This is a genomic window from Achromobacter sp. LC458 (assembly GCF_001005835.2).
In the GTDB taxonomy this organism is placed as follows: domain Bacteria; phylum Pseudomonadota; class Gammaproteobacteria; order Burkholderiales; family Burkholderiaceae_B; genus Achromobacter; species Achromobacter spanius_B.
Genome location: NZ_LBHW02000002.1, coordinates 224961 through 267069, shown reverse-complemented (window position 1 = coordinate 267069; position 42109 = coordinate 224961). Strand labels below are relative to the sequence as shown.

At 64.3% G+C, this 42109-nt stretch carries 38 protein-coding genes and 2 tRNA genes (1 of these 40 running past the window's edge); 29 read left to right on the top strand and 11 right to left on the bottom strand.

Annotated elements, in window-relative coordinates:
* Nucleotides 1–41 precede the first annotated feature (41 nt).
* Entirely contained in the window at nucleotides 42–788 is a 747-nt protein-coding gene (gene tatC, locus YH64_RS03440; protein WP_185975326.1) for a twin-arginine translocase subunit TatC, read from the top strand.
* Between the two features lie 136 nt (nucleotides 789–924).
* Entirely contained in the window at nucleotides 925–1329 is a 405-nt protein-coding gene (locus YH64_RS03435) for a helix-turn-helix domain-containing protein (protein WP_046803902.1), read from the top strand.
* An 81-nt stretch (nucleotides 1330–1410) separates the two neighbouring features.
* Here the strand turns inward: YH64_RS03435 and YH64_RS03430 are convergent, their stop codons facing one another.
* Nucleotides 1411–2571, bottom strand: a complete 1161-nt coding sequence (locus YH64_RS03430; protein WP_046803903.1) for a trypsin-like peptidase domain-containing protein — start codon at nucleotides 2569–2571, stop codon at nucleotides 1411–1413.
* 19 nt (nucleotides 2572–2590) lie between these two features.
* On the opposite strand from YH64_RS03430, the gene YH64_RS03425 reads away from it, so the two are divergent.
* Nucleotides 2591–3367, top strand: a complete 777-nt coding sequence (locus tag YH64_RS03425) for a Nif3-like dinuclear metal center hexameric protein (protein WP_046803904.1) — start codon at nucleotides 2591–2593, stop codon at nucleotides 3365–3367.
* A 105-nt stretch (nucleotides 3368–3472) separates the two neighbouring features.
* Here the strand turns inward: YH64_RS03425 and mscL are convergent, their stop codons facing one another.
* The gene (gene mscL, locus YH64_RS03420; protein WP_046803905.1) at nucleotides 3473–3919 is read right to left on the bottom strand and encodes a large conductance mechanosensitive channel protein MscL; all 447 of its coding nucleotides are present in this window, start codon (nucleotides 3917–3919) and stop codon (nucleotides 3473–3475) included.
* Between the two features lie 140 nt (nucleotides 3920–4059).
* On the opposite strand from mscL, the gene petA reads away from it, so the two are divergent.
* The 6 genes from petA (at nucleotide 4060) to YH64_RS03390 (ending at nucleotide 8522) form a co-directional block, all read left to right on the top strand.
* Nucleotides 4060–4701: a ubiquinol-cytochrome c reductase iron-sulfur subunit gene (petA, locus tag YH64_RS03415; protein ID WP_046803906.1), complete on the top strand. Its 642-nt coding sequence runs from the start codon at nucleotides 4060–4062 to the stop codon at nucleotides 4699–4701.
* Nucleotides 4702–4774: 73 nt separating this feature from the next.
* Nucleotides 4775–6163: a cytochrome bc complex cytochrome b subunit gene (locus YH64_RS03410; protein ID WP_046803907.1), complete on the top strand. Its 1389-nt coding sequence runs from the start codon at nucleotides 4775–4777 to the stop codon at nucleotides 6161–6163.
* A gap of 23 nt (nucleotides 6164–6186) precedes the next feature.
* Nucleotides 6187–7047, top strand: a complete 861-nt coding sequence (locus tag YH64_RS03405) for a cytochrome c1 (RefSeq protein ID WP_046803908.1) — start codon at nucleotides 6187–6189, stop codon at nucleotides 7045–7047.
* 154 nt (nucleotides 7048–7201) lie between these two features.
* Nucleotides 7202–7813 carry a glutathione S-transferase N-terminal domain-containing protein gene (locus YH64_RS03400; protein WP_006216817.1) on the top strand — a complete coding sequence of 204 codons (612 nt, stop codon included), beginning with the start codon at nucleotides 7202–7204 and terminating at the stop codon, nucleotides 7811–7813.
* 13 nt (nucleotides 7814–7826) lie between these two features.
* Nucleotides 7827–8282, top strand: coding sequence for a ClpXP protease specificity-enhancing factor (locus tag YH64_RS03395; protein WP_046803909.1), 456 nt, complete (start codon nucleotides 7827–7829; stop codon nucleotides 8280–8282).
* Between the two features lie 164 nt (nucleotides 8283–8446).
* A tRNA-Thr gene (locus YH64_RS03390) sits at nucleotides 8447–8522 on the top strand.
* A gap of 83 nt (nucleotides 8523–8605) precedes the next feature.
* Here the strand turns inward: YH64_RS03390 and YH64_RS03385 are convergent.
* The 3 genes from YH64_RS03385 to YH64_RS03375 form a co-directional block, all read right to left on the bottom strand.
* On the bottom strand, nucleotides 8606–9994 hold the full coding sequence (locus YH64_RS03385; RefSeq protein WP_046803910.1) for a GntP family permease: 1389 nt from the start codon (nucleotides 9992–9994) through the stop codon (nucleotides 8606–8608).
* A gap of 101 nt (nucleotides 9995–10095) precedes the next feature.
* The gene (locus YH64_RS03380; protein WP_046803911.1) at nucleotides 10096–11061 is read right to left on the bottom strand and encodes a tripartite tricarboxylate transporter substrate binding protein; all 966 of its coding nucleotides are present in this window, start codon (nucleotides 11059–11061) and stop codon (nucleotides 10096–10098) included.
* A gap of 27 nt (nucleotides 11062–11088) precedes the next feature.
* On the bottom strand, nucleotides 11089–12510 hold the full coding sequence (locus tag YH64_RS03375; RefSeq protein ID WP_052945972.1) for an amidase: 1422 nt from the start codon (nucleotides 12508–12510) through the stop codon (nucleotides 11089–11091).
* A gap of 215 nt (nucleotides 12511–12725) precedes the next feature.
* On the opposite strand from YH64_RS03375, the gene YH64_RS03370 reads away from it, so the two are divergent.
* From YH64_RS03370 to YH64_RS03350, 5 genes are all read left to right on the top strand, one after another.
* Nucleotides 12726–13526, top strand: coding sequence for an IclR family transcriptional regulator (locus YH64_RS03370; protein ID WP_046803912.1), 801 nt, complete (start codon nucleotides 12726–12728; stop codon nucleotides 13524–13526).
* 66 nt (nucleotides 13527–13592) lie between these two features.
* Nucleotides 13593–13668: transfer RNA gene (locus YH64_RS03365), tRNA-Asn, on the top strand.
* A 164-nt stretch (nucleotides 13669–13832) separates the two neighbouring features.
* Nucleotides 13833–14759 (top strand): transcriptional regulator GcvA, encoded by a 927-nt coding sequence (gcvA, locus tag YH64_RS03360; RefSeq protein WP_046803913.1) that lies wholly within the window; start codon nucleotides 13833–13835, stop codon nucleotides 14757–14759.
* 153 nt (nucleotides 14760–14912) lie between these two features.
* On the top strand, nucleotides 14913–15386 hold the full coding sequence (locus tag YH64_RS03355; protein ID WP_046803914.1) for a RidA family protein: 474 nt from the start codon (nucleotides 14913–14915) through the stop codon (nucleotides 15384–15386).
* A gap of 89 nt (nucleotides 15387–15475) precedes the next feature.
* Complete coding sequence (locus YH64_RS03350; RefSeq protein ID WP_046804042.1) at nucleotides 15476–16696, top strand: aminotransferase class V-fold PLP-dependent enzyme; 1221 nt, start codon at nucleotides 15476–15478, stop codon at nucleotides 16694–16696.
* Nucleotides 16697–16770: 74 nt separating this feature from the next.
* Here YH64_RS03350 and YH64_RS03345 read toward each other — a convergent pair whose 3' ends face one another.
* Nucleotides 16771–17664, bottom strand: coding sequence for a DMT family transporter (locus tag YH64_RS03345; protein WP_046803915.1), 894 nt, complete (start codon nucleotides 17662–17664; stop codon nucleotides 16771–16773).
* Nucleotides 17665–17839: 175 nt separating this feature from the next.
* Between YH64_RS03345 and YH64_RS03340 the strand changes: the two genes are divergently transcribed.
* The 8 genes from YH64_RS03340 to YH64_RS03305 all read left to right on the top strand — a co-directional run bounded on the left by YH64_RS03340 (nucleotide 17840) and on the right by YH64_RS03305 (nucleotide 28811).
* Nucleotides 17840–18730, top strand: a complete 891-nt coding sequence (locus YH64_RS03340) for a helix-turn-helix domain-containing protein (protein ID WP_046803916.1) — start codon at nucleotides 17840–17842, stop codon at nucleotides 18728–18730.
* Nucleotides 18731–18855: 125 nt separating this feature from the next.
* On the top strand, nucleotides 18856–20406 hold the full coding sequence (locus tag YH64_RS03335; protein ID WP_046803917.1) for a DUF2868 domain-containing protein: 1551 nt from the start codon (nucleotides 18856–18858) through the stop codon (nucleotides 20404–20406).
* The gene (locus YH64_RS03330; RefSeq protein WP_046803918.1) at nucleotides 20399–21799 is read left to right on the top strand and encodes a GTPase/DUF3482 domain-containing protein; all 1401 of its coding nucleotides are present in this window, start codon (nucleotides 20399–20401) and stop codon (nucleotides 21797–21799) included. The genes YH64_RS03335 and YH64_RS03330 overlap by 8 nt, the downstream gene beginning before the upstream one ends.
* Nucleotides 21800–22175: 376 nt before the next feature.
* Nucleotides 22176–23783, top strand: a complete 1608-nt coding sequence (locus YH64_RS03325; RefSeq protein ID WP_046803919.1) for an ABC transporter substrate-binding protein — start codon at nucleotides 22176–22178, stop codon at nucleotides 23781–23783.
* Between the two features lie 147 nt (nucleotides 23784–23930).
* Nucleotides 23931–24902 carry an ABC transporter permease gene (locus YH64_RS03320; protein ID WP_046803920.1) on the top strand — a complete coding sequence of 324 codons (972 nt, stop codon included), beginning with the start codon at nucleotides 23931–23933 and terminating at the stop codon, nucleotides 24900–24902.
* A gap of 10 nt (nucleotides 24903–24912) precedes the next feature.
* Entirely contained in the window at nucleotides 24913–25839 is a 927-nt protein-coding gene (locus tag YH64_RS03315) for an ABC transporter permease (RefSeq protein ID WP_046803921.1), read from the top strand.
* A gap of 7 nt (nucleotides 25840–25846) precedes the next feature.
* Nucleotides 25847–27577: an ABC transporter ATP-binding protein gene (locus YH64_RS03310; RefSeq protein WP_046803922.1), complete on the top strand. Its 1731-nt coding sequence runs from the start codon at nucleotides 25847–25849 to the stop codon at nucleotides 27575–27577.
* Nucleotides 27578–27602: 25 nt separating this feature from the next.
* On the top strand, nucleotides 27603–28811 hold the full coding sequence (locus tag YH64_RS03305) for an amidohydrolase family protein (RefSeq protein ID WP_046804043.1): 1209 nt from the start codon (nucleotides 27603–27605) through the stop codon (nucleotides 28809–28811).
* Between the two features lie 99 nt (nucleotides 28812–28910).
* Here YH64_RS03305 and YH64_RS03300 read toward each other — a convergent pair whose 3' ends face one another.
* Nucleotides 28911–30383, bottom strand: coding sequence for a YdgA family protein (locus tag YH64_RS03300; RefSeq protein ID WP_046803923.1), 1473 nt, complete (start codon nucleotides 30381–30383; stop codon nucleotides 28911–28913).
* Between the two features lie 305 nt (nucleotides 30384–30688).
* Here YH64_RS03300 and YH64_RS03295 point away from each other — a divergent pair, with 305 nt between their 5' ends.
* The 4 genes from YH64_RS03295 (at nucleotide 30689) to YH64_RS03280 (ending at nucleotide 35333) form a co-directional block, all read left to right on the top strand.
* Nucleotides 30689–32215, top strand: coding sequence for a DEAD/DEAH box helicase (locus tag YH64_RS03295; protein WP_046803924.1), 1527 nt, complete (start codon nucleotides 30689–30691; stop codon nucleotides 32213–32215).
* 57 nt (nucleotides 32216–32272) lie between these two features.
* Entirely contained in the window at nucleotides 32273–32902 is a 630-nt protein-coding gene (locus YH64_RS03290) for a LysE family translocator (protein WP_046803925.1), read from the top strand.
* A gap of 112 nt (nucleotides 32903–33014) precedes the next feature.
* Complete coding sequence (locus tag YH64_RS03285; RefSeq protein ID WP_046803926.1) at nucleotides 33015–34622, top strand: peptide chain release factor 3; 1608 nt, start codon at nucleotides 33015–33017, stop codon at nucleotides 34620–34622.
* Nucleotides 34623–34646: 24 nt separating this feature from the next.
* Complete coding sequence (locus YH64_RS03280; RefSeq protein WP_104144683.1) at nucleotides 34647–35333, top strand: hypothetical protein; 687 nt, start codon at nucleotides 34647–34649, stop codon at nucleotides 35331–35333.
* A gap of 97 nt (nucleotides 35334–35430) precedes the next feature.
* On the opposite strand, the gene bfr is transcribed toward YH64_RS03280, so the two are convergent.
* The 4 genes from bfr to rpoN all read right to left on the bottom strand — a co-directional run bounded on the left by bfr (nucleotide 35431) and on the right by rpoN (nucleotide 39197).
* Nucleotides 35431–35907, bottom strand: a complete 477-nt coding sequence (gene bfr, locus YH64_RS03275) for a bacterioferritin (RefSeq protein WP_046803928.1) — start codon at nucleotides 35905–35907, stop codon at nucleotides 35431–35433.
* Between the two features lie 378 nt (nucleotides 35908–36285).
* Nucleotides 36286–37194: a DMT family transporter gene (locus YH64_RS03270; protein ID WP_046803929.1), complete on the bottom strand. Its 909-nt coding sequence runs from the start codon at nucleotides 37192–37194 to the stop codon at nucleotides 36286–36288.
* A gap of 154 nt (nucleotides 37195–37348) precedes the next feature.
* A complete protein-coding gene (locus YH64_RS03265; protein ID WP_006216781.1) occupies nucleotides 37349–37630 on the bottom strand; it encodes a bacterioferritin-associated ferredoxin in 282 nt (93 codons plus the stop codon).
* Nucleotides 37631–37751: 121 nt separating this feature from the next.
* A complete protein-coding gene (rpoN, locus tag YH64_RS03260; RefSeq protein ID WP_046803930.1) occupies nucleotides 37752–39197 on the bottom strand; it encodes an RNA polymerase factor sigma-54 in 1446 nt (481 codons plus the stop codon).
* Here rpoN and YH64_RS03255 point away from each other — a divergent pair.
* The 3 genes from YH64_RS03255 to leuA all read left to right on the top strand — a co-directional run.
* Entirely contained in the window at nucleotides 39196–39840 is a 645-nt protein-coding gene (locus YH64_RS03255; RefSeq protein WP_046803931.1) for a hypothetical protein, read from the top strand. The genes rpoN and YH64_RS03255 overlap by 2 nt on opposite strands.
* Before the next feature lie 189 nt (nucleotides 39841–40029).
* Entirely contained in the window at nucleotides 40030–41007 is a 978-nt protein-coding gene (locus tag YH64_RS03250; protein ID WP_046803932.1) for a tripartite tricarboxylate transporter substrate binding protein, read from the top strand.
* Between the two features lie 469 nt (nucleotides 41008–41476).
* A protein-coding gene (gene leuA, locus YH64_RS03245; RefSeq protein ID WP_046803933.1) for a 2-isopropylmalate synthase crosses the window boundary here: on the top strand, nucleotides 41477–42109 show its 5' portion. The gene runs 1080 nt beyond the window's last position; only the first 633 of its 1713 coding nucleotides appear in the window; the start codon lies at nucleotides 41477–41479; the stop codon falls past the right edge of the window.

The window sequence follows — 42109 nt, the reverse complement described above, 5'->3', positions numbered from 1 at the left end:
CCCAGGACGCCTCCCAAGAAGAAGGCCAGCAAGAGACCTTCATCTCTCACCTGGTCGAATTGCGAACCCGCCTGTTGCGCGCCGTGGGCGCCGTCGTGGCCGTGTTCATCGTGCTGTTCATCTACCCCGGCGCATCGGCCATCTATGACGTGCTGGCCGCGCCGATGCTGGCCTCGCTGCCCGAAGGCACACGCATGATCGCCACGGGCGTCATCACGCCGTTCATGGTGCCCGTCAAGGTCACCATGATGGCCGCCTTCATCGTGGCGCTGCCCGTGGTGCTGTACCAGGCGTGGGCTTTCGTGGCACCCGGTCTGTACCGCCACGAAAAGCGCCTGGCGCTGCCGCTGATCGTCTCCAGTACGTTCCTGTTCATCGCGGGCATGGCGTTCTGCTACTTCGTCGTGTTCCGCACGGTGTTCCATTTCATCGCCACGTTCGCGCCGCAGTCCATTACCCCGGCGCCGGACATCGAGGCCTACCTGAGCTTCGTCATGACGATGTTCATGGCGTTCGGCATCACGTTCGAAGTGCCCGTGGCCGTGGTGTTGCTGGTCAAGATGGGCATCGTTGAACTGTCCAAGCTGCGGTCCGCGCGCGGTTACGTGGTGGTCGGCGCCTTCATCATCGCGGCGGTGGTCACGCCGCCGGACGTGGTCAGCCAGTTCATGCTGGCCGTGCCGCTTTGCCTGCTTTACGAAGTGGGGCTGATCTGCGCCCGCATGGTGCAGCCCAAGCCGGACGCCGCCGACGACGCCGTGTCCGATTCGCTGACCGAACGCCACTGACACGGGCCGGCATGGCATCGTCTGAAAGGGTCGCTTCGGCGGCCCTTTGCATTTTTGCTTCGTATATCGCACAAAGGGTCCGGTATAGGACTGTTTCACCCTTGTGGGCCGCCGCTCGCGACTCTACATTGCAGGCATGTCGCCTGCTCAAAGGCTACGCGCCCTGATGCGGTGGCGTGGCATCCATAGTCAAAACCAGTTGGCGCGCCTTTCCGGCGTGCCGCAGTCCTGTATCCATCGGATCCTTACGCGTGGGGAACACTACTCGCCGTCTCGCACCACGCTGCTGCGTCTGGCCAAAGCGCTGGACACCAGCGTGCCGTGGCTGACCGACGGCGTGTTGGGGCCCACGGAATCGGGCGCCAGCGGCATGCCTCCGGGGTACGGCTCGCAGCCGCCCGTGATGCCGAAGTCGTGCAAGCCCGTGGTCGACGGCTACTGCGCTGAAATCGGCGCCATCCTGCAACACCAGCCCGACACCACAAAGCGGGCCGTGCTGTCGGTGGTTCGACTATTGGCCCAAAAGTCGCGCAATGACTAGCCCCGCATCGGGCACGGTGGCCGGTGCTTGTGCTGCTGGCGGTGGCTCCCACGGTCGCAACCGCAGGCCCCTTCGCGATTGCTATCGCGGCTTGCCCGGGCGGGTGCCGACAACCACGGCCACCTCGACGGGCTTGCCCGCGCGCAACACGCCCAGCGTGGCGCGCTGGCCGGGCGGCAGCTGCGCAATCTCCGACAACAACTGCGACGTGTCCGCCATGCGCTTGCCATTGACCGATTGCACGATATCGCCCACGCGCAAGCCACCGCGCGCGGCCGGTCCATCGCGCATCACGCCGGCAATGATGACGCCGCGCGTGTCACCCTTGAGCTCAAACGCGCGCGCCAGCTCCGGCGTCACGTCCTGCGGTTCCACGCCCAGCCAGCCCCGCTTGACCGAGCCCGTCTTGACGATGTCGTCCATGACCTTGCGCGCAATCTCCACCGGCGTGGCAAAGCCGATGCCCATCGACCCGCCCGATTCCGAATAGATCGCCGTGTTGATCCCCACCAGATTGCCCTGCGCGTCTACCAGCGCACCGCCCGAATTGCCGGGGTTGATGGCGGCATCGGTCTGGATGAAGTTTTCGTACGTGTTCAGCCCCAGCCCGTTGCGCCCCAACGCCGACACGATGCCTTGCGTGGTGGTCTGGCCCACGCCAAAAGGGTTGCCTATCGCCAGCACCACATCGCCCACGCGCAAGCCCCGGTCAGCGGCCAGCGTGGCCACCGGCAAAGTGCGCAACGAACTCAGCTTCAGCACCGCCAGGTCCGTGTCCGGGTCTGCGCCCACCACTTTTGCCGCATCGCGCCGGCCGTCGGCCAGCGCCACCTCGATCGCGTCGGCCGCCTGCACGACGTGGTAATTCGTCAGCACATGGCCGTCCTGGCTGACGATAACGCCCGACCCCAGGCTGGTCGTGGCCTGCCGCCGACTCATGCCGGGCACTTGCCCGAACAGCTGGCGCAGCACGGGATCATCGGGCAGCGGCACCAACGGCACATTGACGTGCTTGGTCGTGTACACGTTCACCACGGACGGTGCCGCGCGCGCCACGCCATCGGCGTACGACACCGGCCCCACGCCCGTGCCGGCCGGCGGCCGGGCGGACGCGGCGGTGGCGGGCGTGGCCGCGCCTGGGCCGGCAAGGCGCAGCAGGTCGGGCCGCAGGGTCGTGACCACGAATAGAATAGCCAGGCAGACCGTGACGGCCTGAGCAAATATCAGCCAATATCGGCGCATGATTCTGATAGGACAAGCAATGAAAAAAGTGGACTCCCACGTGCTGGCCAGCTGGCTGGACGACACCCTGCAAGCCGCGCGCTTCAAGGACTACTGTCCGAACGGTTTGCAGGTGGAGGGCCGATCCGAAGTCGGACACATTATCACCGGTGTCACCGCCAGCGAAGCGTTACTGCGCGCGGCGGTTGAACGGGGCGCTGACGCGGTGCTCGTGCATCACGGCTGGATGTGGCGCAACGAAGACCGGCGCATTATCGGCACGCGCCGCACGCGCATGGCGCTGGCGCTGAAGAACGACCTGAACCTGTACGCCTACCATTTGCCGCTGGACGCGCACCCCACGCTGGGCAACAACGCACAGCTGGCCCGCGTGCTGGGCCTGGCGCCCGCGCGCCGCGACGATGGGTCGCCGCGCACCTGCGGGCAAGACAATCTGGTCTGGTTGGGCGAGGCCGCCGGCGTGCAAACGGTGGGGCAGTTGGGCGAACGCGTGGCTGAACGTCTGGGCAGGCAACCGCTGGTCGTGGGCGACCCCGCTCAGCCCTTGTCCACCGTGGCCTGGTGCACGGGCGGCGCGCAAGGCATGCTGGCAGACGCGGTGGATGCCGGCGCCACCGCCTACATTACCGGCGAAGTATCCGAGTCCACCGTGCACTTGGCGCGCGAGACCGGCGTGGGCTTCATTGCCGCGGGTCACCACGCCACCGAACGATACGGCGCACAGGCGCTGGGTCAGGCAGTGGCCGAGCACTTCGGCATCAAGGTCGAATTCATCGACCTTGATAACCCGGCATAAAGCCAACCTGACATAAAGCGGTGACGCCCGCTGCGGATCATTACCCGGCGGGCAGCAAGCCCGTGGCCCATGTGGCGCATCGGCCACACGGCCTGGTGCCGTGTCTTATTTCTTGAGCAGGTCGCGAATTTCGCGAAGCAGCGCCACGTCTTCGGGCGTTGCGGCCGGCGCGGCCGGTGCTTCCTCGGCCTTGGTGCGGGCCTTGTAGATGGCCTTGACCATCCAGAAAATCACAAACGCCAACAACACGAAGTTGATGAGGATCGTCACGAAGTTGCCCCACGCAAACACGGTGGCGCCCGCCTTGGTCAGGTCGGCATACGTCATCGGGCCGTTGTAGCCGGCAGGCATCGACAGCACAAAGAATTTGTTCGAAAAATCGACTGCGCCACCCAGTATGAAATTCACCAGGGGCATGATGATGTCTTTCACCATGGAATCGACGATCCTGCCGAACGCCGCGCCGATGATCACACCAACCGCCAGGTCAACGGCGTTGCCTTTTACAGCGAAATCTCGGAATTCTTTGATGAAACCAGTCTTTTTGCTCATAAAAGCACTCCCTTCGTGATACGCCCTTCAGTGGGCTGGCGCTATAATACGCGGTTGCTATGTTGTTACATATTCCCGCGAACCCGATGCCGCAGAAGTGATGCTACTCGTAGAGCGGGCGCATCAACAAGGATAGGAAGATGAGTCAGGATACGCTGGTACACGATGATGACGGTGCGGTTGATCCCAACCTGCCACCTGATCCTTCGCGACGTTTCTGGGTTACCACCGCCTGTGCTGTGGGTGGCGTAGCAGGTGTCGCAACGGCAGTGCCGCTTGTGAGCACGTTTTCTCCCTCTGACAAGGCCCGCGCGGCCGGGGCCCCCGTTGAAGTGGATATCGGCGATATACCCGTCGGCACCATGAAAACCGTGGAATGGCGTGGGAAGCCGGTGTGGATCATTCACCGTTCTCCCGAACAGCTCGCCGCCCTCAAGACGCTAGACCCTTTACTGGCCGATCCTGAATCCAAGCGGCCTGGCTTCACTCCCAAATACGCCGAAAACGAGGCTCGCTCGCGCAAGCCCGAGATCTTCGTTTGCGTCGGCATCTGTACCCACTTGGGCTGCTCGCCTACCTCGCACTTTGAAACGGGCGGCGGTGGCGGCATGGGCGCCAACTGGCAAGGCGGATTCCTCTGCCCCTGCCACGGCTCTACGTTCGACCTGGCTGGCCGGGTCTACAAGAACAAGCCTGCTCCCGATAATCTCGAAGTACCGCCCTACCAGTATCTGAGCGACACCCGCATCATTGTGGGCGTCGATGAAGACAACAAGGCCTGACGCTCGCGTCGCGCTTTTTTCCCGATTACGTAAGTAAAACAAATACGCCACGTATTAGAGAAGGAGCCGTTACATGGCTGGCGAGAAAACCGTCGAGACAACAGGCCTGTTGGGGTGGCTGGACCGGCGTTTTCCGGTGACATCCACCTGGAAAGCCCATCTGTCCGAATACTACGCACCAAAGAATTTCAACTTTTGGTATTTCTTTGGCTCTCTGGCCTTATTGGTCCTGGTGCTGCAGATCGTGACCGGCATTTTCCTGGTCATGCATTACAAGCCGGACGCCGAACGCGCGTTCCAATCCGTCGAATACATCATGCGCGAAGTCCCATGGGGCTGGCTCGTGCGCTATATGCATTCGACCGGCGCATCGATGTTCTTCGTCGTCGTCTACCTGCATATGTTGCGCGGGCTGCTTTACGGTTCGTACCGCAAGCCGCGCGAACTCGTGTGGATTTTCGGTGTGGCGATTTTCCTCTGTCTGATGGCGGAAGCCTTCTTCGGTTATTTGCTGCCATGGGGCCAGATGTCGTATTGGGGTGCTCAGGTGATCGTTAACCTGTTCGCCGCCATTCCGTTCATCGGCCCCGAGCTGTCGATCTGGATTCGCGGCGACTACGTCGTGTCGGACGCCACCTTGAACCGCTTCTTTGCCTTCCACGTCATCGCGATTCCGCTGGTGCTGGTCGGCCTGGTCGCGGCTCACCTGGTTGCGCTGCACGAAGTCGGCTCGAACAACCCGGACGGCATCGAGATCAAGCAGGGCCCGAAAGACAAGTACGGCCGGCCCAAGGATGGCATTCCGTTCCACCCGTTCTATTCGGTGCATGACCTGATGGGCGTGGCGGGCTTCTTGCTCGTGTTTGCGTTCATCGTGTTCTTCGCGCCGGAAATGGGCGGCTACTTCCTCGAGTTCAACAACTTCATTCCTGCTGACTCGCTGAAGACGCCTCCGCACATCGCGCCGGTCTGGTACTTCACGCCGTTCTACTCGATGCTGCGTGCCACCACCGACGAATTCACGTGGGTGCTGGCGGGTGCATCGGTGCTAGGTGCGCTGGTATTGCTGTTCAAGAGCAATATGCGCGGCATCCTGCGCTTTGTGGTCCCGGGCATCCTGATCGTCGTGGCCGTGTTGCTGCGCGTGATCGATGCCAAGTTCTGGGGCGTGGTCGCCATGGGTGGCACCGTCGTCATCCTGTTCTTCCTGCCCTGGCTGGACCATTCCCCGGTCAAGTCGATCCGCTACCGCCCCACGTGGCACAAGTGGATCTACGGCATCTTCATGGTCAACTTCCTGGTGCTCGGCTACATCGGTACGCAGCCGCCCAGTCCGCCGTTGAACATCACGTCGCAGATCGGCACGCTGCTGTACCTGGCATTTTTCTTCCTGATGCCGGTCTGGAGCCGCCTTGGCACCTTCAAGCAAGTGCCCGAGCGCGTTACGTTCCACGCCCACTGAGCCCACCAGATAACGGATTAACCATGATCAAGAAGCTGATTGGTGCCGTGGCCTTGATGCTCACGTGCACCACCGCATTTGCCGCCGAAGGCGGTTTCCCGCTGGACAAGGCGCCGTACCGCGTCAACGACATGTCGTCGCTGCAAAACGGCGCCAAGTTGTTCGTCAACTACTGCTTGAACTGTCATAGCGCGTCCTCGATGCGCTACAACAAACTCAAGGACATCGGGCTGACCGACCAGCAAATCAAGGAAAGCCTGCTGTTCACCGGCGAAAAGGTGGGCGACATGATGACGGTTGCCATGTCACCCAAGGACGCCAAGAAGTGGTTTGGCACGACGCCCCCGGACTTGTCCGTGATCGCTCGCGCCAAATCGGTCAACGCCGGCCCGTCCGGCGCCGACTACATCTACACCTACCTGCGCACCTTCTACCGCGACTCGTCGCGCGCGACCGGCTGGAACAACCTGGTTTTCCCGGCTGTGGGCATGCCCCACGCGCTCTGGGAACGCCAGGGTCCGCGCGAGCTGACCACCACGGCCATGCACGAAGTGGAAGTGAAGGATGCCAAGGAAGGCACACCCAAAACCTGGGAACGCGTCACGACGGTGTACGATGCTCAAGGTTTTTCCACGGTCAAGGCCGAACCGGTAGCTGATTACCGCGGCCATGCCACCTTTGATGCCAAATTTAAGGCCGCCAACCCGGCCCAAGTCGCAACATACGACAACGACGTCGCAGACCTGACCGCGTTCATGTCCTGGATGGCAGAGCCCGTCCAGACTTTCCGCGTCCGTCTCGGCGTTGGCGTCATGTTGTTCCTGCTGTTGTTCTTCCTGGTTACGTGGCGCTTGAACGCCTCGTACTGGAAACACGTGCGCTAACCGCAACGCCCCGCCAGGCATGCAAGCCGCTACCTATTCTTAATAAGGGACGGCAACGGAGGATAGGGCCGTACGCCTATCCCGTCTGGCAATTGGGGCCAGCGCCTGCTAGATTTAGGCGCTGGCCTTTCGTTTTTCATAAAGGACTTTCACCATGATGGTGCTCTATTCCGGAACCACGTGTCCGTTTTCGCAACGCTGCCGCTTCGTGTTGTTCGAAAAAGGTATGGACTTCGAGATCCGTGACATCGACCTGTACAACAAGCCCGAAGACATCGCGGTGATGAACCCGTACGGTCAAGTGCCCATCCTGGTCGAGCGCGACCTGGTTCTGTACGAGTCCAACATCATCAACGAGTACATCGACGAGCGCTTCCCGCATCCGCAACTGATGCCGGCCGACCCCGTCATGCGCGCCCGCACCCGCCTGTTCCTGTACAACTTCGAGAAAGAACTGTTCGTTCACGTCTCGACGCTGGAAGACCGCAGCGCCAAGCCCGACGAGAAGAAGCTGGCCAACGCGCGCCAGAACATTCGCGACCGTCTGGCCCAACTGGCCCCGATGCTGCTGAAGAACAAGTACATGCTGGGCGAGGAATTCTCGATGCTGGACGTGGCCGTGGCGCCGCTGCTGTGGCGCCTGGACCATTACGGCATTGAACTGCCCAAGAACGCTGCTCCGCTGCAAAAGTACGCCGAACGCATCTTCTCGCGCCCGGCCTACATCGAAGCGCTGACGCCTTCGGAAAAAGTGATGCGTCGTTAAGGCTGGTTGTGTGATGGGTGAAACTTCGACCAAACCGTATCTGATCCGCGCACTGCACGAATGGTGCACCGACAACGGCTACACGCCGTACATCACCGTACAGGTCGATGAGCACACCATGGTGCCCGTCGCGCATGTGCGTGACGGTCAGATCACACTGAATGTCGGCACACTGGCCACCAACCGCTTGGTGCTGGGCAACGAATTCATCGAATTCCAAGCCCGCTTCAGCGGCGTGACCGAGAACGTCTACGTTCCCGTTGGCGCCGTCAGCGCCATCTACGCACGCGAAACCGGCGCGGGCATGGGCTTTGAAGTGCAGCCCTATGAACCGCCGGAAGCCGGCGCCCAGGGCGCGGTGGAACCCGCCGCCCCCGAAGGCTCCGATGCCCAATCCGACGCCCCGACCGGCGACGACGGCGGCAACGACGACGAACCCAAGCGTCCGCGCCTGACGATCGTCAAATAGTATCTGCTACACAAAGACGGCGTGCCTGGCACGCCGTCTTTGCAACCGCCGCTGCGACATAATCCGCCGTAAATTGAATGTCGTCGGCGCCCGGTGCCCCATCGCACGCGGCGCCGTCGATTTTTCATTACAATGCAGTCCCTGCGCGTGCCCCGGCACGCCGTGCCGGTGTAGCTCAGTTGGTAGAGCAGCTCACTTGTAATGAGAAGGTCGAGGGTTCGATTCCTTTCACCGGCACCATGAACACCCTGTAGTTTCCAAGAAAAGCCCGACGATCTCTCGTCGGGCTTTTTTTATTCCGGGCGCCAGGAAACGCCGCCCCCTTATCCCAACGGCGGCAGCATGTTGAACAGCAGCACCATCAGCAAGCCCACCACCGCCACGATCGACTGCACGACCGAAATCGTTTTTGTCGCTTCGCCCATCGTCATGCCGAACGATTCCTTCACCATCCAGAAGCCGGCGTGGTTGGCGTAGTTGAAAAACAGCGAGCCGCAGCCGATCGATAGCGCCAGCAGGGGCAGGTTCAGCGTGGGGTCGGCGCCGGCCAAGGGGGCCAGCAGGCCGGCGGCGCCCACGATGCCGACGGTTGCCGAGCCGGTGGATACCGACAGCAGCATGGCGATCAGCCAGCCCAGGATCAGCGGCGGGAAGGCGAACTGGTGCGTCAGGTGCACGATGGCATCGCCCACCTTGGCGCTGGTCAGCACCTGCTGAAAGGCGCCGCCGCCCGCGATGATCAGCATGATGCCGGCGATGGGCTTCAGGCTTTTGCCCAGGCCGTCGCGCAATTTTTCGGCGTCGCCGCCGCGCATGAAGACCAGCGTGACCGCGGCGAACAGCACGCCCAGCAGCATGGCCACCAGCGGGTTGCCCAGGAAGGCGGCAACGTGCATCAGGCTGGAATCCTTGGGCAACAGCATTTCAGCCAGGGCATGCACCAGCATCAACAGCGCGGGCAGCAGCGCCGCCAGCACGCCCAGGCCCACGCTGGGCGCAGCGATAGCCGAGCCATTTTCCGGCGTGACGGTGAATTGCTCCAACAGGGCTTCGTCCGGGCGCGTTGTCATGCGGGGCGTGATGAAAGCCCCGTATAGCGGGCCGCCCAGCACCATCGCGGGCAGCGCGGCCAGAAAGCCGTAGATCATCGTGGGGCCCACGGTGGTCTTCAGGGTAGCGATGGCCGTCAGCGGGCCGGGATGCGGCGGCACCATGCCGTGCATGGCGGCCAGCGCGGCAATAACGGGCACGCCCACATAGACGTAAGCCGAGCCCTTGAAGCGTTCCTGGCTTTCCAGCTTGCGCGCCACGCTGAAGATTAGCGGCAGCATGACGACCAGGCCCACTTCGAAGAACATGGGAATGCCGATGACGAAAGCCACCAGCGTCATCGCCCAGGGAATCAAGCGCACCGAGGTGCGCCGCAGGATGGCATTGGCCAGGCGTTCCGTCGTACCGGAATCCGCCAGGATCTTGCCCAGCATCGCACCCAGCGCGATCACCACGCCCACCGCGCCCAGCGTTTTGCCGGCGCCGTCGGTCAGGTTTTTAACGATGGCAACCGGCGACATGCCCGTTGCAAAACCCACACCGATCGAAACGATCAATAGCGCCAGCAGCGGATGCATGCGAATGCGCGAGACGATGAGGGCGACCAGCACCAAGACGCTCACCAGGGCGGTGAGCAGCAATTGAATGTCAAACGAAGACATGGATTAACCCAGTAAAGACGAGAGAGGTCGCGAACCTTCTGGGTGCCATGATAAGGGATCGGCAAGCCGCGCGCCCGGCGCCTTGTCGCCCCCCCTCGCGCTCAGTCCGGCTTGATTCCCGCCGCCTTGATGACCGCCACATTGCGCGCCAGTTCGCTGTCGACCTTGGCGCGGAAGGCCGCCGGGTCCTGGTAGGTGGCGTCGAAACCCAGCTCTTGCAGCTTGGCCCGGGTATCGGGTTCGGCCATCACCGCCTGAATCTCCTTGGACATCCGATTGACGATGGGCGCGGGCGTGCCCTTGGGCATGACGACGCCAAACCAGGTTTCGAAGTCATAGCCCGACACGCCGCTTTCCGCGACGGTGGGCACCTCGGGCACCAGCGTTGACCGCGCGCTGCCCGTCAAGGCCACCGCTCGCGCCTTGCCTGCCTTGATCTGCGGCAGGCTGGCCACCAGCGTGTCGATCGACAGCGGGATCTGGTTGCCGATCAGATCCGTCATGGCCGGCGCACTGCCGCGATAGGGCACGTGCAGCAGCTTGGCGCCGGTGCGTTGGGCCAAGGATTCTCCGGCGATATGCGGCGTGGAGCCATTGCCAAACGAACCGAAACTAAGCGCCTGCGCGGCCGACTTGCTGGTGATGTCCGCCACCGTGCCGATCCCGGTTTGCGGATTGGTCAGGATGACAAACGGCGTGCTGCCCGCGACGGCCACGTATTCGTAGCTTTTGACCGGGTCGTAGTTCAGGTTCGAATACAGCAGCGAATTCAGCGTGAAGGTAGGCGCGCCGGTAATCATCAGCGTATAGCCGTCGGGCGCCGCGCGCGCCACGGCCACCGCGCCGATGCTGGTGTTGGCGCCCGGCTTGTTCTCGATCACCACCGTCTGGCCCAGGCGCGCACCGAGTTTGGCCGCGAACAGGCGCCCGATCACATCGGTGGAGCCGCCGGGCGGAAACGGCACCACCAGGGTGATGGGCTTGGACGGATACGTGTCGGCCGTGGCCAACAGCGGCGTGGCGGCCAGGACGCACAGGGCCAGCGCGCGCGATATCGTTTTGTTCATGGATTTCCCCTTGTGTTGTTGGATGGTTCAGTTAGGCAGCGCCGGCGCGCGGCACCAATGCTGTGTGGCGGATTCGAACGCGTGCGCCAGTTGCAGCAGCGCGTGTTCCTGGCGATAGCGTCCGACGATCTGGATGCCTACCGGCAAGCCGTCTTCAGTAAATCCGCAAGGCACCGAAATGGCTGGGTGGCCGGTCAGCGACAGGTAGTAGCCGGACCGCATCCAGTCGATGTAGTTGTGCATCGGCGTGTCGTCGATATGGCTCACCGTTTCTTCTTGCACCGGAAAGGGCACCACCTGGCTGACCGGGCCGATCAGAAATTCATGCGTCTGCATGAAGGCGTGCATGCGCGCGAACAGTGCCGCGCGGTCGCGTTCGGCCTGCACGACGGTGGCGGGCGCTTGGGTCAGCCCCAGTTCGATGTTCCAGATCACCGTGTCCTTGAGCAGATGCCGATGCTGGCGCAACGCGGTTTCGTAGCCGACGGCGAACACCTGGGCGCGCAGCGCCTGGAAGGCATCGTTGGCGCCGGTGAAGTCCGGGCAGGCCTGCTCGACCTTGGCACCCAGATCCGCGAAGATCGGCAACTGGCTTTCCAGCACTTGCAACACGTCGCGCAGAACGGGCAGATCACCCCACGTGGGCGCGTACGCGATGCGCACGTCCTTGAAATCGCGCTCCAGGCTGGCCAGGAAGCGCGCGGGGTCCTGATCGACGGCCAAGGGGTCGCGCGCATCCGGACCGGCCGTGGCGGCCAGGAGCAGGGCCACATCGGCCACCGTGCGCGCCATGGGGCCCGCTACCGTTAACGCGTTGTAAGGGCTGGCCGTGGGCCACTGGGGCACGCGGCCGGGCGACGGGCGCAGGCCGACCACGTTGCAGAACGACGCGGGGTTGCGCAGCGACCCCCCCATGTCAGTGCCATCGGCCAACGGCGTCATGCGCGCCGCCAGGGCCGCCGCCGCGCCGCCACTGCTGCCGCCCGCCGTCATGCGCAAGTCGTAAGGGTTGCGGGTGGCGCCGAACACCGCGTTGAAGGTCTGCGAGCCCGCGCCAAACTCCGGCAGATTGCTCTTGCCCAGCGTGATGGCCCCGGCGGCGCGTTCCCGCGTGACGATCAGGCTATCGCGCTCGGGTACGAAATCGCGATACAGCGGCGAGCCGTAAGTGGTGCGCATGCCGGCCGTCAGAAACGAATCCTTGTGCACGATCGGCAAGCCGTGCAGCAAACCCAGCGCGCCTCCATGGGCCTGGTGTTCGTCGGCCAGCGCGGCACGCGCCATGGCTGCTTCAGCGTCCAGGGTCACGATGGCGTTGACCCGCGGGTTGCACGCATCGATACGCGCCAGGTGGGCCGCCATGACGTCACGCGCGCAGGCATTGCCGGCGACGATCTCGGCACGCAGCGCGACGGCGCTCAGGTCACAGAGCGATGAAGAATGCGTCATGGGGAGGGAAACCCGCGAAAATGGTGGGGCATCATGTGTATTGCTATGCGATACAAAGTATTGAATAATCAACTTTATAGTGGCTATTGGGCCCCCGGACAATTCGGGGAAACTAGCGTCGGACCCGTCTTTGGTCCTCGCCAGGCCCGTGCGCCATCACCGGTTCTCACCCGCGTCCCGCGCGTTCTTCCCGCGTACTCCCTCCGCTTTCAGCCATGACGACACGCACCGCTTCCCCGACCAACACCGCCACGCCCGACGCGGACGACCCGCTGTTTGTCGCGTCGTTGGAAAAAGGAATGCGCGTGCTGGACGCCTTTCGCGACGCCACGGATTCCCTCGGGTTGACCGATATCGCCACGTTGACCGGCTTGGGAAAAAGCGCCGCTCAGCGTTTCGTGCACACTTGGGAGCGCCTGGGCTATCTGGCCAAGGACCCGGTATCGCGGCGCTATCGCCTGGGTCCGCGCGTGGTGGAGCTGGGCTACTTCTTCCTGCGCAACGACCGGCTGGTATCGATGGCGGCGCCGCATCTGGTCGCGCTGCGCGACCGCTGTGGGCTGGCCGTGCACATGAGCGTGCTGGTCGCCACCGACATGATTTATCTGCTGCGCCTGCCCAGCCGGCAGCTGCCGCTGGCCGAGATGCTGCCGGGGCGCCGCATGCCCGCCTGGTGCAACAGCGGCGGGCGCATGCTGCTGACCCAGCAGGACGACGACGCCATCTTGCAGGCATTGCACCAGGCGCCGCCGCGCGCGTTCACGCCGCGCACGGTGACAGACCCCGCCGCCTTGCTGGGTTTGATCCGCCAGGCGCGCGACGACGGCTATGCGCTGACCGAAGACCAGGTACTGCAAAACCAGGTTGGGGCGGCCGTGCTGTTACGCGATGCGCGTGACGTGCCGCTGGCCGCGATCAGCGTCAGCGCGCCGCGCCACGACTACCCCGGCGATCGCCTGCTGCGCGATATCGTGCCGCAACTGTTCCGCACCGCCCACGCGATCCAGCACGCGTGAACAGAATTTCCGCGGCCGCTTTGCATTCTTTCAATTTTTTGTGCATAATTCGGCCCCTCTACCTGTTCCCCGATAGCTCAGTCGGTAGAGCGACGGACTGTTAATCCGCAGGTCGCTGGTTCGAGCCCAGCTCGGGGAGCCAAAATTTCAGCAGTGCATGCCGTATCCGCACCGCTTGCAGTACCCCTAAAAAAGCCCGCAACTTGTTTGCGGGCTTTTTGCATTGGGGCGCGCCGTCTGCGTGCCTGCGCCAAGAGCGCGTAGGATAATCGCGCATCCCTGTCGACGGCCTCGTCTTGCCCCACCATGCGATCCACGCGATCCCTGCCTGCCCTGGTTTCCCTGCGCGCTTTTGAAGCGGCCGCGCGCCGCTTGAGCTTTTCGCTGGCCGCGCAGGAACTGTTCGTCACGCAAAGCGCGGTCAGCCATCACATCCAGCGGCTGGAAAGCGAGCTGGGCGTGGCGCTGTTTGAGCGGCGCACGCGGGCCGTCGCATTGACGCCCGCTGGCCAGGCCTATTTTGAACACGTGCACGCGGCCTTCGAGCTCTTGCGGCAGGGCACGGACAAGCTGCGCGCACCCGCCGCCGCGCGCGTAACGCTGAAGGTGGGCTTGCTGGCCTCGTTCGCCACGCGTTGGCTGGCGCCGCGCCTGCCGGCCTTTGCCGCCGCGCATCCCGACATTGAATTGCAGCTGCTGCCCGACATCGGCCTGGCCGACGTGGCGGGCGGCGACGTGGACGTGGCCATCCGCTATGGCCGTGGCTCCTGGCCCGGCGTGGCCTCGCGCCTGCTCATGACCGAGCAACTGTCGGTAGTTGGCGCGCCCGAGCGCATCGCCGGACGCAAGCGGCCGCGCACGCCTGAAGACCTGTTGCGCCATCCGCTGCTGACCTCGCACGCCAAACAGCCCTTTGAATGGGATGCCTGGGCGCGCCGCTTTGGCATGGACCTGGGCCGCGCCCAGACGGTGCGTCTGCACGACTACAACATCGTGGTGGAAGCCGCGTTGGCCGGGCAGGGGCTGGCCATGGGTCGGCACCGGCTGATCGCGCCGCACCTGGCCAGCGGCGCGCTGGTGCAAGCGCTGCCCGGCGCGATGTTGGAAGATCCGCGCATCGGCTGGTGGTTTGTCGCGCCACGTGGCGCGTTGCAGCCTGCTGCTGCCGCGTTGCGCGATTGGCTGGCGGACGCCGCGCAAACGGACGAGCCGACTTTCCCCGCGACACATTAGTTTTACTCATGTGTCGTCGACAAGAATTGATTGGTCAGGCGGCGGCGCGGCCGATAGCATCAAGCCCTGCGTTACGCTTTTAAAGCGGCCTCGGCGTCCATCGGTTTTGGGCTCTCCGCTTTTGACACTCTGACATTTCACAGGACATCCGCTATGACCCGTACGATCTCCGGCCGTGTGGCCGAACTGGGCTACACCCTGGAAGCCGCCGCCGCGCCCGCCGCCAACTATGTGCCTTTCGTCCTTGAGGGCAATCTGCTGACCATCTCGGGCCAAATTTCACGCAAGGGTGGCAAGCCGCAATACCTGGGCCAGCTGGGCAACCAGGTGTCGGATGCGGACGGTGTCGAAGCGGCCCGTTTGTCTGCCCTGGGGCTGTTGGCGCAGATCGCCGCCGCCACCGGCGACCGCCTGGACCGCGTGGCTCGCGTCGTGCGTCTAGGTGTGTTCGTGGCCAGCACGCCGGATTTCAACCGCCAAAGCGCCATCGCCAACGGCGCCTCCGACCTGATGGTGGAGGTGTTCGGTGATGCCGGCCGCCATGCGCGCAGCGCGGTAGGCGTGGCATCCCTGCCGCAGGGCGTGTCGGTGGAAATCGAAGCCGTCGTCGCACTGACCCCCGCCTGAGTTCCACGCCGGGTCTTGGCCCTTTTGCCAGCGCCTTGCCGCGCGACACGCCCTGGCTGCGTGCCGCGCGCACCCCAACGGAATCGATCATGTCTGCCCCCCTGACCGCCGCCCCTCTGACCGCCGCCACCATCCAGGCCCTGCGCGCGCAGACGCCCGGCGCCCAAACCAGCGTCCATTTCAATCACGCCGGTTCGTCGCTGCCGTCCTCTGGCACGCTAGAGGCGATCCACGCGCATCTGCAACGCGAGGCCATGCTTGGCCCCATGGAAGCCGGCGTGGCGTCCCGCGCGTTGACCGAAAACGCGCGCACGCTTGCCGCCCAGCTGCTGAACGCGCAGCCCGATGAAATTGCTTTGACCACCGGCAATTCCGCCGGTTGGGGCGCGGCCTTCGCGGCGCTTGCCCCCTGGCGGCCCGGCGACCGCATCCTGGTTGGCCGCCACGAATGGGGGGGCAACCTGGCCGCCATGCGCCTGCACGCCGAACGCGCGGGCGCCGTGTTGGAAACCATCGCGTCGGATGACAGCGGTTGCGTGGACCCCGACGCGCTGGCCGACATGGTGGACGACCGGGTGCGCCTAATCGCGCTGACCTGGATGCCCGCCAATGGCGGCCTCATCAACCCGGCCGCCGCCATCGGCCGCGTGGCACGCCGGCATGGCATTCCTTACTTCGTGGACGCCGCGCAGGCCGTCGGGCAATTGCCCATCGATGTCACCGAGGTGGGTTGTGACGTCTTGAGCGGCGTGGGACGCAAGGCGTTGCGCGGCCCGCGCGGCACGGGCCTGCTGTATGTGCGGCGCAGCTTCCTGGACCAGTTGACACCCGCCTTCGTCGACACCTATTCCGCGCCGCTGGACGCCGACGGCCGCCCCGTGCTGCGCGCCGACGCAGGCCGCCTGGAATCGGCCGAAAACTCATTGGCGCTGCGTTGCGGCCTGGCCAATGCGCTGCAAGAGGCACTGGCACTGGGCTTGGGCTCGATCCGCGCCACGCTGGATGCCACCGCCCAACGCGTGCGCACCGAACTTGCCGCCATCCCGGGGCTGACGGTGCTGGACCAGGGGCGCGAAAAATCCAGCCTGATCTCGTTCAACCTGCAAGGGCGAAACGCCGCCGACGTTCAGCGCGCGCTGGCGGCCGTGGGAGTAACGATCGGCAGCAATGGCGTACCGTACACGCCGCTGGACATGCAGGCGCGCGGCCTGGCCCACATTGCCCGGGTATCGGTCAGCCCGTTGACCAGCGACAACGAGATTGATCGCTTGCTGGACGCCCTGCGCGACGTGGCGCGCGCGGCGCCGTAGCGCCTGGGGCTGGGCCAGGACCTGGACCTGGACCTGGACTTGGACTTGGATACCCCACGATTACCCCTCACCCTTCAACCCGCCACGCGCCGCATGAACGGCGACCACTTGGTGAATACAAGCAGGTTGCCCACCATCACCAGCGCCAATCCCAGCAGCGCGGGCGGCGTCCACTGGTAGCCCTCGGCCACCGTGGACACGCCCAGCGCCACCACCGGAAACAGCACCGTGCAATACGCGGCGCGCGCGGGCCCCATGCGCCCCACCAGCGTCAGGTACGCCGTAAAGCCGATCACCGACCCCGGAATCGCCAGGTAAAGCAGGGCGCCGACGTACTGCTCGGACGTGTCGAACTGGAACGGCAAGCCCGCCAACAAGCAGCCCGCCAGCAGGATCGCCGCCCCGTAGAACATGCTGTAGGCGTTGCCGGTCAACGGCCGCACGCCCGCGCGTTGTTGCAGCGACGACAGCATGTTGCCCGTTGAAAAGCAGAACGTGCCCAACAGCGCAAAGCCCAATCCCAACAGCGTTTCGTGGCTGGCCTCCTGGCCGGCAAGCTCGGGCCAGAACAGCAGCACCAGCCCGGAAAAGCCGACGGCGCCGGCCAACATCACGCGCGGCGCGATACGGGTGCCGAACCACAGACGGGCGTTCAACGCGTTCCACAAGGTTGCCGCCGAAAACACCACCGACACCAGGCCGCTGGGAATCCACTGCGTAGCCGTGTAGAAGCACAGAAAATTCAAGCAGAACAGGCACAGCCCCTGGCCCACGCACAGCCAATGCCCACGCCGATCCAATTTTTGTAGCTTGCGGGTCAGCAGCAGGATGGCAAACAGCACCAGCGCCGCCAGCGCGAAGCGGTAGAAGATCGATACCGGAATGGCCACCGCGCCCAGTTGCAGCTTGATGGCGATCCAGGTGGTGCCCCAGATAACGACGGTCAGGAAATAGAGGAAGAGATTCACGGTGCAACCAGCAAGGGAAAAGGGGCGCGATGAAGGCGGAGACGACGCGGGCGGCAGTGGCCGCTTGCCTGGCCGCCAGTGTGCGCCGCAGGCGGACGACACGATTGCCGGATCTTGCGGTTTTTATGCCGCCTCGCGCGCGGCGCGCGCGAGATCGCAGTAGCATTTCGCCTCTATGGGAATCGTCGCTTCGGCCCCGGCCGACTTCTCCGTCTTTCGCACCTTGTCGCGTTCCACCGCCACGCTGGAACGCGCCGCCGGCTTGGGCGAAGGCATCGCCATTTCGCAATGGGCCCGCAGCGCACGCGAGACGCTGGGCTACGACACCCCCGGCCACCACACGCTGTCGCTCTACCTGCATGGCGGCGACAAATCGTTTCGTGTGGGCCGCGACACGCTGCACGGTGGCGCGGGCAAATTCTGCGTACTGCCGGCCGAACACTATTCGCGCTGGTGCATGAACGACACCGTGCATTTCCTGCACCTGTACATTGCCCCCGAACGCCTGGCCCGCGAAGCCGTCATGCGCCTGGATTGCGAGCCGCGCACGCTGGAATTGCGCGACCGCACCTACATCCAGGACGAATCGCTGATCGACGTCTGCCGGCAACTGCTGGGCACCGACTGGGCGCAGCCCGCCGACCGCCTGGCCGCCAGCAGCGCGGCCGAAACGGTGTTGCACCATCTGCTGCAACAAGGCGTGGCGCGCAAGACGGTGCAGCCTTCGCGCGGCGGCCTGGCCCCGGCAGTACGCCGGCGCATCATGGATTACGTCGACGCGCACCTGCATGCCCCCTTGACGCTGGACGAGCTGGCGGGCGTGGCCGCCTTGTCCACCTACCATTTCGCCCGCATGTTCCACACCTCGTTCGGCGAACCGCCGCATGCCTGGGTGCGCGCGCGGCGGCTTGCGCACGCACGCGGGATGCTGGCAGCAGGCAAGGGCGACCTGGCCGGCGTTGCCCAGGCCAGCGGCTTTGGCAACGCCAGCCACTTGTCCCGCGTGTTTCGCGAGGCCGTGGGCGTCACCCCGGGCCAATACCGGCACGCCCGACGTCAGCACTGAACAGGCGTTGCCCCGGCTCCGCGCGCGGGCGAAGTTCGCCACGTTCGCCAAATGCGCAGGTCTACAATGTCGCATCGCCCTTTGCGGCCTTACGCTGCGGCCCGTCCGCGCTGCCTACCAACGCGATGCCGCCTTCGACCTCTCGCGCTTTTGACCTGCCGACCGGCTCGGCCAGCCCCCGCCCGTTGCGCGCGCACTGGCTGGCCGAACTCATCCGCCTGCGCGAAACCCATTGGGGTCCGCTGGACGACGCCGATGCCGTGCGCCGCGTGCGGCAGCTGGACACCGATCTGCCTTCGCGCATCCTGGCCCGCGCCGACCTGCTTGCACAGCGCGAGAATCTTGGCCCGCTGGTAGATGGCTGGCGCCGCAGCGCACAGGCCATCCTGGCGGCGTTGTTCGTGCTGGCCCTGATGTCGGGCATCGCCGTGGCGCTGGGCGCGCTGGGCGACGGCTCGCGCCCGGTCAACGTGCTGTGGGCGCTGGGCGCATTGCTGGGCTTGCATGCGCTGACCTTTCTGCTGTGGCTGGGCAGTTTTCTGCTCAAGCCCACCGCCGCCACCGGGCTGGGGCGGCTATGGCTGTGGGCCACCCGCAAGCTGGCGCGCGGCCCCGACAGCGCGCTGGTGCCGCAGGCCTTTCTGAATCTGCTGGCGCGCGCGGGCGCCTTGCGCTGGCTATTCGGCGCGGTCAGCCATCTGCTGTGGTTGACCGCGCTATGCGCCGCGCTGGCCGCCTTGCTGGTGGTGCTGTCCACCGCCAGTTACCGCTTTGTCTGGGCCACCACGCTGCTGGCGCCCGACACCTTCGTCTGGCTGACGCAAGCCATCGGCTGGTTGCCGGCGCACCTGGGCTTTGCGATGCCGGACGCGGCGGTCATCCGCGCCAGCGACGGCAGCCAGACGCTGTCCGCCGACGCGCAGGTGCAATGGTCGTTGTGGCTGATCGGCGTCGTGGTGGTTTACGGCATCCTGCCCCGGCTGCTTGCCGCCGCGCTTTGCGTGGCCGCCACGCTGCGTGCGCTGCGCCGCTTGCGCATCGACCCCTTGCTGGCAGGCTTTTCGCCGTTGCGAGACCGCCTGGAGCCCGCCGCGCAGTCCACCGGCATCGACCGTCCGGTGGATGCGCTGCACCAGCCGCGCGTGCAATCCGCGCCGCTGTCCGGCCTGGCGGGGCAGCCCGTGCTGTTGGGGCTGGAGCTGCCGGGCGACCTGGCCTGGCCGCCCGCCAACCTGCCCGACACCGTGCAGATGGCGGGCAACCTGGAAACGCGCGAAGAGCGCAACCGCGTGCTGGACGCGCTGGCGCAAGCGGCCGCTTCGCGTTTGCTGATCGCCTGCGATGCGCGTCAAACGCCGGATCGCGGCACCTTGTCGCTGATCGCCGAACTGTCCGCCCACGCAGGTCATACGGCCGTCTGGCTCATTGCTTCGCGTGCAGGCGGTGTTCAAGAGGGCGGTGATGGCGAACACGATACCGACGGCGGCGGGAACGGCCGCAGCGACGCCAGCCGCAACAGCGGCAGCAGCAGCAGCAGCAGCAGCAGCAACAGCAGCAATCACAACACCCGCGCCGCGCTGTGGCGCGAACGCCTGCTGGCGTTGGGCCTGCCTGCCGACGCCATCCTGCAAACGCCCAACGCGCCGCTGACGTGGCTACAGGCCGACCATGGCTGACGACATCATCAAGATCGCGCTGGTCGGCCACACCAACACCGGCAAGACATCGCTGCTGCGCACCCTGACGCGCGACACGACTTTTGGCGAAGTGGCCGACAGCCCCGGCACAACCCGCCACGTAGAAGGCGCGCGGCTGCGGCTGGACGGCCGCGCCGTGCTGGAATGGTTCGACACCCCCGGCATGGAAGACAGCATCGCGCTGCTGGAATACCTGGAACGCCTGGACCAACCAGCCGAACGGCTGGACGGCCCGGCGCGCATCCGGCGCTTTCTGGATACGCCCGAGGCGCACGGCCGCTTCGAGCAGGAAGCGCGCGTGCTGACGAAGATGCTGGAGTGCGACGCGGCGTTGTACGTGATCGACGCGCGCGACCCCGTGCTGGGCAAGCATCGCGACGAACTCTCCATTCTTGCGGCCTGCGGGCGGCCCCTGCTACCCGTGCTTAATTTTGTGAACGCCCCCGCGCATCGCGCCAACGAATGGCGCGGCGCCATGGCGCGGCTGGGCCTGCACGCGGTGGTGGAGTTCGACACGGTAGCCCCGCCGCTGGACGGCGAGCAGCAGCTGTACGCCAAGCTGGGCGTGCTGCTGGACCGCCATGCCGGTGCACTGGCGCGCCTGTCCGACAGCCTGTCCGCGCAACGCCGCGAACGTCACGCCGCCGCCTACGAACTGCTGGCCGATCTGCTGATCGACGTGGCGGCGCTGCGCCTGGCCAGCCCCAGCGACGACACCGCGTTAGCCGCCGCCTCGGCGCAGTTGCGCGACCACGTGCGCCAACGCGAACAAACCTGCGTGAACGCGCTGCTGGCGCTCTACAACTTTCGCGCGGCCGACTTCACCGACGATGCACTGCCCTTGCAAGGCGAGCGTTGGGGCATGGACCTGTTCCACCCGCAGGCGCTCAAGGACATGGGCGTGCAGGTGGGCATGGGCGCCGCGGCCGGCGCCATGGCGGGCGCGGCCGTCGACCTGCTTAGCGCGGGCCTGAGCCTGGGCACCGGCATGCTGATCGGCGCGGCGGCGGGCGGCTTGTGGCAAGGCGTTGAAAAGCTGGGCAAGCGCGTGGCCGGCAAGCTGCGCGGTTGGCGCGAGATCAGCGTTGACGACGCCGTACTGCGCTTGCTGGCGCTGCGCCAGCGCCAGTTGATCGATGCGTTGGAGCGTCGCGGACACGCCGCACGAGAACCATTGAAACTAGCCCTTCCGGATGATGACGCCTGGCGCAAAGGCCCCTTGCCGGAGGCCCTGAAAGAAGCGCGCAGCCGCCCGGAATGGTCGGCACTGGGTAAACACTACGAAGACAGCGACCGGCGCAAACGCACTGTCCATGAGCTGGCTCGAACGCTTGCCGCATCTGCCGCATCGCCCGGCCCGGCCATCGAATAGCCCGTCATTGCGCAGCGCGCAATGCCCCCTTTTTAGCCGCGAAAATGCACCATTCCAGGCGGACGGCAAGCGCGGACTAACCCCAATCCAAACCGATTGACGCTTAAACGAATGCGTCTATAAGATTCGATCTGCATCGGCGCGGGCTCGCCCCCGCCATGACAATCACAAGGGGTTGGATCTATCGTGAAGTCGAAGTCCTCTGCAGTGATTCCCGGCATCGCCTTTCACGGCCTGCGCGCGGCACACCCCGCGTGCCGCGCCACCCCGCACCGCCTTTCGTCGTAAGCAGCAACGCCATGCCCCGGAACCCGTTGGGGCTGGGGCCCTGTCACTTCTGTCGCGCAATCCGCGCACCACACGGAGCATGAGGGCTATGCGTACTTTTCCTCACTTGAAGCAAGCTGCGCTGGCGACCGCCATTGCCGCGTCGTTGGCGTTCAGCGCCGGCGCGACCGCCAAGACCTTTCACTGGGCGTACCAGGGCGACGCCACCTCGATGGACCCGATGGCGCTGAACGAGACGTTCACGCTGGGCTTCCAAGGCAACATCTACGAAACGCTGGCCGGCTATGACGGCAACCTGAAGCTGACGCCGCTGCTGGCCGAAAGCTGGGAAAACCCCGAGCCCACCAAATGGGTCTTCAAGCTGCGCAAAGGGGTGAAGTTTCACGACGGCTCGCCGTTCACCGCCGACGACGTGATCTTCTCGTGGAAGCGCAGCCTGACGCCCGGCTCGGACATGAAGGGCTACGGCGCCAAGGCCTCCGACATCAAGAAGGTTGACGACTACACCGTCGAGGTCACCACCCCCACGCCCAACCCCATCCTGCCGCGCGAATGGGTGTTCCTGTACATCATGAGCAAGACGTGGGCGGAAAAGAACAAGACCACCGAGGCCACCAACGTCAAGGGCGACAACCAGGGCAACTATGCCAACCTGAACGCCAATGGCACCGGCCCCTTCATGCTGGTGTCGCGCCAGCCCGATGTGAAGACGGTGCTCAAGCGTTATGACGGCTACTGGAACAAAGACATCAAGACCAATGTCGACGAAGTCATCTTCCAGCCGATCACCCAGGAAGCCACCCGCGTGGCCGCGCTGATCTCGGGCGAAATGGACCTGGTGCAGCCCGTGCCCGTGCAAGACTGGAAGCGCCTGGAAGACGCCAAGGGCGTCAAGCCGCTCACGGCGCCCGAAGCGCGCGCCATCTTCATCGGCATGGACCAGGACCGCGACGAACTGCTGTTCTCGGACGTCAAGGGCAAGAACCCGTTCAAGGACGCCAGGGTGCGCGAAGCCGTTGTGCTGGCCGTGGACACCAAGGCCATCAACGACAAGATCATGCGCGGCGCGGCCAAACCGCTGGGTTCGCTGGTGGCCACCGCCATCAACGGCTACGCGGATTCCTACGGCGCACCGTACAAGCCCGACCCCGAACGCGCCAAGAAGCTGTTGGCCGAAGCGGGCTATCCGAAGGGCTTCACCGTCACCATGGACTGCCCGAACGACCGTTACGTCAACGACGAAAAGGTCTGCCAGGCAGTGGCCGGCATGTTGGCGCGCGTGGGCATCAAGATCAATCTGCTGGCGCAGACCAAGTCCAAGTACTTCGGCAAGATCCTGCTGCAAGCGGGCAACCAGACCAGCATGTACATGCTGGGTTGGACACCCAGTTCCACCGACGCGCACAACGCGCTGCTGAACCTGGCGGCGTGCCGCGATGCGAAGACGGCGGCCGGCCAGTTCAACCTGGGCGGCTACTGCAACAAGAAGGTGGACGAGCTGACCAACAAGATCGGCGTCGAAACCGATCAGACCAAGCGCAACGCCATGATCAAGGAAGCCTTCGAGATCGTGCGCAAGGACTACGGCTATCTGCCCTTGCACCAGCAGCCGATGTCCTGGGGCGTGAAGGACAACATCAAGGTCATCCAGCGCGCCGACGACGTGCTTGACCTGCGTGACGTGGTGTTGCCCTGACCGCCTGAACAACACGTCTGTTCAGCACTTGTCTGACTAGTTCAGCCCCGGATGGCGCAAGCCATCCGGGCGCGCCCGGCCCAGCCCCGGTTCCGGCTGTCAACGGAAACGCGGCCCGGCGTTATCTGCAAACGAGGGCACCCGATAATGCTTTCCTTTATTGCGCAACGGCTTATCCAGTCGGTGCTGGTGATGTTGACGGTGGCGCTGATCGCGTTCTCCATGTTCCGCTATGTGGGCGACCCGATCGCCAGCATGGTCGGCCAGGACACCACCCCTGAACAACGCGCGCAGTTGCGCGAACAGCTGGGCCTGGACGACCCCTTCGTCGTGCAGTTCGCCCGCTTTGTGGGCAACGCCGCGCATGGCGACTTCGGCATTTCGTACCGGCAACGCCGCCCCGTCAGCGAGCTGCTTGAAGAGCGCATGCCCGCTACGCTGGAACTGTCGTTCGTGTCTGCCGTGATGGCGCTGGCGTTGGGTATTCCGATGGGCATCTACACCGCGCTGCGCCGCCACGGCGTGCTGTCCAAGGCGTTCATGGCGTTGTCGCTGGCCGGCATCTCGTTGCCCACCTTCCTGATCGGCATCCTGCTCATTCTTGTCTTTGGCGTGCAGCTGCGATGGCTGCCCAGCTTCGGGCGCGGCGACGTGGTCAGCCTGGGGTGGTGGACCACCGGCTTTCTAACCAAGTCCGGATGGCTGGCGCTGATCATGCCGGCCATCACGCTGGCGCTGTTTCAGATGACGCTGATCATGCGGCTGGTGCGCGCGGAAATGCTGGAAGTGCTGCGCGCCGATTTCATCAAGTTCGCGCGGGCGCGCGGCCTGCCTGAACGACTGATCAACTTTCGCCACGCCTTGAAGAACACGATGGTGCCGGTCATCACGATCACCGGCCTGCAACTGGGCTCCATCATCGCGTTCGCCATCATCACCGAAACCGTATTCCAGTGGCCCGGCATGGGGCTGTTGTTCATCCAGGCCATCAGCATGGTGGACATTCCGGTGATGGCGGCCTATCTGGTGCTGATCGCCTTCATGTTCGTGGTCATCAACCTGGTCGTCGACCTGCTGTATTTCGCCGTGGACCCGCGTCTGCGCGTGCAGAGCAAGTAAAGGAATCAACATGATTGCTCGCATCGCTCCCCTGTTTGCCCGCGCGGCCGACAGCGATATCTGGCACAGCTTCAAGCGTTCGCCCGGCGCCATCATCGCCGCCATCGTGACGCTGGCCATCTTGCTGGGCGCGCTGTTCGCGCCCATCATCGCGCCCCACAACCCCTTCGACCTGGCGTCGCTGTCCATCATGGACGCCAACACGCCGCCCGCCTGGGAAGAGGGCGGTAGCCCGGACTTCCTGCTGGGCACCGACGATCAGGGCCGCGACATTCTTTCTGCCGTGTTGTATGGCTCGCGCGTGTCGCTGCTGGTGGGGTTTGCATCGGTGCTGTTCTCGATGGTGCTGGGCGTAACGCTGGGTCTTATCAGCGGTTACGCCGGCGGCCGCATCGACAGCTTCATCATGCGCATCGCTGACGTGCAGTTGTCGTTTCCCGCCATCCTGGTGGCGCTGCTGATCGACGGCGTGGCGCGTGGCGTCTTGCCGCGCGACATGCACGATCAACTGGCGCTGTACGTGCTGATCTTCGCCATCGGGATCTCGGGCTGGGTGCAGTACGCGCGCACCGTGCGCGGCTCCACGCTGGTCGAACGCAACAAGGAATATGTGCAGGCGGCACGGCTGATCGGCATCGGCCCGATCACCATCCTGCGCCGCCACATCCTGCCCAACGTCATGGGCCCCGTGCTGGTCATTGCCACCATCCATTTGGCGATTGCCATCATCACGGAAGCCACGCTGTCGTTCCTGGGCGTAGGCGTGCCGCCGACGGCGCCGTCGCTGGGCACGTTGATTCGTATCGGCAACAGCTATCTATTCTCGGGCATGTGGTGGATCTCGATTTTTCCGGGCATTGCGCTGGTGGCGCTGGTGCTATCGGTCAACCTGCTGGGCGACTGGCTGCGCGACGCGCTCAACCCCAAGCTGCGCTGAGGACGTCATGGCCCTGTTGAACATTGAAGACATCCGCATCGAATTCCCCAGCCGCCGTGGCACGCTGGTGGCGGTGGACGGCGTATCGCTATCGCTGGAAAAAGGCGAGATCCTGGGCGTGGTGGGAGAGTCCGGCGCGGGCAAGTCCACCATCGGCAACGCGGTGATCGGCCTGCTGGAAGCGCCCGGTCGCTTGGCCGGCGGCTCGGTGCTGCTGAACGGTGAACGCATCGACACGCTGACGCCCGCGCAAAAGCGCAAGGTGCGCGGCCGCCGCATCGGCATGATTTTTCAAGACCCGCTGACGTCGCTGGACCCGCTGCAAACGGTGGAAAGCCAGCTGGTGGAAACCATGCAGGTGCACCTGAACCTGACGCACGCCGAAGCCAGGAAACGTGCGGTGCAACTGCTGGTGCAAGTCGGCATCGACCAGCCGGAACTGCGCGTCAAGCAATACCCGCATCAGTTCTCGGGCGGCATGCGCCAGCGCGTGGTGATTGCGCTGGCCTTGTGCTGCGAACCCGAAGTCATCATCGCCGACGAACCCACCACCGCGCTGGACGTGTCCATCCAGGCGCAGATTCTTGAGCTGTTGAAGAAGCTGTGCCGGGAAGAGCAGGTCGGCATGATCATCATCACGCACGACATGGGCGTGATTGCGGACGTGACGGATCGGGTGGCGGTGCTGTATCACGGCAAGCTGGTCGAACAAGGGCCCACCGCCAAGATCCTGGGCGACCCCGACCATCCCTACACGCGCAGCCTGATATCGGCCGTGCCGCGCCCGGACATCAAGCTCAAGCGCTTTCCGCTGGTCACCTACATCGAAGACGTCAAGACGCCGTCGCAACCGCTGGACCTGGCCACGCATTGGCTGGGGCAACGGCGCGACTTTGGCGCGCAAACGGATGGCCCCTTGGTGCAGGTGCGTGACCTGTCCATGCGCTTCGTGCTCAAGAGCGCGCTGCTCAAGCGCAACCAACGCACGCTGGACGCCGTCAAGCGCGTGAACTTTTCCATTGGCGAAGGCGAGGTCTTCGGGCTGGTGGGCGAATCGGGCTCCGGCAAGTCCACGGTCGCCAGGTTGATCTCGGGCTTGTACACGCCGTCGGAAGGCTCGGTCACGTTTGGCGGCACCGACCTGACGGCGCTAAAGGGCGAGAAACAACTCAACCCGTTCCGGCGCCAGATCCAGATGATTTTCCAGGATCCGTTTTCGTCGCTGAACCCGCGCATGCGCGTGCTGGACATCATTGCCGAGCCCATCCGCTTTCATAAGCTGGCGGCATCAGAGGCCGAAGCGCGCCGCATCGTGGCGGATCTGCTGGACGTCGTGGGGCTGGGCGATCGCGCCGCCGAGCGCTTTCCCCACGAGTTCTCGGGCGGCCAACGCCAGCGCATCTGCATCGCCCGCGCGCTGGCCACGCGCCCGCGTTTTTTGATCTGCGACGAACCCACGTCCGCGCTGGACGTATCGATTCAGGCGCAAATCTTGAATCTGCTGAAAGACCTGCAAGAAGAACTGGGCCTGACCATGCTGTTCATCAGCCACGACCTGCCGGTGATTCGCCAGATGTGCGACCGCGTCGGCGTGATGCGCTATGGCGAATTGCTGGAAGTGGCGGAAACCGAAACGCTGTTCCAGCAGCCGCAACACCCCTACAGCCAGCACCTGCTTGGCCTGATGCCGCGCCTGCAAACCATGTCCCGCGAGGGGCTGGATGTGGTCGAAGGCTGACAGCGAAGCGCAACCGGAGCAAGACATGACGGCGACACGACAGACTCTCTTTATCGGCGGCCTGGTATTCGATGGCGAGGGCAAGGTATTGCGCGATCACGGTGTGCTGGTTGAAGACAAGCAGGTGGCGCGCGTGGCGCCGGCCGGCGCGTTTGAAGGCTATGCGGGGCTACAGGTCAACACCACCGGCATGACGCTGATGCCCAGCCTGGCCGACTGCCATGTGCACCTGGTCTACACCGGCGGCGCCGACCCCAACGCCTTGCTCAGCAAGCAGGGCCCCGCGCAGATCACATTGACCGCGCTGGAAAATGCCCAGGCCAGCCTGCGCGGTGGCGTGACCGCGTTGCGCGACTGCGGCGGCAAGGACTACCTGGAATTTGGCGTGCGCGACGCGATTGCACGCGGCGTGTTTCCCGGCCCCACCATCAAGGCGTCCGGCCGCATCATCTGCATGACGGGCGGACACGGCAACCGCATCGGCCGCGTTGCGGATGGCGTCGATGACGTCGTCAAGGCGGTGCGCGAGCAAGTCCACGCAGGCTGCGACCTGGTGAAGATCATGGCCACCGGCGGCGTCATGACGCCCGGCGTCAGCCCGATGGACGCGCACTACAGCTTCGATGAACTGAAGGCGGGCGTGCACGAAGCCAAGCGCTTTCGCAAAAGCACGGCCAGCCATGCGCAAGGCACCCAGGGCATTCTGAACGCCGTGCGCGCGGGCATCGATTCAATCGAACACGGCATCTTCATGGACGATGATTGCCTGCGCGAAATGCTGGAAGCCGAAACCTATCTGGTACCCACCATCGCCGCGGTGCGCAACATCATCGCCAACGCCGACAACGGCATCCCGGCGTACGCGGTGGAGAAGGCGCGGGCGGTGGAACAACGCCATCGGGAATCGTTCCAGATGTACTACAAGGCCGGCGGCCGCATTGCGATGGGCACGGACGCGGGTACGCCATTCAACCTGCACGGCGAAAACGCCATGGAGCTGGCGTACATGGTCGAATTCGGCATGACGCCTGTCGACGCGCTGATCGCCGGCACGTCGCGCGGCCACGACCTGATGGGCTTGACCCAGCACGGCGTCGTCGCCGAGGGCAAGGTGGCCGACCTGCTGCTGGTGCAAGGTGACCCGACCGAAGACATCCTGAAAGCGGCCGACAAGCGCTTCCACGTGGCGGTGCTGCGCAACGGCGAGCTGGCGGCGGGTGCGTTGCCGTTCTGACCCTGGCAGGGATACGACGAAAAAAAGCCGCCGCGCCCAACAGCGCGGCGGCTTTTTACTTTGGCAACGACCGGGGTCGCGTGCTTCGTGGTGTGCGCCTTAGCGCGCGCCACCCATCGCGCCGCTCATCACCATCATCAGGAACTGTTCAACCGGCATCTTCTTGCCGTTGAAGTCGACTTGGCCGTCGGCGTAGTTCACGTAGGTAACGATGTTGTTGTTTTCGACCTTGGCAACGCCCATCGCGGCAGCCATGGTGCCAACCATTTCGGCCTGGCCCTTGGCGGTTTGCACGGCTTGTTCGGCCGGCACGCCACGCATTTGCGGTTCAACGGCCATCAAGTCGCTCAGGTTGCCCTTGGACAGCACCAGCTTGGCATCCAGCTTCTTCACGGCTTCGGTCAGCGTGTCGGCCACTTCGCCGTCCATCGAGGCCGGCTTGGCAAAGTCCAGGTTCAGGTTGAACGTGGACGTGCCATTGGCGGTGCGCACTTCCAGCGGCGACACGGCCAGCGTGGGGTTGCCTGCCAGGATCTGCGCCACGTTGGTCTTGATGACCTGCTGCTCTTCAGCGGTGAACTGCGGCAGTTGTTCCTGGCCGTTGCTTTGCATCATGCGGCGCGAGGCGGCTTCGTAGACGTCGTTCAGCGCCTTGAACGCCTTGGAGTCCAGCTTCTGCACATCCAGCGCCAGCTTCAGGCCGGCAACGTCCTTGGCTTGCACGTTGATCATGCCGAAGTCCAGGGCCATCTTGGCGCCCATGGCGGGGCCGTTTTCGGTCATGTCGACGGCGATCGAGGTGTCCTTGAACTGAACCGGCGGCTTTTCCTTGGACGTGATGGTCCAGTCCTTGAGCGTCAGCTTCTGGCTGCCCACGTACATGTCATTGGACGCCGGCGTCATGTCGCTGGTCAGCGAAATGCCTTGCAGGGCCATGCTGACGATGTCGCTGTTTTCGCTCTGGCCGGACAGCACCAGCTTGTCGGTCTTCAGGTCGAAGATGCCGTGCTTGTTAGACGTCGTGTAGTCAACGTTGCCGGTCATGCCCGAGAACGACAGGCTGGTGTCGCCCTTGGTGACGTCGGCGGGGGCCAGGTTGAACTTGCCGGTGATGTTCTTGGCGTAGCTGACGCTGTAGTGACCCGACAGCGGCGTTGCGCCCTTGGTGGCGGCGAACCATTCCTTGACGGTCGGGGTTTCTTCCAGCACGAAGTCGCTGGCGACCATGGCCGGCGCGAAAGAGCCGGACTTCAGGTTCGACAGCGGCAGGGGGCCGTGCGACAGGTGTTCCACAAACAGCACGTCGCGATCTTGCGCGGGCTTGCCTTGTTCGGCCGGCGTGGTGAACTTCACGCGGTAGCGGGCGGTGGACGAAAACACACCGCGCTCGAACGAAACCAGCTCCACGGACGAGGCGATGCCCCACTGATCGCTGAACTTCTTCAGTTCAACATTGGCCTCGCCAATGGACTGGTTGACGAAAGCCTCGGCCTTTTGGCCCGTGTACCAGGCGGTGCCGGTCCACGCCGCGCCCAGAACGACCACGAGGCCCACGATTGCCGATTTCTTCATAGCGACCCTTTATTCTTCAAATGGATAGATGCGCAGCGATTATAGGGAGAGCGCACTAGGGAAAACACGTATTTGGTTCATAAGCGCTGCAAGTTGTTACTTGGCGATACAGCACGGCTGAATCCAGTCCGCTGCTGCACCGCCACATCAGCTACAATCGCCGAGTGTGCTTTGCCAATCTGCACACGTCCGCTATGGCCCTTCGCTGCCAAGCTTCGCCCATCAGGGCGCTTCCCTTTTCTCCTTATTCGTCCGCCTGGATTGGAGTCTCTCAACTTGAGCGACGGGCTGCCGCTGGAGTTGTTTTGACTACCTCTTCCCCTTTCGCCGACCTCGGGCTGGCTGATTCCCTGTTGCGCGCCATTGCCGATACCGGCTACACCGCACCCACGCCTATTCAAGCCCAGGCGATTCCCCAAGTTTTGAAAGGCGGCGACCTGCTCGCCGCCGCGCAGACGGGTACCGGCAAGACCGCCGGCTTCACGCTGCCGATCCTGCATCTGCTGATGCAGCAAAAGCCCGAAGTGCGCAAGCCCGGCCGCCCCCGTTGCCTGATCCTGACCCCCACGCGCGAACTGACCGCGCAGGTGGCCGAATCGGTGCAGACGTACGGCAAGTACACCTCGTTGACGTCCATGGTGATGTTCGGCGGCGTCAACATCAACCCCCAGATTTCCGCGCTGCGCAAGCCGCTGGACATCCTGGTGGCAACGCCGGGGCGCCTGCTGGACCACTGCGGCCAGAAGACGGTTGACCTGTCGGGCGTTGAAATCCTGGTGCTGGACGAAGCCGACCGCATGCTGGACATGGGCTTCATCCGCGACATCCGCAAGATTCTTGCCCTGCTGCCCAAGCAACGCCAGAACCTGCTGTTCTCGGCCACGTTCTCGGACGAAATCCGCACGCTGGCGCGCGGCGTCCTGAACAACCCGGGCGAAGTGTCCGTCACCCCGCGCAACACCGCCACCGAACTGGTCACCCAGACGGTGCACATGGTGGAACAGCATCACAAGCGCGACCTGATCAGCCACATCATCCGTGAAAGCGGCTGGCACCAGGTGCTGGTGTTCACGCGCACCAAGCACGGCGCCAACCGCCTGGCTGAAAAGCTGGTCAAGGACGGCCTGACCGCCGCCGCCATTCACGGCAACAAGAGCCAATCGGCTCGCACCCGCGCGCTGGCCGGCTTCAAGGACAGCACCGTGACGGTGCTGGTGGCGACCGACATCGCCGCCCGTGGCCTGGACATCGACCAACTGCCGCAAGTGGTGAACTTTGAACTGCCGAACGTGCCGGAAGACTACGTGCACCGTATCGGCCGCACGGGCCGCGCGGGCGCCACGGGTGCTGCCGTCTCGCTGGTCGACAACAGCGAAATCAAGCTGCTGAAGGACATCGAGCGCCTGATCAAGAAGACGATCGAGCGCAAGCCCGTTGAAGGCTGGACCCCGTCGCCCACCAGCGCCGCCGCCTTCGAACGCCAGGAACGCGATGAAGACGCGCGCAGCCCGCGCGGTGGCAATCGCAATGGCGGTCGTGGTGGCAATGGCGGTAACGCCGGCCGTGGCGGCAACGCTGGCGCCGGCCGTTCGCGTCCGGCCCAAGGCCCGGCGCGCGCCGCTACCGGCGGCCGTGCCCCCGCACCGGCTCGCGCCGGCGGCGAAGGCCGTGGCAATGGTGGCCAACGCGACGCCAAGCCCGCCGACCGCCCGGCTCACGCCGGTCGTGGCGATGGCCGTCCGCAGCAGGCCCCGCGCCGTCCCGAAGGCGCGCAGCGCCCGGCGGGCAACGGCGGTTCGGGCCGTCCGCGCGCGGCGTTGCTGGGCAAGTAAAGCCAAGCGAGTAATATCCCGGCACCCCCATACTGCGATCCTAGGACCCGCGCCATCATGCCCTTATCCACCTGGTTGACGTTCTTCCTGGCCTCCTGGGCCATTTCGTTCTCACCCGGGGCGGGCGCGATTTCCGCGATGTCCTCTGGATTGAAATACGGCTTTGCACGCGGCTACTGGAACACGGCCGGCCTCATCATGGGCATCCTGTTCCAGTTCGTCGTGGTGGCCGTGGGCTTGGGCGCCGTGCTGGCCACGTCCGAAATGGCCTTCAATGTGGTCAAGTACCTGGGCGTGGCCTACCTGATCTACCTGGGCGTGCGCCAGATTCGTACTGACGCCGCACCCGTGGCGGTGGACGCGGGCGACCCGAAGCAGGCGTCGATCCGCGACCTGGTCATGCGTGGCTTTCTGATCAACACCATGAATCCGAAGGGCACCGTGTTCCTGCTGGCCGTTGTGCCGCAGTTCGTGGACCCGGCGATGGCGTTGACGCCGCAGTACATGGCGCTGGCCGGCACGCTGGCGTTTACCGACTTGGTCGCCATGGGCGTGTACACGCTGCTGGCGGCCCGCGTGTTGCGCTTGCTGCGCGACGCCAAGCACATCCGCTGGATGAACCGCACCTTCGGGTCGCTGTTCATCCTGGCGGGCGTTTTCCTGGCGTCGTTCCGCCGCCATTCCTGAATTTTCCGGCCTTGGGGCGCTCGCTGGCGACGGCGGGTGCCCCACGGCTTTTTCATGCACGAAGCCGTACCGCGCCGGCTCCAAAAGCGGCGTTAAGTACAATCCCCCGACCATGAACATCCCTCACGAAGTAGCGCGGCGCCGAACGTTCGCGATCATTTCCCACCCTGACGCGGGCAAGACCACGCTGACCGAAAAGCTGTTGCTGTTCGCAGGCGCGATTCAGATCGCCGGCAGCGTCAAGGCGCGCAAGGCCACGCGCCATGCGTCGTCCGACTGGATGGAAATCGAAAAGCAACGCGGCATTTCCGTGGCCTCGTCGGTCATGCAGATGGAATACCGCGACTGCGTCATCAACCTGCTCGACACCCCGGGCCACCAGGACTTCTCTGAAGACACCTACCGGGTGCTGACGGCGGTGGATGCCGCGCTGATGGTCATCGACGCCGCCAATGGCGTCGAGCCGCAGACGATCCGCCTGCTACAGGTTTGCCGCGCGCGCAACACGCCCATCATCACGTTCATCAACAAGATGGACCGCGAAGTGCGCGAGCCGCTGGAATTGCTGTCCGAGATCGAAGGCCACCTGGGCATGGATGCCGTGCCGTTCTCGTGGCCGGTGGGCATGGGCAAGTCGTTCGGCGGCGTGTTCGATATCCGCCGCGACCGCATGCGCGTGTTCCGCCCCGGGCAGGAACGCCGCTCGGACAATGATGATGTGATCGAAGGGCTGAGCAATCCTGAAATCGCCCGCCGTTTCGGCTCGGCGTTCGAACAGGCCAGCGGCGAGATCGAACTCATCAACGAAGCCGCGCCCGCGTTCGACCGCGAACAGTTCCTGGCCGGCAAGCAGACACCCGTGTTCTTCGGCTCCGCCATCAACAACTTCGGCGTGCAGGAAGTGCTGGACGCGCTGGTCGACCACGCGCCGCCCCCGGGCCCGCGCGTCGCCCTGCAACGCGAAGTGCTGCCGGAAGAACCCAAGTTCACCGGCGTCGTGTTCAAGGTGCAGGCCAACATGGACCCTGCCCACCGTGACCGCGTGGCGTTCGTGCGCGTCAGCTCGGGCCGCTTTGAACGCGGCATGCGTTTGAAGGTGGCCCGCACCAACAAAGAAATGCGCCCCAACAACGTGGTGTCTTTCCTGTCGCAGCGGCGCGAGCTTCTGGACGAGGCGTATGCCGGCGACGTGATCGGTATCCCGAACCACGGCGTGCTGCAATTGGGCGACGTGCTGACCGAAGGCGAAACGCTGCAATTCACCGGCCTGCCGTTCTTCGCGCCGGAGCTCTTCCAGGCGGTTGAAGTGAAAGACCCGCTGCGCACCAAACAGCTGCGTACCGGCCTGACCCAATTGGGCGAAGAGGGCGCGATTCAGGTGTTCCGTCCGGAGGCTGCGGGCGGCTCTTTGCTGCTGGGCGCAATCGGCCAGTTGCAGTTTGAAGTGGTGGCTCACCGCCTCAAAACCGAGTACGGCGCGGACGCCAGAATGCTGCCTTCGCGCTACACAATGGCACGTTGGATTACGTCTGAAAACCCCAAGGCGCTGCGCAAGTTCATGGATGCCAATGCGGCTCATATCGCCTATGATGTCGTCGATGCGGCGGCGTTTTTGATCAGTTCCCCTGCGCAGTTGCGCGTAGCCGAGGACCTGTATCCCGAGGTGAAATTCCATGCCATGCGCGAACACGGCGGCAAGGTTTTCGGGGACAAGGCGTAGACCCGTTCGGGTTCCGCACGGCAGATGAGGGTAGCAATGTCTTGGCGTTTATTATTCGCAACGCTCCTGATCGCGCTTGGCGCGTCGGCCTGGGGCGGTATTCAATTGGGTGACTGGCTGGTGGCGCATGCGCCGCCCGCGGCACCGGCTCCTGGTCAGGACGCGGCAGCTTCGCAGCAGCCCGTTCTGGACGCCAACGGACGCCCTTACGTGGCGCAACCGCCGCAGCCGCGCATCGACGGTACCCTGGGCGTTCCCGACAAGCCGGCCGACCGCCAATGGCAGGTCAATACGGTGTCACTGTTCGACACCGTCAGCGATCCCGCCGTGAAGCTTTCGCGCGAACGCATCACGCCCGAGCAAGCCCGCGAAATCGCGGCCGCCTCGGAAGTGCCGCTGCCTTCCGGCACCTCGGACGTCACCACCATGGACTTGCAAGTGCCCGGCACATCCACCGCCATCAACGGCGGCCAGATGCAGGCCAACGGCTACGGTACGCCGCAGATGGTGCAAGCGCCTCCGCCCCCGCCCAATACGTCGCCGGCGCCTGGCGCGCCGGGCTGGCAAGACGCGCTCAAGCGCGAACTGGCGCAGTGCGCCACGCAAGGTTTCTTTGAACGGCCTTCGTGCTCATGGAACGCGCGCAACAAATACTGTGCGCCGAACCGCGCCTGGGGCACGATGGCCGAATGTCCGGCCCGCCCGCAATAACCGTCTCAGATAACAATCAATACGCCGCGCGTTGTTTACGCGGATATGACAAAGGCGCCCCAAGGGGCGCCTTTTTATTGCCTTGCGGCCCAGCCGATTACTCGGGCACGGACATCTGGCTTTGCAGGTAATTCTGGATGCCGACCTTGTCGATCAGATCGATCTGGGTTTCCAGATAATCGATGTGCTCTTCGGTGTCGTCCAGGATGTCCTGGAACAGATCGCGCGAGACATAGTCACGCACCGATTCGCAATAGGCGATGGCTTCCACGACGGTGGTGTGCGCGGCTTGTTCCAGCTTCAGGTCACAGGCAAGCAGCTCGGGCACGTCTTCACCGATCAGCAGCTTGTGCAGGTCTTGCAGGTTGGGCAGGCCGTCCAGCATGAAGATGCGTGCGATCAGGCGATCCGCGTGCTTCATTTCACCGATGGATTCTTCGTATTCGTGCTTGCCCAGCTTGTCGAAGCCCCAATGGTTCAGCATGCGCGCATGCAGGAAATATTGGTTGATGGCCGTCAGTTCGTTGGTCAGTTGCTTGTTCAAGAACTGGATGACGGTTTTGTCGCCTTTCATAATGGACTCCTTGCAGTCAGGCGCGACGCGAGTGCATCGCGACAAAGGAGCGCACGATGCCGCGCGTACGCAACCCCGGCAGACTACCACCTGCCGCCGGGGCGCGCCTAGCCTTGCGCCGCATTTGGTAAACGGCTTTAGAACCGCTACCAGAAAGCGACAAGCCAATGAGAATGAGTATGCGTGCGTGATGCTTTGCGTGCACAACGCAGGCCCTATGCGGCGTAGCGCTGAGTCAGCTGGCGCATTCGTCCGGTACTTTCCTTTAATGGTGTCGATAAGCCCGTGATAAACGGCTGGTATTCCATCGAAATCCCACTGATGCCGTCAGGTTGCATATCCGCAACCTTATTAGCGCTATTTTGCTTATTCAGTGGTTCAACGCGCTTTGCGTGTCGTCAACCAGATCCCAAAGGCGATTGGCACGATGCCCAAAAGATCCAGCCACGATACCGGCTCGCGCAGGACCAGCCAGCCAAACAACAGGCCCAGCGGCGGCATCAAGAAATGCAACGCACTGGCCGACGTGGCGCTGGCCCGGCTCAGGATCATGAACCACAAGTAGTAGCCGCCCATCGACACGGCCACGATCATGTAGGCCATGCTGGCCAGCAGGCTCGCCGTCAGGCGCGCATCACTCAGGCTTTCGTTCATCAGCGCAAACGGCAGCAACGCGGCAGCCGCTGCCAGGGATTGGATGCCGGTCGACGTCCATAGCCCTGCCGCCGGCTTGAGCCGCTTGTAGAGCAGCGTGCCGGCCACCAGCGCCACCAGGCCACCCGTGACCAGCAGCGTGCCGTGCATGTCTTCCTGCATGCCCGTCAGGCGTGATCGCAGCACCACGGCCACCCCGACCAGCCCCAGGCACAGGCCCAGCAACTTGCGCCACGTCAGCCGCTCGCCCAGTACAGGGCCGGCCAGCACACCGATCAACAGGGGGTTGGTACTGATCAGCACGGCGGTGAATGCCGACGACACGGTCGTCATGCCGGACCAGCTCAGCCCCAGGTACAGCGCGTTGTTCAAGACCCCCAGCAGGATGAGGGACGCGAGGTCGCGCCCTTGCAGTGGCCGGCCCCGGCGGCTGAAGGCGGCGATGCCCAGCATCAACACGCCTGCAATCAGGAAGCGGATGGTCAACAGGGTCAACGGGGGGCAATCGCGCACCGCGATCTTGGCGGCCGCAAAGGCCGAACTCCACAGAAAACAGAATGCGGCGATGGGCACCCAACTGATGCCCGAGGCGGCAGGGGCGGTCGGGGCGCTGGCGGCGGGCGTGGCCTTCATCGGGAGTCCATGAGAACGGCACGCCACGCATGGCGCAGGGATCAAGCATTCTGCTCGCGCCCTGGCGCAATGACAAATAGTTTGGGAAAGGCTGCGTCCGGAAAGCAGCACGGCCCGCCGAAGAACTCAGCGAGCCGGAGGGGACGGCAATGCGTTAGCCGGCGGCGACCAGCGGAATCGGGAAGCTGCTGTTGTTGGCAGCCGAACCCGATTCAACCAGGGTGGCGGGCGCATTGACCGGAACGGCGATGGAGCGAACGTCGCACACGCTGGAGCAGCGGCCGCCCGGCAGGTATTCGGCGGCGGTTGCCGCGCAGCAGCCGCAGCACGTGGCCACGCCCAGCTCGAATTGCAGGTCGGACAGCGTCGTCGCGCCACCGTCCACGCTGGCGCGGACTTGGCGTTCGGTGATGGCATTACATACGCAAATGTACATGCGAATGATTATCGAAAATTATTCGGCGGATGACAAGCCCTGAACGCAAAAAAATTTGTAGCGCAATTGTCACGCAACCCCTTGAAACAAAGGACGAATCCTCAAAGATTCGTCCCCTATTTCAACGCGCCGAGGCTTGCGCCTTGCGCAGCGTAGCCGGGGCAATTCGCAGCGCTTCTCGGTACTTTGCCACCGTCCGACGGGCGATAACTATCCCCTGATCGGCCAGTTTCTGCATGATCTGGCTGTCCGACAAGGGCTTGGCCCGGTTCTCTTCCGCGACCATTTGGCGGATGAAAGTCTGCACCGCCGTGGCCGACGTAGCGTCACCGCCGTCGGTAGAGACCCCCGTCCCGAAGAAGCGCTTGAGCTCCAGCGTGCCAAACGGAGTAAGCATGTACTTCTGCGTTGTGGCGCGCGAAATGGTCGATTCGTGCAGCCCAAGCTCCCCGGCGATGTCTTTCAGGATCAGCGGACGCATGGCCGACGGCCCCTGGCTGAAAAACGCCGTCTGGCGTTCAACAATGGCCTGGGCGACACGCAGGATCGTGTCGAAGCGCTGCTCTACGTTACGTATCATCCATTTGGCTTGCTGCAACTGGGTTTGCAGGCCCGCGTGCGCGGATTCCTTTTGGTTGCCCAGCATCTGTGCATACAGCCCGTTGATTTGCAGCCGGGGAACGGCGGCGCTGTTCAGCGTGACCTGCCAGCCGCGCCGCGCCTTGCGCACGATGACGTCGGGCACAGCGTAGTCCGCCGCAGGCACGGTCCAGGCGCGTCCGGGCCGGGGCTCCAGCCGCAGGATCAGCGTGTGGGCCGCGCGGAAAATTGCCTCGTCGCAGCCCACGGCAGCGCACAGGCGCGCAGCGTTACCGGTGGCCAGCAAGGGCAGATGGCGCGCACAGATTTCGCGGGCGCAGGCCAGGACGGCCGGATCGGCCGCTTCGGGCAAACGCGAGAGGTCGGGGTGGCGCAATTGCAACACCAGGCAATCCGCCATGTCGCGCGCGCCGATGCCGACGGGGTCGAACGATTGCAGCAGCGACAGCGCCGCCCGCAACTCATCCAGGTCGGGTTCCATTTCGGCCGGCAGCCACGTCAGGATTTCCTCAAGCGGCGAGCCCAGGTAGCCGTTTTCATCCAGCTCGTCGATCAGCAAGGCCGCCAGGGCAGCATCGCGCGGCGCCGCCCGCGTCAGCATCAGCTGGCCCAGCAGGTGTTCGCGCAACGTGTCCGGGCGCGCCGCCTCGGGCAGCCCGGAGTCATCATCCGAATACACGCCGCCCGAGCCAGGCATTTCTTCGACGGGGGCATCGCGTTCCGCTGCGGGGGTGTCGTCATCGACCGAGGATTCGCGTTCGGATTCGGCTTGCGCCTCGGCGGCGGGGGTGTCGTCTTCCCGTTCCAGCAGGGGGTTGTCCGCGAGCAATTGCGAGATCTCGGCTTCCAGGTCGAGCGTGGACAACTGCAACAATCGTATCGATTGCTGCAATTGAGGGGTCAGCGTCAGGTGCTGGCCAGGTCGCAGTTCTAAAATTGGACGGGTCATAGGTACAATATTTTGCATGATGAATCTGACTTCGCCCGCAAGCGTTCGCCAGGACAGCCGACTTATCGGCCAGACCCTGCTCAAACTGGCGCTACCCCGAATCGTTGTGCGCGCGATAGTCATCGCCGTCGCCGTCGTCCTTTGGTATCTCGTTGCCTCGTGGATACTGGATTTCGGCAAACGCATGAACTATGACTTCCTGCATACGCTGGGCCAGCCAACCCAGGATATGGCGCAGAAGGTCAATCCCTATATCTGGTGGGTCGTTGCCGGCATCTGGACGCTGATCGTCTTCTTCTCGGTCCGCGCCTGGTTTGCAGCCAGCCTGGCCTCGGGCGCGGCAACCCCGGTGGGCACGGACACGCTGGCCGATCTGGCGCCGAACCTGTCGGAAGAATCGTTGGGCGTGCTGCGCTGGACCTGGGGCGACCGCCAAGAACCCTTCACTGTAGGCGACTTGCGACGCGCACTGTCTGAAATTCGCCACAATCGCAGCGGCAAGATCGCCATGGTGGCCGAACAGGCGCAAATTTTGGAAGGCACGGCCATCCCGCCGTCGCGCGATCCGCGCGATGACGGCCGCCGAGCCCCGCGTACCGAAGTCCGGGGCGAGACCCGCGGGGACCGCTACGTCGAACCTCGCATCGGCCCGGCCCGCTAGCGCGGCGCGGACTTTTTTGCCACACAGGCCGCCGATCTGGCGGCCTTTTTTGTTTCAGTCCGGCGCCAGCTCCGCCTTCTATACTGACCCGTCCAGGCTCGCGCAACCGCAGGCCGCGCAACAGACCCAGCAAAACCATAACGGCAGCCGAGACCTGCCGATGCGCGGCCGGCCCCTGGAGAGAAAACCATGTTCCGCACCCCCATCCGGTATGCCGCCGGTTTGCTCGTGGCCTGTTCGGCCGCGTTCGCCGCCACGCCCGCCATGGCCGCGTGGCCCGACAAACCCATCACCTTCGTCGCGCCGTTCAGCGCCGGGGGCGCCAACGATCTGGTCGCCCGCATCATCGCCAAGGCAGTGGGCACGACGCTGAAGCAATCCGTCATTGTGGAAAACCGACCCGGCGCCGGCGGCGTCGTGGGCGCCGCGCATGTCGCTCGCAGCGCGGCGGATGGCTACACCTATCTGGTCGGTAGCAATGGCACCGTTACCAACAGCCTGATCCGCTCGGACCAGCCCTACAAGGACGACGAGCTGACCCCCGTCGCGCTGTTGACGATCACGCCCTCGGTGATCGTGGCCAACCCGTCCAACCCGGCCAAGGACCTGAAGGACTTCGTCGAGCGCGCCAAGAAAGCCAAGACCGACCGCATCACCTTTTCCACCGCCGGCAACGGCAGCACGCCGCATTTTGTGGCGGAAATGGTCAAGGAAGCCACGGGCCTGCCCATCGAGCCCATCGCCTACAAGAGCGGCTCGGAAGGCGTGACGGCGGTGATCGGCAACCAGGTCGACGCCACGTCGGAAGCCAGCATCGTGACGTTGCCGCTGATCCAAAGCGGCAAGTTGAAGGCGCTGGCCACCACGTGGGACAAGCGCATGGCCAGCGCGCCGGACATTCCCACCACCGCCGAAGCCGGCTTTCCCGCCGTGCGCATCGGGCACTGGGCGGGCTTGTACGCGCCCGCCGGCACGCCGGCGGACGTGTTGGACAAAATGAACGCAGCGGTCGAACAGTCGCTCCAGACCAAAGAAGTGCAGGACGCGTTGCGCCAGAGCAGCATCGAACCGGGTGGCGGCTCGCGCGCGAGCTTTGTGGAATTCGCAGCCAGTGAACGCGAACGCCTGGGCAAGATCGTGAAAAACGGCCACATGCAAACGCAGTAGACGCACGCCACCGCCCGATGCCGCAGCGGCATGCTGCGACATCGGGCGCGGGCCGGATTCTTGGTCTCGCGCCGCTGTCGATCAAAGATCGCGGCGCGCTCTGCCCCCGGTTTTTTTCAACGTTTTCGTTTGCGCTGGCAAAGAAAATATGTTTGACTAGCACCCTATGGCCGCTCACCGCACCCTCCCCGCGATTGCCACCGGACGCTTCGTCGCTCCGGTCGCCGGCCTGCGCGCTCGTTCCCTCTTCGCTGCCGCGCTATCGCTATACCTACCGATCGGTTGCCGGGCCTAGTGTCCCCGTGGTAGCTCGGCAGCCACGTTTGCCACACGCGATTTCCCCCTTTTATTTGTGAATCCTGCCGGTTAATCACGGCAACCCCTGGCGCAAAACCGTCATCCGGTCATCGCGCCGCCGAGACTCAGTGCTCACGGGATTCAAAAGAAACCGATTGATCGAGGTGTAGTCATGATGCTTGCCAACCCCGCCACCAAATACGTCCCCTTCGCGCCGTTCACCCGCGACTTCTCCGAACGCACGTGGCCCAGCCGCCGCATCACCAAGGCGCCGATCTGGATGAGCACCGACCTGCGTGACGGCAACCAGGCGTTGATCGAACCCATGAGCGTCGAGCGCAAGCTCCGCTTTTTTGAACAACTGGTGAAGATCGGCTTCAAGGAAATCGAAGTCGGCTTCCCGTCCGCGTCGCAGACCGACTTCGATTTCGTGCGCAAGCTCATCGACGAAAAGCGCATCCCCGATGACGTCACCATCATCGTGTTGACGCAGTCGCGTGAAGACCTGATCAGCCGCACGGTGGAAGCCGCGGCGGGCGCCAAGCAAGCCATCGTCCACATGTACAACGCTTGCGCACCGGCCTTCCGCAAGGTGGTGTTCAACATGTCCAAGGACGAAATCAAGGGCATCGCCACGACCGGCACGCGCCTCATCAAGCAATACACCTCGCAGCGCCCCGAAACCAAATGGAGCTACGAGTATTCGCCCGAAGTGTTCAGCACCACCGAGCCCGAGTTTGCCTTGGAAGTGTCGAACGCCGTCGCCGATGTCTGGCAGCCCACGCCCGACCACAAGATGGTGTTG

Excerpts from the sequence above, each read along its gene's own strand:
- YH64_RS03435 (WP_046803902.1), top strand. The coding sequence starts at position 925 with ATGTCGCCTGCTCAAAGGCTACGCGCCCTGATGCGGTGGCGTGGCATC.
- YH64_RS03430 (WP_046803903.1), bottom strand. The coding sequence starts at position 2,571 with ATGCGCCGATATTGGCTGATATTTGCTCAGGCCGTCACGGTCTGCCTG.
- YH64_RS03425 (WP_046803904.1), top strand. The coding sequence starts at position 2,591 with ATGAAAAAAGTGGACTCCCACGTGCTGGCCAGCTGGCTGGACGACACC.
- mscL (WP_046803905.1), bottom strand. The coding sequence starts at position 3,919 with ATGAGCAAAAAGACTGGTTTCATCAAAGAATTCCGAGATTTCGCTGTA.
- petA (WP_046803906.1), top strand. The coding sequence starts at position 4,060 with ATGAGTCAGGATACGCTGGTACACGATGATGACGGTGCGGTTGATCCC.
- YH64_RS03410 (WP_046803907.1), top strand. The coding sequence starts at position 4,775 with ATGGCTGGCGAGAAAACCGTCGAGACAACAGGCCTGTTGGGGTGGCTG.
- YH64_RS03405 (WP_046803908.1), top strand. The coding sequence starts at position 6,187 with ATGATCAAGAAGCTGATTGGTGCCGTGGCCTTGATGCTCACGTGCACC.
- YH64_RS03400 (WP_006216817.1), top strand. The coding sequence starts at position 7,202 with ATGATGGTGCTCTATTCCGGAACCACGTGTCCGTTTTCGCAACGCTGC.
- YH64_RS03395 (WP_046803909.1), top strand. The coding sequence starts at position 7,827 with ATGGGTGAAACTTCGACCAAACCGTATCTGATCCGCGCACTGCACGAA.
- YH64_RS03385 (WP_046803910.1), bottom strand. The coding sequence starts at position 9,994 with ATGTCTTCGTTTGACATTCAATTGCTGCTCACCGCCCTGGTGAGCGTC.
- YH64_RS03380 (WP_046803911.1), bottom strand. The coding sequence starts at position 11,061 with ATGAACAAAACGATATCGCGCGCGCTGGCCCTGTGCGTCCTGGCCGCC.
- YH64_RS03375 (WP_052945972.1), bottom strand. The coding sequence starts at position 12,510 with ATGACGCATTCTTCATCGCTCTGTGACCTGAGCGCCGTCGCGCTGCGT.
- YH64_RS03370 (WP_046803912.1), top strand. The coding sequence starts at position 12,726 with ATGACGACACGCACCGCTTCCCCGACCAACACCGCCACGCCCGACGCG.
- gcvA (WP_046803913.1), top strand. The coding sequence starts at position 13,833 with ATGCGATCCACGCGATCCCTGCCTGCCCTGGTTTCCCTGCGCGCTTTT.
- YH64_RS03355 (WP_046803914.1), top strand. The coding sequence starts at position 14,913 with ATGACCCGTACGATCTCCGGCCGTGTGGCCGAACTGGGCTACACCCTG.
- YH64_RS03350 (WP_046804042.1), top strand. The coding sequence starts at position 15,476 with ATGTCTGCCCCCCTGACCGCCGCCCCTCTGACCGCCGCCACCATCCAG.
- YH64_RS03340 (WP_046803916.1), top strand. The coding sequence starts at position 17,840 with ATGGGAATCGTCGCTTCGGCCCCGGCCGACTTCTCCGTCTTTCGCACC.
- YH64_RS03335 (WP_046803917.1), top strand. The coding sequence starts at position 18,856 with ATGCCGCCTTCGACCTCTCGCGCTTTTGACCTGCCGACCGGCTCGGCC.
- YH64_RS03330 (WP_046803918.1), top strand. The coding sequence starts at position 20,399 with ATGGCTGACGACATCATCAAGATCGCGCTGGTCGGCCACACCAACACC.
- YH64_RS03325 (WP_046803919.1), top strand. The coding sequence starts at position 22,176 with ATGCGTACTTTTCCTCACTTGAAGCAAGCTGCGCTGGCGACCGCCATT.
- YH64_RS03320 (WP_046803920.1), top strand. The coding sequence starts at position 23,931 with ATGCTTTCCTTTATTGCGCAACGGCTTATCCAGTCGGTGCTGGTGATG.
- YH64_RS03315 (WP_046803921.1), top strand. The coding sequence starts at position 24,913 with ATGATTGCTCGCATCGCTCCCCTGTTTGCCCGCGCGGCCGACAGCGAT.
- YH64_RS03310 (WP_046803922.1), top strand. The coding sequence starts at position 25,847 with ATGGCCCTGTTGAACATTGAAGACATCCGCATCGAATTCCCCAGCCGC.
- YH64_RS03305 (WP_046804043.1), top strand. The coding sequence starts at position 27,603 with ATGACGGCGACACGACAGACTCTCTTTATCGGCGGCCTGGTATTCGAT.
- YH64_RS03300 (WP_046803923.1), bottom strand. The coding sequence starts at position 30,383 with ATGAAGAAATCGGCAATCGTGGGCCTCGTGGTCGTTCTGGGCGCGGCG.
- YH64_RS03290 (WP_046803925.1), top strand. The coding sequence starts at position 32,273 with ATGCCCTTATCCACCTGGTTGACGTTCTTCCTGGCCTCCTGGGCCATT.
- YH64_RS03285 (WP_046803926.1), top strand. The coding sequence starts at position 33,015 with ATGAACATCCCTCACGAAGTAGCGCGGCGCCGAACGTTCGCGATCATT.
- YH64_RS03280 (WP_104144683.1), top strand. The coding sequence starts at position 34,647 with ATGAGGGTAGCAATGTCTTGGCGTTTATTATTCGCAACGCTCCTGATC.
- bfr (WP_046803928.1), bottom strand. The coding sequence starts at position 35,907 with ATGAAAGGCGACAAAACCGTCATCCAGTTCTTGAACAAGCAACTGACC.
- YH64_RS03270 (WP_046803929.1), bottom strand. The coding sequence starts at position 37,194 with ATGAAGGCCACGCCCGCCGCCAGCGCCCCGACCGCCCCTGCCGCCTCG.
- YH64_RS03265 (WP_006216781.1), bottom strand. The coding sequence starts at position 37,630 with ATGTACATTTGCGTATGTAATGCCATCACCGAACGCCAAGTCCGCGCC.
- YH64_RS03255 (WP_046803931.1), top strand. The coding sequence starts at position 39,196 with ATGATGAATCTGACTTCGCCCGCAAGCGTTCGCCAGGACAGCCGACTT.
- rpoN (WP_046803930.1), bottom strand. The coding sequence starts at position 39,197 with ATGCAAAATATTGTACCTATGACCCGTCCAATTTTAGAACTGCGACCT.
- YH64_RS03250 (WP_046803932.1), top strand. The coding sequence starts at position 40,030 with ATGTTCCGCACCCCCATCCGGTATGCCGCCGGTTTGCTCGTGGCCTGT.